This window comes from Streptomyces sp. Ru72 (assembly GCF_002920635.1).
Classification (GTDB): Bacteria; Actinomycetota; Actinomycetes; order Streptomycetales; family Streptomycetaceae; genus Streptomyces.
Genome location: NZ_PQSR01000005.1, coordinates 1 through 57,671, shown reverse-complemented (window position 1 = coordinate 57,671; position 57,671 = coordinate 1). Strand labels below are relative to the sequence as shown.

The following is a 57,671-nucleotide window of genomic DNA, read 5'->3' as shown; positions in this document are numbered from 1 at the left end:
GGCACCCAGGGTCAGGCCGCCGACCGCCTCGTAGTCCAGGTCGGCGGTCAGGTCGAGCATGACCTGACCCACCAGCGGGGCGGCCACGCCGTCGAGGGTGATGCGGCGGAGGTCGATGTAGTAGTCGGCTTCCTTGCCCGACGACAGGGTCACCTTGCCGTGCACCACGGCCTTGTCCTTGATCTGCTGCAGCAGCTCGCCGCGAACGTCGCTCATGGCAGCCAGCTTAGAGCCCCGCTGTTCAGGGCCCTCAGAGCCGTCGCCAGGTCCACGTGGTGGTGGCCTCCAGCGGCTCGATGGGTGTGACCAGACGCGGAAGGGTGTTGAGGCCGTCCGGGGGGCCGGTCTGCGGTTCCACGCACACCGCCTCGCTCTGCTCGTCGTAGACCACGACCCACTCCTCACGGCTGGTGACCTTCAGCTCCAGCTGACCGGGCCAGGTGAGGGTGACGTCGACGCCGCCGGGCATGCCGAAGCAGTCGTCCCAGGGACCGGGCTTGGGGTCGACGCGGTTGCCGGTGGGCAGGTGGTCGTCGCCGCGCTCCTCCTGCCAGGCGGGGGCGAAGTCGATGCGGACGTCCTCGCCTCCCAGGCTGCGGTGGAACCAGGGATGCCAGCCGATCTGGGCCGGGAAGGAGTCGTCGTACGTCTCCACGGACATGGTCAGCGTGAGGGCGTCCTCGGTGAGCGCGGCCAGCTGGGTGACGCGCCCGGCGTAGGGCCAGGGGGCGACCAGGTCGTAGGTGAGGACGGCCTCGGTGGGCTCGGCGCGGGCGACGCGCCAGACGCCGTCGCGGACCGTGCCGTGGATGGCGTGCGGCGGGGCGTTGAGGGGCATCTGCTGGAGGGTGCCGCCGTTGCGGAACCTGCCGTCCCGGATACGACCGCACCAGGGGGCCATCGGGAAGCAGCCGAACCGTTCGCCCTGCCGCAGCAGTTCGGTCCCGCCGATACGCAGGCTCCTCACGCGCCCGCCGTTCCCCGGCGCCAGCACGACTTCCGCGTCTCCCGCGGCCAACGTGATCTCGTCGTTGCTCACGTGCCCGACCCTACTGGGCGGATCAACGGGGCGGGTGGGGACGCCGGTGCGCGTACGTCAGCGCCGGCGACGCAGCAGCCGGCCCGCCACGATCGCCGATGCCACGAGCAGGGCCGCCGCCGGGGCCGCCCAGCGGAGGGTGGCGGTGGCCGCCGCGGCTTCCGGGGCCGGGACGGGCGCGTACCGGCCGCGCGGGGGCGCGTGGTCGACCTCCTCGGCGCTGCGCCCGATCATCGTGCGACGGGCGTGCGCCGCCTCGGCGGGCGGTTCCTCGTCGAAGGTGTCGGGCGCGAGACCGGGTTCCCCCTCCCCGGCGAAGGCATCGGGTGGGAGACCGGGTTCGTCCTCCCCGGCGAGGGGCTCGAGGGACGACGCGGGGACCTCGGTGTCGCCGGCGGAGGCGGGTTGCTCCTCGGGACTCGGCTCCTGTGACGGCCCTTCGGCCACCTCCCGAGGGCTTTCCTGCGCCACCTCCCCCAGCTTCTCCGCGAACCGTCCCAGCAGGCGCGTCGCCGCCGACGCCACCGTCTCGGCCGGAAGGTCCGTGATCCGGCCGTCGGCCGTGGCCGTTCCCGTGAACGTGACCGTGGTGCCGTCCTCGGCCGGGGTCAGACGCAGGGACAGGGACAGTTTCGCCGTGCCCGTGCCGCGGGCCTCGGTGCCCTCGCCCTCCACCGTGAACGAGCCGTCGTCCCGCCCCTCGATCCGCAGGGCGCCGCGGTAGGTGATCGTGTGGCCGCCGGCGCGCACCCTCAGGCGGCCGGCGACGGGCTCCGTGCCCGCGTCCTGCTGGAGCCCGGGGATCGCGCGGGCCACCCGGGCCGGGTCGGCCAGCGCCTCGCTCAGCCGCTCGGCGGGAACCGGGACGAACACCTCATGCTCCATGTCTGACGAGACTACCCAGCAGCGCCCGAACCTCACCCGTGCGGGACGGGATTCGCACGTCCGTGGGGGCCGGGAGGCTCATTCCTGGTATCCCGGACGCACCAGCGTCGACGGGAGCAGCCCCGGTACCCGGGTGCGCGCCGCCGCCCGCGCGTCCGCCCGCAGGGCCGCCCGGGTCAGCGTGCGCAGGCACGGTGTGCGCGGGTCCAGGGTCAGCGTGGGCGGGGTGCGGGCGGCGAGCACGAACCCCCAGTCGCGCGGCGCCCCGGCGGCCCCGGCCGGACGGCCCGTGGCGCGGCCGTCGACACGGTACGGGGTGGTCCCGAGCCCCACCGCCCGCACCGTCGCCTCCACCGTCCAGAACGCACGCGGCCGGGTGGTCACCGGCCCCGCGTGCACCACCAGCCGCCCGCCCGGCGCGAGCACGCGCCGGGTCAGGCCGTAGAACTCCTGCGAGTACAGCTTCGTGCTCGCCGTGCCGCCGGGGCCGGGCAGGTCGGCGATCACCACGTCGTACGCCCCCCGGGTCCGCCTCAGCCAGCGGAACGTGTCGTCCGCATGGATGTGGACGCGCGGGTCCGCGAAGGCGTGGCCGTTCAGCGCGGACAGGGCCGCGTCCCGGCGGGCGAGCCCGAACAGCGCCGCGTCCGGGTCGATCACGTCGACCCGCCGCACCCCCGGATGCCGCAGCACCTCGCGTGCCGCGAGCCCGTCGCCGCCGCCGAGGACGAGCACGCGCGTGTGCGGGCCGCCGCTCATCGCGGGGTGCACCAGCGCCTGGTGGTAGAGGAGTTCGTCTCGGCCGTCGACCCGGAGCCTGCCGTCGAGGAACAGGTCGAGGGGACGGCCGTGGGTGCCGCCGGTCAGCACCACCTCCTGGCCGCCGGTGCGCAGCGCGACCCGTACGTGATCGCCGTACACCGCCTGGCGCGCGGCCCGTTCGAAGTCGTCGACGAGAACGGCCGCCGCGGCGAGCACGCCGAGGACGAGGAGGTTGGCGACCAGCAGCAGCCGGCGCCCGCGCCGGGACAGGTCGCGCCGGAACAGACCGAGCACCAGGGCGCCGCCCGCGGCCGCGTTGACCGCGCCGGTGACCAGGGCACCCGTCAGCTGGCCGAGCTGCGGCAGCAGCAGGAAGGGAAAGGCGAGGCCGCCGATGAGCGCGCCCACGTAGTCGGCCGCGAACAGGTCGGCGACCGCGCCGCCCGCGTCCTGTCGGCGGATGCGCTGGATCAGCTCCATCAGCAGCGGCACCTCTGCGCCGGTGAGCAGCCCGATCGCCAGGGAGAACGCGACCAGCAGGCAGCGCGGTCCGCCGGACCAGGCGCCGCCCCAGTCGCCGGTCCAGGCGAAGGCCGCGTACAGGGCCATCGCGCTCAGGCCGCCGACGAGTGCGAGCGCCGCCTCCACCGCGCCGAACCCGGCCGCGGCGCGGCAGCGGAGCCGCTTGGCGGCGAGCGAGCCGACGCCCATCGCGAACACCATCACCGACAGCACGACCGAGGCCTGGGTGACCGAGTCGCCGATCAAGTACGAAGCCAGCGCGACGAGTTCGAGTTCGTACACGAGTCCACAGGCCGCGCAGACGAACACTCCGGCGAGGACCAGGAACCGCCCGGTGCCCGGGCCCACGGGCAGCCGCGCCTGGCTCCGGCCGTCGCCCCAGGAGGCGGCAGCGCCGGGTGGTGCGGGCGCGTGCGGTTCGATCACGTCCGGAACGCTACGTCACGCTTGCGCTCAGCCTTGTCACCCACACGTGTGGTGCCGGGTCGTTCGACACCGGAGGGTGGTGCGGCCACGTGGGGGCTGCCGCCCCCGGAGCGTCGCTTCGGCCGGAACCGGCTCGTCCGCACATACCGGACGCGATGACGGTGCGCGGCCATGGCTGAACGGGCGCCGATCGTCCTCACCTGCCCGACAGGACCGACGCCTGACCGGCGTCGTCCCGTCGTTTCGTACGCTGCCTCACCCCGACCCGGGTCCGGGTGGCCACCAACTGGCCGTCCTGCGGGTAGGCGTGCCAGGTGCGCCAGTGGACCTGGCCCTCGTGGCGCTGGGCCAGCATCGCGGTGAACGCGTGCGGGCTGCCGGGGAAGACGCCGGCCAGGCCGTTGGGGTGGTCGGAGACCAGGGCCAGCAGTTCCTGGGCGCGACCGGCGAAGGAGCCGGGAGACAGCACCTCGACGCGGGCCGCGAACTCGTACTCCCAGTCGCCGACCCGCTTGGCGACACCCAGGGGCAGCGGGGTGCTGGAGCCCGCGATGCACGCCACCGTCTCCGAGCAGATGCCCCGTTCCTCCTCCAGGAGCACCTGGTGGGACGCGCCGAGGAGTCGCAGCTGCAACTGCGCGCCGGCGAGTTCGAGGTCGAGGGTGGCGAGCGCGGGCAGCGGCTCGCGGCCCAGGGTCCAGGCCAGATCGGCCGCGCGCGTGTCGGTGTAGGAGGTGTTCAGGGTCGTGAGCATGGATCGGCTCCGCTAGCACGCAAAGTGAGAAGTGGGGATCCGGAGCACCCCGGTCGTGGCGCCGGGGACAAGGCCGGCTCAGCCAGTCGGGTAATGCTTCCGGTCGGCCCGGTGGGGAGGGACTCCTGCCGGACAGGTGTCCGAAGGGCGTCCGCGGGCTGCGTTGGTGTGTTGAGAGGGAATCATGAACTGTCGTTCCGGCAAAGCATTTTTACCCAAGTTCGTAGGGTTTCCATCCCACGAGGGCCCATCAGCTCAACTGTTCAACTACCGCGTGCGCCTGGAGTGTTGTGTGGTGAGCCGTGCGCCCCTCCACGACGCGCCAATGAGCGCACGTCTCACACACAGCGCCGTCAGCGTGCGCCCCTGCGCTCCCCCTGGAGAGGGAGCCACCGGCCAGGCGCTGACGCATGAGCGCACGGACGGACGGGGTGGCCGTCGGGACCGATCCCGGCGGCCACCCCGTGCCGCGGCCCGGATGCGTCCGGAGCTCGACTGCCCCGTGTCAGTTGCCTCCGCCGCATCCGCCCCCGCCGCATGAGGACCCGCACGACGAGTGCCCGCCGCAGGAGTGGCCCCCGCTGGAGTGGCCCCCGCTGGAGTGGCCCCCGCCGCACGAGTGGTGCCCGCCCGAGTGGTGCCCGCCCGAGTGGTGCCCGCTCGACGAACCGCCGTCGGCGCCGGCCACCCACCAGCTGCCGGCCCCGGTGTCCCCGCTGCCGCCGTAGCTGCCGTCGTGCCCCCGGCCCGTCCGCGCCCGCGCCCCGGAGCGGCCCCCCGACCGCACCGCCCCCTTCTTCGAACGACGCTGTGCCGACACGAGCAGCGCCACCACAACGACGCAGACGATCGCCAGAAAAATGCCGGTGACCATGGCGCCGTCCCCCTTTCGAATCCCCCGAAGCGGCCCCCCGTGGGCGCCTCTGTCTTCCTGAGTGGTCGGGGGATGCCCGCGGCGGTGACCGGCCAAAGCAGAGTTGAGCAAGTTCTGAGGGTCCCTCAGGGATGCGCGCGAAGGCGAGACTCTTCGAGTGAAAAACCGGAGCGAGGCCACCTGACTGGCGGTTCGCTGACCGCGAGCGCGATCTGAAAACCATACGTTCGACTCCAGTGCTCACAGCGGCGGCGCCCGTGCACAGAGGTCGTCCCAGACCTGCCACAGACCATCAAGCCGGGAGGAACAGTCATGCGCCTGATCCGCTGCGGTCTCGCTGCTGCAACGGTGGCGGCTTCCGCCTCAGCCATCGGCCTGCTCCTCCCCGCCACGGGCTGGATGCCCCGGAGTTCCGACGCCACGCAGGTCCGCGTGGTCGCCGCCTCCGGCATCTCGTGGAGCGAAGGCGACTCACCCCAGCCGCCCTTCCCGAACACGGGCCCGCAGGCATCGGCACCGCCCTGTTACAGCTATGGAGGCCCCTACTGCGGCTGGGTGGGGACATACTGGGGCGGCTGTGACCGGGAGTGGGGCCTGAGCTTCGGCATCAAGAGTCCATATCGGATCTGCCCCCACGACCCCCGCCCGAGCCCCTCGGACACACCCGGTTCCTCGGGCAGCCCGAGCCCCTCCGGCACGCGCAGCCCCTCCGGCACGCCCAGCCCCTCAGGCACCTCGGCCTCCGCCGGGAGCAGCGGTCCCGCCGACCAGGACGCCGAGACGTTCGACGACCAGTAGAGCGGCGGCGCGCACCCGCAGGTGGCGTTCGAACCGCCAGGCGCCGCCGAGGCTCTTCCGGGCGAGTGTCACGCGGCGGAACGACGTCGGCGAAGCCAGGCCGTAGCCAGCATTCCCAGAACCATCAGCAGACCGACGGCCGCGATCAAGATGTGCTTCGCGCTCAGAGGGCCGACGCCACAGGCGGCAGCCGCAGTGTCACGTGAAACGGGAACCGGGGGAACGGCGCCCGTGGGGACGCGAGTCCCCTGCTCACCCCCGCCGTTTCGACGGTGGTCCCCCTTCTGGGGGACCGGGGAGCCGGACGAGCCGCTTCCCTCGGCACCTGTACCACCATGCGGACGACCGTGGTCACCGTGGCCACCGTGGTCACCGCGGTCACCGGCGTCCTCGCCGTTGACGCAGTGTGCGGCCGGAAAGGGAAAGGCCCGCTCATGACGGTCGAAGGCCTTCACCACGAAGACCGGGTGCACCCTGAAGAAGCCCTTGATCGCGAACTCGTACTGGGCGGTGGTCTGGGTGGGATAGTTCACGTCCAAATACGTCGAGACGGAGAACGTGTCCCACGGTGCCGTCGGCGACCAGGACGAGGACGCCGAGCTTCCTTGCAGGACGAGAGCCTCGGGCCCGCGTCGGCCATTCCTCAGAATCGCCCTCAGTCCCTTGTCGATGAGCACCACACGGCGCCGGCTGTAGCAGTGGCGCCAGGGATTGCGGCGACCGTGGTCATGGTCACCTTGACGGAGCCACAGGGGGCCGGACGCGTGCCGTGCAGACGTCTGCGCAGCTACGCCGGCCGGCGGAGCCACGAGGGCGATGACCACGCCCGCCAGCGGCGCTGCGACCCAGGGACGAAAGTTCATTCGATGACCTCCATGGGTGGCGGACGCAGGCGACGGCCTGCTGCGCGGCACTTCGGAATCTCAGAAGAAGGTAAGAGGAATCAATTGGTCACATCGTGGACATCCTCCTGGAGCCGTACTTCTCGTCACTCATCCGCAGCAGTCCCATGGGCCGCCTGCGCGTCCCTCGGCGGCGCGGAAGACCCCGGTGCTCATCCATGAAGGCGAGTTGAGGAACTCCACGGCTTGGGCGCAGGATGACGGCCATGACCTCCAGCGCGCGCCCCTTCCTCAACCGCCGCCTCACCGAGTTCGGGACGACGATCTTCGCCGAGATGTCGGCCCTCGCCGTGACCACCGGGTCCATCAACCTCGGCCAGGGCTTCCCCGACACCGACGGCCCCGAGGAGGTGCGGGAGGCGGCCGTACGGGCGCTGCGCGACGGGCGCGGCAACCAGTACCCGCCGGGGCCCGGCGTCCCCGAGCTGCGCGCCGCGATCGCCGCCCACCAGGAGCGGCGCTACGGGCTCGCGTACGACCCGGACACGGAGGTCCTGGTCACCGCAGGCGCGACCGAGGCGATCGCCGCGGCACTGCTGGCGCTGCTGGAACCAGGCGACGAGGTGGTCGCCCTGGAGCCGTACTACGACTCGTACGCCGCCTGCATCGCGATGGCGGGCGGCCGGCGCGTACCGGTCACGCTGCGCCCGTCCGAGGGCGGCTTCCGGCTGGACCTGGACGAGCTGCGCGACGCCGTCACGGACCGGACCCGGCTGCTGCTGATCAACACCCCGCACAACCCGACCGGGACCGTGCTCACCCGCGAGGAGCTGCGGGCGATCGCCGAGCTGGCCGTCGAGCGCGATCTGCTGGTGGTCACCGACGAGGTGTACGAGCACCTGGTGTTCGACGAGGCGGAGCACGTACCGCTGGCGACCTTCCCCGGGATGCGCGAGCGGACGGTGACCATCGGGTCGGCCGGGAAGACGTTCTCGTTCACAGGGTGGAAGGTCGGCTGGGTGACGGCGGCGCCGGGGCTGGTGACGGCGGTGCGGTCGGCCAAGCAGTTCCTGACCTACGTGGCGTCCGGGCCGTTCCAGTACGCCGCCGCCGAGGCCCTGCGCCTGCCGGACGCCTACTTCACGGCCTTCCGCGACGATCTGCGCGCCAAGCGGGACCTGCTCGGCGCCGGTCTCGCCGACGCCGGCTTCACGGTCTTCCGGCCGGCGGGCACATACTTCGTCACCACCGACATCCGCCCCCTCGGCGAGAGCGACGGCTTCGCCTTCTGCCGCGCCCTCCCCGAACGGGCGGGTGTGGTCGCCATCCCGAACGCGGTCTTCTACGACCACAAGGAGGCGGGGGCGCCCTACGTCCGGTTCGCGTTCTGCAAACGCGTCGAGGTGCTGGCGGACGCGACGGAACGTCTCCACAAGGCGTTCGCGCGCTGACCACCGTCGGGATCGGCCCCTGCCTTCACCTGGTCCCGCTCTCCCAGCGCCCCCTCACGTCCACCCCCGGGCGTCGCGAACCAGGTGCTCGTGGAGTCGCGCGAGCCGGGGTTCGGAGAGGGTGCCGGAGCGCGTGGCCAGGTAGAGGGTGTTGATGGGAGGGATCTCCGGCTCCATCAGGGGGACCAGCGCCCCCGAGGCCAGTTCCGCAGTGCACAGATATGTCGGCAGGACCGAGATGCCCGCCGACGAGGTGACGGCCGCGATCACGGCACGCAGGTCGGGGACGACCACCGCCGGCGGGCTCGGTGGCGGGGCGTCGAAGACCGTGCGCCAGTAACGGCGGATGATCGGCAGCGTCTCCGCGTACGCGATCATCGGGAGTTTCGTCAGGACCTTCAGCTTCTCGCAGTCCAGGGCGTCCGCCGGGATGCCCGCGGCGATGCGGGGCGAGGCGAGCAGGGCGAACTCCTCGTCCGTCAGAGGAGTGAAGTCCACCCCGCGGCCCTGGGGCTGGATCGTGGACACCACGATGTCCAGATGCCCGCTGCGAAGGTCCTCCAGGAGGTTCGACGCCTCGCCGAGGCTGATGCGGACGTCGAGGCCGGCGGCGATGAGCTGGCTGATGGACGCCATGACCCTGGCGGTCACCAACTCCGCCGGCCCGCCCATGCGGATGGGACGGTTCTCCGTGGTGTCCGCGAAGTGGCGGGAAACGGCTGCGTTGATCTCGGCCATGGACGCCTCGATCTCGTAGGCCAGCGCCTTTCCCTCCGCCGTGGGTGTCGCGCCTTGCGGCGTGCGGTGGAACAGCGGCTTGCCCAGTTCGCTCTCGAGACTGCGGATCTGCTGAGTGACCGCCGGCTGTGTGAGGCCGAGTTGCCGGGCGGCCTTGGTGAACGAGCCTGTGTGGCAGACGGTGATGAAGGTCTGTAGCCATCCCAGCTGCATAGTCGTACCGGCCCCCCAACCGGCGGAGGTCGGGGCGTTCCGCGCTATGCGACCCCCCGAGCATCCCTTCGAACGATACCGTTCGACATGGCGGGGGTGTTCAAGTCGGTTTCAAGCCCTTGTAAAGTTGCCAAATCGTATCAGCGGGGCGCGTGGAATCCGCCCCGCCGATAGTCGACCCGTTTCCTTTTCAACTTAGTTGGCGTTCTGAAGAATTGCCAGTTCGGCGACCTTTGCGGCCGAAGCCGGGTTCTGACCCGTCACGAGACGGGTGTCGGCCACCGCGTGCTCGGTGAAGTTCGCGGCCTTGGTGAACTTCGCGCCGCGTTCGGTCAGGGCCGTCTCCAGGGCGAAGGGCACGACGTCGGACAGTCCCACCGCGGCCTCCTCCTCGTTGGTGAACGACGAGACCTGCTTTCCGGCGACCAGATGAGAGCCGTCCGTGAGGGTGAGGTTCACCAGGGCGGCCGGGCCGTGGCAGACGGCGGCGACGACCCCACCGCTCTCGTAGACGGCCGCGGCCAGCCGGGCCAGCGCGGTCGCGTCGGGGAAGTCCCACATCGTGCCGTGGCCACCGGCGAAGTAGACGGCGTCGTAGTCGGCGGCATCGAGTTCCGCGGCGGTGGGGGTGGCGGCGAGCGCGGCCTCGTTGTCGGCCAGGAACCGGGTCGTGACGGTGTCGTCCGGCTTGATGCCGTCGCGCGGCGGCCGGCCGCCGGCGACCGACACGAAGGCGATGTCCCAGCCGGCCGCCCGGAAGACCTCGGCGGGGTGGGCGACCTCGGGAACGTAGAAGCCGGTGGCGCGGCCGGTGTCGCCGAGCCGGCCGTGCGAGGTGAGGGCGAAGAGTACCTTCGGCATGTCGATCCTCCGTTGTGAGATGTGTCCGGTGGAGCGGGGTGCGGTGGGCGAAGGCGCCGATCAGGCGGTCAGCTCCGCCAGTTCGGGCAGGTACACCCGTCGCTGCCTGCGTGCGATGGCACGCTCGACGTGCTCGGGCGTGTGGTAGCCCCACCACGCCCACAGGCTCGTGGCACCCGTGTCGCGCACCGCGAGCGCGTTGGTGATGTGGTCGTCGATGAACGTCACGGCCTCCGGCGGGAGTCCGTCGGCCGCGGCGATCCGCCGCACGACCGTGCGCTTGTCCGAGCACTCGCCGACGACCTGGGCCACGGTGACGTCCAGACCGTGATGGGCCAGGATCTCCCACACGCTCCGCTCGTCCTTCGCCGTGACGATCGACGTGCCTCTGCCGCTGTGACGGCGGAGCAGCCCGGCGATTCCCGGATACAGGGTGTGCAGGTCCAGCCACTCCGTACGCCGGCGCTCCCGCAGCGCGGCGCGTACCGCGGTCGCGCCCCGTACCAGGGCGTCCATCCTGGGACCCGGGATGCGGGCCGCGAGGGCCTCGAAGTCCTGCACTCCCCGGATCGAGTCGGCGGCGGGGTCGCGGGCCACCATGAAGTCGTCCAGCAGCCGGGCGTAGGTGCGGACCGTGCGGAAGCGGGACACGAACCCGGCGGGCATGGCCGCCGCCAGCTCCGCGATCGGCTTGGCCGCGACCGTGGCCGGGTCGTGGTCGGCGTAGTGGGTGACGACAGCGCACTCGGTGAAGGCGTCGGCGATGACGCCGTCGAAGTCCAGTATCAGCAAGGTGTCTCCTCAAGGCCTCGAGGATGCGAAAGGGCGCGCGCCGTACGGGGGATGGGGGCGCGCCCCCGCGCGGGTGGCAACGGCCACTCAGGCCGCCACCACCTGCTTCTTGGCGACCGTCTCGAAGACCTGCTGCATGAACCGGCCCACATAGGCGTAGTAGGAGCAGGTGATGATGTGGCCGTCGACGATCACGTCGGAGTCCACGACGTCGGCGCCGGCGTTGATCACATCGTCGCGAAGACCTATGTAGGCGCAGGCGCGACGGCCCTTGAGCACGCCGGCGGAGACCATGATCCACGGGCCGTGGCAGAGACCGGCGACGACCTTCTCGGCCGCGTCCATGGCGCGGACGAAGTCGAGGACACGGGCGTCCTGGCGCACCCGGTCGGGCGCCTCGTGGCCGCCGGTGAGGATGACCGCGTCGTAGGCCGCGGCGTCCAGCTGCTCGAAGGCGATCAGCGGCTTGGCGGTCTTGTCCATGGGCAGCGGGACGCCGTACTTGCCGACGACATCGGCACCGTTGCGGGTGGCCACGTCCACGTGCCAGCCCTCTTCGAGAAGCCGGTAGTAGGTGTAGACGACGTCGTGGTCCTGGAATCCGGGGCCGGTGATGATGACGGCACTGGGCATGAGGGTGCTCCTTCTTCGGGCGTGCTTGCTGAGTGGGCGTTGGGTGCGGGTTCCGGCGTCCGGAGTGGGGCCGGACCGGACGGTCAGGCGAGCGCGAGCGAGAGGTAGTACTGGTCCAGCGCGGGACGGCGCACGTCGCCCTGTGCGGGGGCGAGGATGTCCACCTCGCCGGTGACCACTCCGGTCAGGCCGAGCGGGATGTGGAACAGGTCCCGCTCCTGGCGCCGGTAGAACACGTCCGCACCGGCCCGGATGGAGAACGCGAACTCCGCTCCCGGGGACCGGTCCCGCAGTCGCGCCTGTGGCAGGTACGTCACCGGCCTCGCCGGCAGTTCGGGTGCCTCGGTGTGGTGCCGCTCGTAGGCCGTGCCCTGCCGGTCGTAGGTGTCGCGCAGCCGGATCAGGTCGAACTTGTTGCGCGGTGCCTCGACCTCGACCAGCCACAGCGGGCCGGGGCCGATGCTCCGCGAGGAGTGGAAGGCGCCGCCCCCGATGCGCAGGACCGATCCGCTGCCCACCGGGACCTCGCCCGTCAGCGTCTCGGTCACGCCCTGGCCCGCGAGGCAGAGGAGATACGTCAGCTTGCGGGGGTGTACGTGCATCGACGTGGACTCGCCCTCGTCGATCTTCAGATTCCACACGTCGATGAAATCGTCGACGTAGATGCGGTACTCGAGCCCCCACGGCTTGGGGATGATCTCGTTGAGGTGGCCGTCCTCGTCCAGGCTCTCGTTTCCGATGCGGGAGCCTTTGCGGACGACTTCGTTCAGTGCGGCGAAATCCCGTGGGCCCGGGTCGATTCTCACCGCCATATCGATCGGACTCACATTCTGCGTCAGCTCAGTCATGTCGATCCCCCAATCGAGCATTTGAGTGTGGACCCCCGGTCCGGGAAAGGACATTAGCCGGACGGCCTGAATGGTCAAAATAGCCGGCACGGTAGTCCCCGATAACCATCCCGGGGGCCCTCACTGAAGTAATGGCCCTCCCCGGATTGCTTATTTGAAGCTGCCCCGTGCTGTTGGCACTGTTTCCTGGCGGGGCCGGGTTCAGGTCCGGTGGGGTGTCCAAGCCGGCCGCCCCGCACACACACGAATGGGGGAGCACCGTGAGTACACCCACGTCCACAACCGCCCTCGGCACCACGGCGTCCGGCGGGGCGCCGGCCCAGATCGGCTCCATCGCGGTTCTCGGCTACGAGTCATGCTCCGAGCAGGACACCATCACGCCGCTGGAGATCTTCAAGGGCGCCGCGCTGGTCACCAGCGGACAGATCGCGCCATGGGAGCGGGAGGCCGCCAACCGCGAGCTCGACGTGCGCCTGGTCTCCCTGGAGCCCGGCGTCGTCAAGATGCAGATGGGCACCAACGTCGTCGCCGACTCGGTACTGAACGACGACGACCTGTTCGACATCCTCTACGTCCCCGGCGGTGTCGGCTCCGGCGCGCTGCTGACCAACGACCGCGTGCACAAGCTCATCCGCCGCCACCACGAAGCGGGCAAGGTCATCGCCGCCAACTGCTCGGGCGTCGGCGTCATCGCCCGCTCCGGAATCGTCAACGACGAGCCCCTGACCTGTGTGGCCGCGGTGGCCCGCGGACTGCGCGGCGAGGGCTTCAACGTGCCCCTCGGCCGCCGGATGTGGATCGCCAACACCGCCTCGCGCATCTGGACGTTCACCGGCTCCTACGGCGTGAACGGTGGTGCGGTCGCCATGGTGGCGCACTACTTCGGCCGGGAGGTCGGCACCATCGTCTCGATGATGTTCGACACCATCGGCGGCATCGGGGACGCGATCTTCGAGGAGACCGGGCCGGAGTTCTATCAGCACCCCCAACTGGAGGAGTCCTTCCAGGACTTCTTCCAGCCGATGCTCTTCCCTCCGCTCGACGAGTCCGCCGAAGCCTGAGCGCCGACGCACCCGGGAGCCTCACATGCCCACACCGGTCGACCTCAGAGACCTCAGCTGGATCCGCGGCGCCCTGCAGACGGCGATCGCGCTGGAGCACTCCACCATGCCGCTGTACTGCGCCGCGATGTACTCGCTCGAGGTGCAGAACTACCCGTCGTACAACACCATCCGCAGCGTCCTGATGGAGGAGATGGTCCACATGGCCATCGCCGCCAACATGGTCGCCGCACTCGGCGGAAGCCCCGCGATCAAGGGCCTCAAACCGGCCTATCCCGGCAACGGCGGCCTGCCCGGCGGGGTCGCACCCGACCTGAGGCCGCGGCTGGCGAAACTGTCGGGCGCCGCGCTGGAGTCGTTCATGCGGCTGGAAGCACCGCTCTTCGTGCTCAACGCCCGGCAGCGCGATGCCTCCTATCCCACGATCGGCGCGTTCTACGACGCCGTCCGCGACGCGATCAAGCGCAACGCGGCGGCCGTCGAGCGGGCCGTACGCCTGGGCGGGCCGGCCAACCAGGTCGGCGGAAACCTCGGCTATCTCACGTTCGACAGGGACGACCCGGACCCTGTCGCCTCGTTCCTGCACGCGCTGGACATCATCACCGAGCAGGGCGAAGGCGGCGGCGAGGGCACCGTGGAGACGGCCGCCGAGACCTTCCAGAAGGAGGGCTCCCACTACGCCCGGTTCGCCGAACTGCGCTACGGCCGGCGCTACCAGCCCCTGGACGCGGTGCCCTTCTCCCGGGAGACGGAGCGTGAGTTCTTCACCGGCGAGGAGATCGTCTGGCCGGTGGTCATCAACACCCTCGCGGTTCCCGCGGACGGCTACGAGGCGGTGCTGGCCCTCGATCCGCGCGGGCCCGAGGTGCGCAAGGAACTCGAATCGTTCGACGACGCCTACACGCAGATGATGCTCGCGCTGGACACCACCTGGAACGGCCCGGTGGAGACCTGGTGGCCCTCCCTCGGGGCCGCGGTCACCCAGATGGACCAGATGCGGGTGCGTTCCTGCTTCACGATCATGCGCAACGAAATTCCCCCGGCGGTCGTCGCGCGCCTGGAGGAGCTCTATCCCAGGGAATTCCGGTCCCTGGAGCGTTACACCAACCTGGCCCGGCCGGTCTTCTACGGGCCCCGCTTCCTCAACAACGCGGCCTGACCGGCGAAGGAGCGCTTCGCCCTTCTCAGCCGCCCGTAACCCCTTCGAACAGGAATTCCTCATGACATTCGCCAGCGACAGGGTGACCGCGCCCTCCCGCCAGGCAACGCCGTCGCGGCGGAGCCTGTTCGCGGGGGTCGCCGCGGGCAACTTCCTCGTCCTTCTCGACACCTCCATCCTCAACGTCGCGCTGCCCGACGTACGCTCCGACCTCCATGCGAGCCAGGCGGCCCTGCCCTGGGCCGTCGACGCCTACACGATCGTCTTCGCCGGCCTGCTCCTCGCCTCCGGCGCGGTGGCCGACCGGTTCGGCGCCCGCAGCGTCTACCGGGGCGCCGTGCTGGCCTTCGGCGCCCTGTCCCTCCTCTGTGCGGCCTCGCCCGACGCCGCGTTCCTGATAGGCGGGCGGGCACTGCTGGGCGTCGCCGCTGCCGGAATGGTCCCGGCGTCACTGGCACTGCTCGCCGGGCTGTACCCGGATGCGGCAGAGCGGGCCAAGGCCATCGGCACCTGGGCGGCGGTCACCTCCACCGGTCTCATCGCGGGCCCCGTCCTCGGCGGCGCACTCGTCGAACTGGGCGGCTGGCGGCTGGTGTTCCTGGTGAACCCCGTCATCGTGGCCGTCACACTGCTCACGTCCCGCGGACTGCCCGGTGGGCGCCCGGACTCCGTGCGCGAGGTGGACCGGGCCGGAATCGCGCTGTCGGTCCTGGCGCTGGCCTCCCTCACGTTCGGCCTGATCGACGCCGGGACCGAGGGCTGGGGGCGTCCGCTGCCGCTGCTGGCCCTGGCACTCGCGGCCGCGGCGTTCGCCGCCCTGTTCGTCGTCGAGCGCAGGGCCACCGCGCCGATCCTGCCGCCGGCCCTGGTCGGACTGGCCCGGGTGCGGGCGGACATCGTGGCCGGTGCCGTGGCGTCGTTCATCTTCTACGGGGTGCTGTACGCGCTGACCCAGTGGATGGTCGAGGAGCGGGGCCTGTCGGCGTTCGAGACGGGTACGGCGTTCCTGCCCATGACGCTGCCGATGTGCTTCATGCCGTTGCTGACCGGTCGCCTCGTCGCCCGGATCGGGGCGCGTCGGGTGATTCTGGTCGGGCTCGCCCTGGACACGGCGGCCGGCGGAGCCCTCGCGTTCGCCTCGAACGACACGCCGCTCGCCGTGGTCATCACGGCCCAGATCGCCCTCTCCCTCGGTTCCACACTCGCCATCCCGGCGGCCACCGCGGACATGGCCATCGCCGCTCCCAAGGAACTCGCGGCCACCGGCCAGGGAGCGTTCAACGCCGGTCGGCAGGCGGGCAGCGCGCTGGGAGTCGCCGCACTGGCACCGCTGGCCACTCTGTCCTCCTCCGGCACCGTCCTGGCCGCGAGCGGGCTGCTCGCCCTGCTGCTGGTGGCCGTGGTGCGTCCCGCGCCCGCGGCGGTCTGACCGGGCAGGAGCCCCACACACCGGCGCACGCCGGATGCCCGCCCCACGTCCCCTCCCCCTTCCTTCCTCGGACGTCTCACTGACAGGAGTAACTCGTGACGATCACCGCGACCGCACGGCAGTTGGTCAAGCCGGGCACCGAGGCCCGTCTCGACGCCCTGATGGCGGAGCTCGAACGCAACATCCGTGCCCATGAACCCGGCTGCCTCCGCTTCGACTACGTCATCTCCGCGGACCGGCCGGGAGAACGCCTGGTCATCGAGGAGTACGCCGACGAGGCCGCCCTCGAAGCGCACAAGCACACTCCGTACCTGGCGGAGTTCATCCCCCGACTCCTTCAGTGCCTGCTCGAACCGCCGATCCTGGAGACGTTCCGGCCCGCCGCGGACAAGGCGCCGCTGCCGGAGTCGTGCTTCCACGTCGGCGTCGTCGTACCGGACCTGGCCGAGGCCGTCGAGCTGTACTCGCAGTGGTTCGGCATCGAGTTCACCGAGCCGGCCACCTTCGAGATCCCGTATCTCGAACAGGGCGGCCAGGGCGGCCCGGGCCGGATGACGGCCGCCTTCTCTCGTACCGCGTATCCGCAGTACGAACTCATCCAGGCGGACGGGGACGGCATCACCTCCCTCGAACATGCCGGAAGGGTCCTGTACTACGGGGTGTGGGAGAACGACATGGAGGGGCGGCTGAAGAAACTGGAAGCCGCCGACATCAGCGTCGACGCCTACTTCCGGCCGGGACCCGGCGAGACGCCGTTCGCCCTGATCACCGGCCCCGACCTGCAGGGCGTGCGGATCGAGTACGTGGACACGGCGGACCGGCCGGCCATGGACGAGTGGGTGAACACGGGCCGCTACCCGGGGCTTTCGGGCCGCTAGGGGGCTGACGGATGGCGTTCTACCACGTGGGTTTCGCCGTTCCCGACCTGCCGGCGGCGATGCGCGAGCTGCGTGCCGCCGCCGGCGTGACGTGGGCGGAACCGCGCCCGGGACGGATCGGTGACTGGGACTTTCGCATCGTCTTCAGCCGTCCCGGGCCGCCGTTCGTCGAGCTGGTCGAAGGCGGCCCCGGCAGCCCCTGGGACGCCTCGGCGGGACCGCGCTTCCATCACCTGGGGTACTGGAGCGACGACATCGGCGCCGGTGTGCGACGGCTGGAGAAGCGGGGGTTTCCGGCCGAGTTCTCCGGATGTCCCTTCGGCCGGCCCTACGCGTACCACCATCTCAAGAGCATCGGGGCGAACATCGAACTCGTCGACGCCGTCCTCCAGCCGGAATTCCTGGCTGCCTGGCAGCCGGGCGGCGAGCCGATGGACGCCCTGCACGAACGAGCACTGGAGGAACAGTGAGTGCCAGCCCCACGCCCGTCACGCTGATCACCGGAGGATCGACCGGCATCGGCGCCGAGACCGTACGGCGGCTGCTCAAGGCCGGTCACCGGGTCACCGCGACCGGGCGCGACGCGGACAGACTCAGGGCGGTCGCCCGGGCCCTCGGCGACCCGGAGGAGCTGCTGCTCCTGCCCGGCGACGCCGCCGACGCGGGCGCGGTCGAGGAGGCGGTGCGGGCCACGGTGCAGCGCTTCGGGCGCCTTGACAACGTCATCGCCAACGCCGGTCACTCCACCCACGACTCAGTGGCGGACGGCGATCCGGAGCTGATGCGTTCGATGCTCCTCACCAACGTCCTGGGGCCGACGCTGCTGATCCGCGCATCGCTCGAGGAGCTGAGGAAGTCCCGTGGCCGGATCGTGCTGGTCGGCTCGGTCGCCGGTCTGAAGTACAGTCCCGGGAACTTCTACTCGGTCACCAAGTGGGCCGTGCACGCCCTCGCCGAGAACACCCGCATGCTCGTCACCGAGTCGGGTGTCGGGGTGAGCCTGATCGCCCCCGGCAAAGTCGACACGCCGTTCTGGGACACACGCGGCGGCACTCCGCCCGGCCCGGCGCTCAGCGCGGAGAACATCGCCGACGGCATCATGTGGGTGCTCGGCCAGCCGGCCGGCGTCGACGTGAACACCGTCACGATCCGGCCGACCGGGCAGGCCAACTAGGGAGCCTCGGAGATCACGTCTCCCTGAAGCCGGCCCGGAGCGACAGCCCGCCGGTGCCGCCGCCCATCGCGGTGTGAACGCCGCTACCGGCGGGACGTCGGCTCACGGACGGCGTCGTACTCGAGTTGCCGATGTGGCATCTGTTGCGCGACCGCGCGCCGCGCGCCGTCGGCACCCGCCCGCACCGCTGCGAACGCGGGCGCCCCACTGCCCGCACCGGGCGCCCCGCTCCGAGCATCGGCGCCCGGCGTCCCTTCCCGTGTCTCTCCTGTCTCCCCTCTCCCGTCTCCGGCCACCGGTCTCCCGTCCCCCGTCCACCAGGCGGCGTGTCAGGCGTGGGAATTCGTCGGCGCGCGGACGCACAAGGTCGCAAATCGGACATGATCGACGCATGGTTCCGGTGTGACCCACGCCAGTACCGTCCCGGCCCCGGCCGTCGAGCGCCCGGGCCACCACGACCCTGTCCGTCCTTCCGGCGGCAGGCGGCGGCCGGCCGCCACGGCCCTCACCGCCCTCGGGCTGTTCCTCGCCGTCCGGCTGTCCGGCGTGCTCGTGCTCGCCGTCGTCGCCCGGGCGGCGGGCAAGAACCCGCTGCTCCTGCTCGGGCGCTCCTGGGACTCCGTCTGGTACCTGCGGATCGCCGCCCACGGCTACGGGTTCACCCAGCACACCCGCACCGGCGTCCACAGCGACCTGGCGTTCTTCCCGCTGTACCCGGGCGCGGTCCACGCCGTCACCACGATCGCCCCGCTCGGCGGCGGCGCGGCGGGACTACTGGTGTCGTGGACGGCGGCCGCGGTCGCCGCCTGCGGCATCCACCGGATCGGCCTGCGGCTGTACGGCCCCGAGGTGGCCGTCGTCCTGGTCCTGCTGTGGGGACTGCTGCCGCACTCCGTCGTGCTGTCGATGGCCTACACGGAACCCGTCATGACCGCGTTCGCCGCCTGGTCGCTGTACGCCGTCCTGACCCGCCGCTGGGTGTGGGCGGGCGCACTGGCGGCACTGGCGGGCCTCGCCCGGCCCAACGGCGTCGCGGTGGCCGCGGCGGTCCTCGCGGCGGCCGGCCTGGAGGTGTGGCGGCAGCGCGGGCGCGGAGTTTCCCACAGGCTGTGGACGGGCGCGGCGCTCGCACCGCTCGGCTGGAGCGGCTACGTGGTGTGGGTGGGCCGCCGCCGGGGAGACCCGCTCGGCGGCTACTTCACCGTGCAACGACTGTGGGGCTCGCGTTTCGACTTCGGGCGGGGCGCCCTGCACTTCACCGAGCACATGCTGCTGCACGGCACCCGGCTGCTGTTCCCGACGGCGCTCGTGATCGTCGGCGTGAGCACCGTGCTGTTCGCCCTGCTGGTCGTGGACCGGGCCCCGCTGCCACTCGTCGTCCACAGCGGCGTGCTGCTGCTGATCGCGCTCGGCGGCTCCGGGTTCTTCGAGTCCAAGCCGCGTTTTCTGCTGCCGGCGTTCCCGCTGCTGATCGTGGTGGCGCGGGCGCTGGTGCGAACAGCGCGAGCCCGGCCGTGGCACGCCGCGGTGGTGGCGGGCGCGCTGGCCGGGCTCTCGTTCGTCTATGGGGCCTATCTGGTGGTGCTGGCCCGATCTCCCCTCTAGTGCGGGCGGGCTGCCGCGGCACTGGACGGGTATGGCGGGGAACCTACTCCCCGTCGTCCTCGGGCTTCTCCGCGTCGTCGACCTCTTCCGCGAGGCCGAGCTGCTCCACGAGCCACCGGTCGAACTCGATGGCGGCCCGCACCCAGCTCACGGTCGAGGAGACGAAGTGCTCCAGGCTCACGCCCGTGCCGATCAGCATCTGCGCCTCGCCGATGAGGCGGACGGTGCCGTCGTCGTGGGTGTGGCTGTAGACCTTGGGCCACAGCGTGCGCCGGTTCCAGTCGTCGATGGACTCCAGCAGCTGGGGCTTCTCGTCGATCTTGTGGGGCCGGTCGTAGAACGTCCGCACCGAGAAGACCTGCTGATCGCCCTCGCCGCGGAACATGAAGTACGTACGGAACTGCTCCCACGGCGCGACGAGGTCACCCTCTTCGTCGACGAGGTGCTTGAGCTCCATCTGGTCCAGGAGCTGCTTCACGAGGTCCTGATCCGGAACCACGGGGCCCGCCGGCGGCTGCGGCTCGGGCTGGCCCCCGAAATTCGGAATCGAGGACGGGTCGATGCTCACCGTGTTCTTCCCTTCGTACGGATTCCGCCATCCTCCCTCATGCGGGGAGGGGGGTGGCAACCCCGGACGGGTCGTGTCCGCCGGTGGCTGACATGATCTGGCCGGTCTTCCACCGTCGGGCGGGGGCCTGCGGCCGGGGGGTGCGCATTGCGCTGGATCATGTGGGGACGCCGGATCATGTGGGGCCTTTGGTGGTTGTGCACGGCGTTCGTCGTCGTGTGCCTGGTGGGATTCGGCTGGGCCGTGTACTCGTTCGCGACCGACGACGACCCGTTCCACACCATCGACAAGGTCGGCTGCTCCGAGGCCGTGAAGTTCGCGGGCGCCTCGCTGCCCGACCGTATGAGCGACGAGGACTGCACCTCCTACAGCTGGCAGGACCAGGAATACGACGGCAGCTGGCGTATGCCGCGGGCCGACGTCGTGGGCTGGCTGGAGAAGTCGTATCCGGGGCGGACGCCGACGACGCGGTGCCTCGAGGGAGACGACCTGTGCCTCGACGCCGGCTCCGGCCTGCCGCAGGGTGTCGAGGAGGTCCGGGTGTCCGTGGTGTACGAGAGCGGGGACACCGCTCTCGTACACCTGGAGGCCTACTCTGCCTGACGCCCGGCCGGAGTCCCGGTCAGAGCGTCTTGCCCGTCGCCGGCCCCACCAGCAGGCCCTCGCCGAACCGGTCCACCCGGACCGTGTCGCCGTCCTTGACCTCGCCCGCCAGGATCTCCTTGGCGAGGCGGTCGCCGATGGCGCTCTGGACCAGGCGGCGCAGCGGGCGGGCGCCGTAGGCCGGGTCCAGGCCCTCCTCGGCGAGCCAGGCCAGGGCCTCGGGGGTGACCTCCAGGTTCAGGCGCCGCTCGTGCAGCCGCTTGGCCAGGCGTTCGATCTGGAGCTGCGCGATCCGCTCCAGCTCGGGCTTGGTCAGCGCCGAGAAGACCACCAGGTCGTCGAGCCGGTTGAGGAACTCCGGCTTGAAGGAGGAGCGGACCACCTCCAGGACCTGCTCCTTCTTCTCCGCCTCGCTCGTGAGCGGGTCGACCAGGAACTGGCTGCCCAGGTTCGAGGTCAGCACCAGGATGGTGTTGCGGAAGTCGACCGTACGGCCCTGACCGTCGGTCAGGCGGCCGTCGTCCAGCACCTGGAGCAGGATGTCGAAGACCTCGGGGTGCGCCTTCTCCACCTCGTCGAGCAGGATGACGCTGTACGGGCGGCGGCGCACCGCCTCCGTCAGCTGGCCGCCCTCCTCGTAGCCGACGTATCCAGGCGGGGCGCCGACCAGCCGGGCGACGCTGTGCTTCTCGCCGTACTCGGACATGTCGATGCGGACCATGGCCCGCTCGTCGTCGAAGAGGAAGTCCGCGAGCGCCTTGGCCAGTTCCGTCTTGCCGACGCCCGTCGGGCCCAGGAAGAGGAACGAGCCCGTCGGGCGGTCGGGGTCCGCGATGCCCGCACGGCTGCGGCGTACGGCGTCGGAGACGGCCCGCACGGCCTCGCTCTGGCCGATGAGCCGCTTGCCGATCTCCTCCTCCATGCGCAGCAGCTTCTGCGTCTCGCCCTCCAGCAGGCGCCCGGCGGGGATACCGGTCCAGGAGGCGACGACGTCCGCGATGTCGTCGGAGCCGACCTCCTCCTTGACCATGGTGTTCTTCGTGGCCTCCTCCTCGGCCTGCGAGGCGGCCTCCAGTTCCTTCTCCACCCCCGGGATCTCGCCGTACAGCAGCTTGGACGCGGTGTCGAAGTCACCGTCGCGCTGGGCGCGCTCGGCCTGGCCGCGCAGGTCGTCGAGCCTCTCCTTCAGCTCGCCCACGCGGTTGAGGGACTGCTTCTCCTTCTCCCAGCGAGCGGTCAGGCCCCGCAGCTCCTCCTCCTTGTCGGCCAGGTCGCGGCGCAGCTTCTCCAGGCGCTCACGGGAGGCCGCGTCGGTCTCCTTGTCGAGGGCGAGCTCCTCCATGCGCAGCCGGTCCACGGCACGCTGCAGCTCGTCGATCTCGACCGGGGACGAGTCGATCTCCATGCGCAGCCGGGAGGCAGCCTCGTCGACCAGGTCGATCGCCTTGTCGGGCAGGAAGCGGGAGGTGATGTAGCGATCCGAGAGCGCGGCGGCGGCCACGAGGGCGCTGTCCGCGATCTGCACCTTGTGGTGGGCCTCGTAGCGGCCCTTGAGGCCGCGCAGGATGGCGACGGTGTCCTCGACGGTCGGCTCGCCCACGAACACCTGCTGGAAGCGGCGCTCCAGCGCGGCGTCCTTCTCGATGCGCTCGCGGTACTCGTCGAGCGTGGTCGCGCCGATCATGCGCAGCTCGCCGCGGGCCAGCATCGGCTTGAGCATGTTGCCTGCGTCCATGGAGGAGTCGCCGCCGGCGCCCGCGCCGACGACGGTGTGCAGCTCGTCGATGAAGGTGATGATCTGGCCGTCGCTGTCCTTGATCTCGGAGAGCACGGCCTTCAGCCGCTCCTCGAACTCACCGCGGTACTTCGCGCCCGCGACCATGGCGCCCAGGTCGAGTGCGACGAGGCGCTTGTTCCTGAGCGACTCGGGCACGTCGCCCTTCACGATCCGCTGGGCGAGCCCCTCCACGACGGCGGTCTTGCCGACGCCGGGCTCACCGATGAGGACCGGGTTGTTCTTGGTGCGGCGGGACAGCACCTGCACGACGCGGCGGATCTCCTGGTCCCGGCCGATGACCGGGTCCAGCTTGCCGTCGCGCGCGGCGGCGGTGAAGTCGGTGCCGAACTTCTCGAGGGCCTTGTACTGGCCCTCCGGGTCCGGGGTCGTCACCCGGCGTCCTCCCCTTGTCTTCTGGAACGCGTCCAGCAGCTTCTTGGCGTCCGCTCCCTGCCGGGACAGGACGTCGCCGGCGGCGCCGCCCTTCGAGGCGATGCCGATGAGCAGGTGCTCGGTGGACAGGTACTCGTCGCCGAGGTCCTTGGCGCGCTTGTCCGCGTCCGCGATCACGGCGAGCATGTCGCGGTTGGGCTGGGGCGGCGCGACGGTCGACCCGGTCACACGGGGCAGCCCGGCCAGCAGGCGCTCGGCGCCGGAGCGCACGGAGGCCTGGTCGGCGTCCACCGCGACGAGCAGATCGATGATGTTCTCGTTGTCCTGCCCCTCGAGCAGCGCGAGGAGCAGGTGGGCGGGGGTGAGGTCCGGGTGGCCCTCCGACACGGCCCGTTGGGTGGCCGCGTTGATCGCGTCCCGGCTCCTGTTGGTCAGCTCGGCGTCCACGTGTCCGTTCTCCTCCTGCGGGTCAGCCGCGCTCAGCTGTTGCCTTCCACTGTGACTACGTCAACGTACACAAAGTTGAGTCTATTCCACTCAAGGCGTCGCACGGGAGAGGGAACGGCTAGGTTCCGGTTCCATGGCCACGTACTCCCAAGACCCCGGCGCACCCGATGCCGGGTACCTCAGGTTCTGGCAGGAAAGACACCTGTGCACGCTGACGACCCTGCGCCCGGACGGCAGCCCGCACGTCGTACCGGTCGGAGTGACGTACGACCCCGACGCGCGGCTGGCCCGGGTGATCACCAACAAGGCGAGCGCGAAGGTGGGACATGTGACGGCGGCGGGGCCCGAGGGAGCGCCGGTCGCGGTCTGCCAGGTGGACGGGCGGCGGTGGGCCACGCTGGAGGGGCGCGCGCACGTCTCGGCGGACCCCGGGCGGGTCGCGGAGGCGGAGCGGCGCTACGCCGAGCGCTACGGCAGAGTGCCGGCACCGAACCCGTCACGGGTGGTGATCGAGATCGCGCTCTCCCGGGCGCTGGGACGCGGCTGACCGCCGGGCCCGCCGACCCTGCTGATTTCGGCCACCGTCGGATCCGGGCGATGTCCGCAGATGTCCGCCGGAAACTGCAGCGGCGTCACCGTGTTCAGGTCACGGTGACGCCGCTGCGGGGGGAAGCACCTGAGCGATTTGTTACGACGGGGGAATCGCGTCAGGCACTGCGGGGGGTGGCTGAGATGGTCCTCACTTCCGGGCTGTCCGCCTCGGACAGCCGGTGGTCACGCTGGTCCAGGTTCACAAAGATCATTCCGTACCGGATGGCGCACCGCACGGGCTGCGGCGCTCCGCGAGGCCGCCGCAGCAACCTGTACGCCCGCACGTCCTCGTCCTCGTCGCGGGCGACGACGACGGGCTCCCCGAACACGGTCACCATCAACGAGTCACCGCTGTGGGGGATGGCGGTGGCCAGGTCGATGAAGTGCCAGCCCGAGCGGTAGGCGGTGGCCATTTCCCGACGGAAGGACCGGTCGTCGGGCGGCGTGCTCATGAAGTCGTCCTCGGCGCGGCGAGAGGCGCGCTCGCCCCCCAACCGGTGTCCGCCGGCGTCGCGACGGCCCCCGTCGGCTCACTGGCACCCCAGCCGGTGTCCAGCTTGGCGACGCCGACCGCCTGCGCCGTCCCCGCCCCGGCACCGAAGACCACGGCCGCAGAGAAGGCAACGGCAAGCGCCGATCGAAGCATTCTCTTGTACATAGTCGGCTTCGTCCTCACTCAACGAGTTTTCTTCCCCCGTGCCACCAAGACGATGGCTCATTCAGGCACGTCAATGCCACAGGGTCGATGCATCATGTTCCTGCATGTTCAGGACCCTGGGGGGTGGAGATTTGCCTAATAACTATCCGAAAGGGACACATCCACACGCGATAACCGATCTCTGCGAGGAGGGGACACAGCTTTATGCAAGCGCGTTGAGCACCGGCCGTATCGCCCGGTCGGAGATCAAGGACGCCCCCTGCCTCCTCGAGTTCGCTCTGCTGCACCCGGATCCTGACGACGAGAACTGGTTGCGGCCGGTTCCGCCCTCCGTCGCGCTCGCCCAACGGCTGCATCCGCTGGAGCGGGAGATCCTGGATCGTCGGCGAATGTCCATCGAACTGACCGAATCCTTCGAGCCGTTCATGGCGCTCAGCGCCCTGGCCCCCGCCCCCACCCATGCCATCACCGTGCTCGAGGGCTCCGACCGGATCAACGCGGCGCTCAACCTCGCCACGGCCGAATGCCGTCACGAGGTCCTGACCGTCCAGCCGGGCGGCGGACGCAGCGAGCACATCCTGAGGCAGGCCCTCGAGCGGGACCGGCCCCTGATGGAGCGCGGCGTGAGCATGCGCACGCTCTACCAGCACACCGTGCGCCACAGCCTGGGAACCATGGCGTACGTGGACGTCATGTCACGCGGCAAGGTCGAGATCCGCACCCTGGAGGAACTCATAGGGCGGCTCATCATCTGCGACGAGACCGTCGCCTTCGTCCCGGCGCACGACGACCAGCAAGTGGCCCTGGAACTCCGCCATCCCGGCCTCGTCAAGTATCTGATCAAGGTCTTCGAGCACCTCTGGCGCCGCGCCACCCCCCTGCGCGAGGAGGTGCCCTACGAACCCGCCCGCGACGGCATCACCGGCGTTCAGCGCTCCATCGCCAAGCTCCTGGTGGAGGGTCACGTCGACGAGGCCATCGCCCGCCGGCTGGGGATGAACGTCCGCACCTGCCGGGCGCACATCGCCAAGCTGGCCCAGGCCCTGGGCAGCGGCAGCCGCGCCCAACTCGGCTACCTCATTGCCCGGTCGGGCATCCTGAAGGAGGAGCACTGAGGCGCGAGGGCCCTACACCTCGGTGGGGGATTCCGGAGCACCCCGAGCGGTGACCGGCAGCAACTCGGGCGCGTGCGGCGGACCGTCCAGGCCCGCCTGGGCGATCCTCACCCCGAGCTGCGTACGGCTCGCCGCGCCCAGGGTCTCGGACAGCCGGGCGATGTGCGCGCGGCAGGTGCGGACGCTGATGCCCAGCCGTTCCGCGACCACCGCGTCCTGGTGGCCCTCGGCGAGCAGCGCCGCGATGGAGCGCTCCCGGTGGGTGATGCCGTCGATGCCCGTCTCGGGCAGCGGCGAGGTGAGCGGGATCGCCAGACGCCACAGGCGTTCGAAGACGGTCACCAGGTACTCGATGATGGCCGGATGGCGCAGCTCCAGCGCGATCGTGCGGTCCGCGTTCGCGGGGATGAAGGCGACGGTGCGGTCGAAGAGGATCAGCCGCTCGGGCACCTCGTCCAGGGTGCGGGCCTCGGCCGCGTCGCCCATCAGCTCCATGTAGGTGTGCAGTCCCTGGCCGTGCCGGGCGACATGCGTGTACAGGTCGCGCATGCGCACACCCCGCCGGCGCAGCTCCAGCGCCCGCGGCAGGCCCTCGGCCAGCTCGTCCTCGCGGCGGATGCCGCCCGGCTGCACGGTCAGCACCTCGCTCGTGCACTGTTCCGTCGCCTCGTCCATGGCGGCGCGGATCCGCGTCAGCCCGTCCAGCACACGGATCGCCACGCCCTCCTGGGGGCCCTGCTCACGGCCGCCCAGCCCGGCGTACCACTCGACGGCGGCCACCGCCGTGCCGACCCGCGCCCGACTCGCGGAGACCTCCTCGTGCACACCGCGCAGCAGCCGGGTCATGACCTCCTGCGGGGCGGTGGGCACCAGCCAGTCCATGTCGTCCGGGTCGGGGTGCAGCAGCGCCAGCTCCAGCAGGCACGGCACCTTCGCCGCGTCGGAGCGGGGCACCCGGCCGCGACGCACGGCCCGGGAGTACACGCGGGTCCCGGCCTCGCAGAGCCGGTCAGCGCCGTGCGGATGCGCGTCCGTCCCGTGCCCGGCCATCTTCCACCCCTGGCTTACGACTCCTGGCTCCCGCGTCCACGCGACGCGACCCGCCGGCGACTCCCTCACGCACGCGGACGCGCGCCGTCCGCGCCGCGCCCCGCACGCCTTCGCAGCGCAACTATGCGCGGACCCGCCCGCCACCGCAACACGGCTCCCCCGCCACAACGCCCGCTCTTGCCCCGGAACATGGCGGTTTCGCCCCACCTCCGGAACTTCCGCTGCACCAAGCTGACGGGGCCGCCGGCGGAAGCCCCGATCCGCGAAGCCTGCGACCCGCGCCCTTAGGGGGCGCGGGTCGCAGGGGGACAATCCGAATACGGGCCGACACACCGGCCGCCGGGTGACCCGAAGGCGCGCCAGGCCTGTGCTGTGCGCACAGTGCCGCCTCAGCCGCTGCCGCGGCAGGCGACGCGAGGGGTGTCGACGAGCCTTTCGGGGCTCTCAGCGCAGGCCGATCGCGGAGCAGTCCGCCTTGTACTTCGCGGTGCAGATGTCCTTGACGGTGTAGATGCCGTCCTGGATCACCGTGTCCTTGATGTTGTCCTTCGTGAGGGCGACCACCGGCACGAGCATCGACGGGATGTCCTTCTCCGTCGGGCTGTCGACATGGTCACGGGTCAGTGCGTCGAACTCGATCGAGCGGCCCTGGACCTTGGCCACGGCCATCTCCGCGGCGTTGTTGGCCTCGTCCGGGTACGACTTGTACACGCTCATGTACTGCTCGCCCGACACGATCCGCTGCACCGCGTCCAGCGCGGCGTCCTGCCCGGTCACCGGCGGCACCTTGCTGACACCCGCCTCCTTCAGCGCGTCGATGACGGCGCCGGCCATGCCGTCGTTCGCGGAGTAGACCGCGGCGATGTTGCTCAGCCCGACGGCCCGGATCGCCTCGGTCATGTTCGCCTTGGCGTTCTCCGGCTTCCAGTCCTTGGTGTCGAAGGACTTGACGATGTTGACCTTGCCCTGGAGCTCGCTGAGCGCGCCCGCCTTGAACTGCGCCGCGTTCGGGTCGGTGGGCGAGCCGTTCATCATGACGATCTTGCTGCTCGCGGCCTTGGCGCCGAGTGCGTCCATGAGGGCGCGGCCCTGCACCTGGCCGACCAGTTCGTTGTCGAAGGAGATGTACGCGTCGATGGGGCCCTGGGCGAGCCGGTCGTAGGCGATGACCGGGATGCCCGCGTCCTTGGCCTTCTGCACGCCCGGCGCGATGGCCTTGGCGTCGACCGCGTCCACCAGCAGCACGTCCACCTTGTCGGCGATCATCTGGTCGAGCTGCTTGTTCTGCGTGGCCGCGTCGGCGTCGGCGTTGGCGTACAGGACCTTGCCCTTGTCGTCGGTGAGGGAGGCGACCTGCTTCTTGATGATGGGGTAGTCGAACCTGTCGTACCGCGGGTTCTCCTTCTCGGGCAGAAGGAGACCGACCGTGATGTCGTTGCCCTTCTTCGGGGTCGCGGAGCTGCTGCTGCCGCCGACTCCGTCGATGACGCCGCACGCGGCGAGCGAGACGGCCGACGCCGAGGCGGCCAGGGCTATGGCGGTACGACGCACAGCGGTCCTACGGGTGGTACGAACGTTCACATCAGGTGCCTTCCGGGCGAGGGAGCAGCGTTGCGACCCAGGTGGCTGAAAGCCAACGCGGGGACGGTGGGCAGCGTCAAGAACTACCGGTTAACGAGATGGCAACAGGATCACTGTGCGAGTCAAGTGAAAACCAAGAGAACGTCGTGTGGGGGCTGTTCCCCCACCCTGGCCTGATGCCGACTCAGCCCGTCACCTGGCGCGAGCGGTGGCTGACGTTCGGTCAACTCTGTTGCTGTTCCCACTCCTTGCTCGAGGCCCCGTGAAACGTGATCTCTGTCATGCGCCGACGGGCATGCGTCGGCCGCCCAGCCTCCAAAGGGTCAGCGGAAAGTAAAGATCCTGTACAACCCCTTGCCTGCCTCGCGTGTCGTGATCACGAACGCCTTGCCGCGCCCCGATCCGATCAGAGGACCGAATGAACCCAGCCAGACGACGCACGACCGCCGCCGCGGCCACCGCCGTCGTGCTCGCCACCGCGGGCGGCCTGCTCACCGCCCTCACCACGCCCGCCTCCGCCGCCACCACCTGCACCTCGCCGGTGTTCAAGCGGCAGCTCTTCGCGAACACCAGCCTCTCGGGCACCCCGAAGAAGACCGACTGTGACAGCACGGTCAACGAGAACTGGGGCACGGGCGCCCCCGCTTCGGGCCTGCCCAGGGACAACTTCTCCGTCCGCTGGACCCTCATCCGCGACTTCGGCTCCGGCGGCCCCTTCACCTTCACCGCCGCCACCCAGGACGGCATCCGCGTCTACCTCGACGGCACCCGCAAGGTGGACGTCTGGAAGAACGTCTCGACCACCCAGAAGAAGACCGTCAACGTCACCATCCCGTCCGGCAGGCACACCCTGCGGGTGGACTACGTCAACTGGACCGGGACGGCGAACGTCTCGTTCTCCTACACGCCCCGCACCTCGGCCACCGTCGACAAGGTCAGGCCCCTCACCCCCACCGGCACTTCGGTCTCCTACGACCAGACCACCGGCAAGGCGAAGGTGGCCTGGGCGAAGAACAACGAGATGGACCTCGCGGGCTACCGCGTCTACCGCCGCCTCAAGGGTGCCTCTTTCGGCAGCACCCCGCTCGTCACGACCACCGCCACGTCGTACACCGACTCGACGCTCCCGGTGAACGGCGCGACCTATTACTACGAGGTCCGCGCCTACGACAAGGCGGGCAACGAGTCCGCAGGCACCGCCGACCAGGCCGTCACCACGATCGACAAGACACCGCCGGCCGCCCCGTTCGTCGAGCTGGACGGCTGCTGGACCGACGACACGGTCGCCGGTCTGGAACTCGTCACGACGCCCCAGAACCTGGCCGACATCGCCCTGTACGAGGCCCAGCGCCAGGACCCCGCCACCGGTGCGTGGACGACCGTGTACACCGGCACCAAGGCCACGTTCTGCGACCCGGGGCGGTCCGCGGACGGCACCAGGGCGACCTATCGGGGGCGGGCGCGCGACGCGGCCGGCAACTGGTCGGCGTACTCCGCCGCCACGACGGTCACCCTCGGCGACCGCGTCCCGCCCGCGGCCCCGGTCGGCGCGCACGTCCAGTACCGCTCCGGCGTCCCGCACCTGGTGTGGACGGCCGACGCGGACGCGGCCAGGTACGAGGTGCTGCAGTACGACCCTGCGACCGGCGGCTGGCTCAAGGCCTTCGGCGACAGCGCCACCACCACGCAGACCGACGTGGTGCCGCGGCAGCAGGTCGCCCTCGCCGACGAGTACCGGTACGCGGTGCGCGCGACGGACACCGCGGGCAACACCTCGGCACCCGCCGAGATCACGCTGAAGATGGCGGAGCGGCCGGAGGCGATCGCGCCGTACCGACTGGGCGCGACCCTCCACTGGGGCGGCTTCATAGAGCTGGACTGGCGCAGCAGCGACCCGTGGACCCTCGACCTCGCCCACTCGACCACGTACGAGATCGTCCGCACGGACACCGTGACCGGTGAGAGCACGGTCATCGACCGGTGCTCGCCGAGCGACGGGGACGGCCCCCTGGAGCCGCCCACGACCCAGACGTCGAATCCGTGGGAGGGCGTCGACCCCGCGTACGCCGTCTGGGGCAACTACGCCGTCGAAGCCATGTGCCGTGATGCCTCGGGCGCCTCCGAGACGACGTACGAGTACCGGATCGTGGCGATCGACCCGTACGGGCACCGCTCCCAGCCCAGCGAGCCCATCACCGCCACCACGCCGGACACACGGTTCCCGGCTGCGGTCAACGACCTGAAGGCGGAGGTCGTCCCGCTCGGCGTCCGCCTCACCTGGACTCCACCGGCCGACGACGACGTCGAGGGCTACTCCGTGTGGCAGGGCACGACCGACCCGGACACCGGCAGGACGGTGTGGAGCAGGAACTGCTGGACCGGCGCTTCCCTGCCCGAGACCGAGATCCTCTGCCCCACGCTGCCCGACGGCCGTGAGCACGTCTACCGGGTGACCGCCGGGGGCGGCGAGTACATGGACATCACTCCCGACTCCGGAAACCCCACCGACATCACCGTCACCCTGCCCGACACCCGGCCGCCGGGGTGGACCGGAACCACCATCACCGAGGGCCAGTACCCGGAGATCTACGCCCGCTGTGGCGTGACGATCTACGACATGCCGTGCGGCGACTGGACCGACTACCGCTACGAGCGCTGGGACCCCGCCTCCGGCACCTGGACCACGCTCGCCTCGGGCAAGGTCGACGCCCCCAAGTCCTATATGGACCACACCGTGTACGTGGACCGGCTCGGCCTCTACTTCTACCGGGCGGTCTACAGCGACGCGGCGGGCAACGAGGAAGTGGTGCGGCAGGAGGCGTACGGGATCTGGGACTCCTGGCTCTGAGACACCGCTCCGCAACACCGGGCGTCCGGACGGACGCCCGGTTCCCCGAACCGTCAGGAACGCCGAGACCGCCACCACCTCGTACACGTACACCACGCTCGCGGACGGCGAGAAGCGGTGCTTCTTCGTCGACGCCGTCGACGACGACTGGAACTCCCACTACGAGTGGACCCGTTCGCCGGAGATCGTGACCGCGGCCGAGGCCGACATGACGCCGAGCGTGGCGACGCCCGAGGGCTCCCCGGTCCGGCTGACGGCGGATTCCTCCGAGGCGGGCGTCGAGCTGACCTGGTCACCGGTGACCGACGCCACCGGCTACCAGGTCTACCGCTGGAACCCGGACACCAAGGCGTACGAGAAGCTGGCGGCCGTGACAGGGACCTCGTACGAGGACACCGGCGCCGCCAAGGGCACCACCCACTTCTACTGGGTGACCGCCGGCTACGCGGACGGCACCGAGTCCGCGCCCGGCGGCGCCTGGGTGGCCCTGGCGCCCTGAGCACACAGAGGGGCCCGGAGGAGTCTCCGGGCCCCTTGCGTACGGGTCAGTCCGTCTGCTGCTGCCGCTTCGGGCGCCACACCACCAGCGCGCTGGTCTGCTGGACCTCCTGATACGGCACCAGGTCACGGCGGTAGGACGCGTGGACGGCCGCCTCCCGCTGGCGCATCGCCGCCGCCGCACCGTCGAGGGCGTCCTGGAGCTCCGCGACGCGGGCCTGGAGCGCGGCGACCTGGTTCTCCAGTTCGATGATGCGCTTGATACCGGCCAGGTTGATGCCCTCGTCCTGCGACAACTGCTGCACCTGGCGGAGCAGTTCGATGTCTCGGGCCGAGTAGCGCCGGCCCCGCCCCGCGGTGCGGTCCGGGGACACGAGTCCCAGGCGGTCGTACTGCCGCAGCGTCTGCGGGTGCAGTCCGGAGAGCTGGGCCGCCACCGAGATGACGTAGACCGGGGTGTCCTCGGTCAGCTCATACGGGTTGCGTCGACGGCCGTCCATCTGGTCATGCTCCCTTCGCGGCCTGGAACAGCTCCGCCCGCGGGTCCTCGCCCGCGGTTGCCTCGCGATACGCCTCCAGCGCGTCACGAGCCTTCCCCGACACGTCCTTCGGGACACTCACCTCGACGGTGACCAGCAGGTCCCCGCGGGTGCCGTCCTTACGGACCGCGCCCTTTCCACGGGCGCGCATCGTACGCCCGTTCGGCGTGCCGGGGGGCAGCTTCAGCGTCACCGGGGGCCCGCCGAGGGTGGGCACCCGGACGTCGGCGCCGAGCGCCGCCTCCGCGAACGTCACCGGGACGGTGACCGTCAGGTTGTCGCCCTTGCGACCGAAGACGGGGTGCGGATTGACGTGCACGACCACGTACAGGTCACCGGCCGGGCCGCCCCGCTCGCCGGGCGCGCCCTTGCCGCGCAGCCGGATGCGCTGCCCGTCGGACACGCCCGCCGGGATGCGCACCTGCATCGTCCGGGACGACTTGGCCCGGCCGCTGCCCTTGCAGACCTCGCACGGGTGCTCCGCGATCAGCCCGCGGCCCTTGCAGTCCGGGCACGGGTCGGTCAGCGAGAAGCCGCCGCCCGAGCCGCGCGCCACCTGTCCGGTGCCGACACAGGTCGGGCACACGCGTGGCGTGCCGTTCTTGTCGCCGGTGCCCGAACAGGCCTTGCACGGTGACTGCGAGGACATGCGCAGCGGCACGGTCGCCCCGTCCACCGCCTCCATGAAGCTCAGCGTGACCTCGGACTCGATGTCCTGGCCGCGCCTGGGCTGCGTACGCGTGCCCGCGCCGCCGCCACGGTTGAACAGGCCCCCGAAGACGTCACCGAGACCACCGCCGAAGCCGCCCCCGGCGCCGCCCTGGCCGCCGAAGAGGTCGCCCAGGTCGAAGTTGAACGAGCCGCCCGCCCCGGGGCCGGGACGGAAGCCGCCGTTGCCGAACAGGGCGCGGGCCTCGTCGTACTCCTTGCGCTTCTTGGGGTCGCCGAGGACGTCGTTCGCCTCGGAGATCTCCTTGAAACGTTCCTCCGCCTTGGCGTTGCCCTTGTTGGCGTCCGGGTGGAACTCGCGGGCGAGCTTCCGGTACGCCTTCTTGATCTCGGCCTCGGTGGCGTCCTTGGGGACGCCGAGGACCTTGTAGTAGTCCTTCTCGATGAAGTCCTTGGTGCTCATCCCCGACGTCCCTCCTTCCCTACGCGTTCGTGGTGTACGTCAGCCCTCGTCCGGGCCACCGTTCTCCTTGTCGTCGCCCGCCTCGCCGGTCTCCTCGGCCTTGACCGTCTGCGCCCCCGGCTGCGGCTCGGCGACGGCCACCCGCGCGGGGCGGATGGTGCGCTCGCCGAAGCGATACCCGGGCTGCAGAATCGCCACGCACGTCGTCTCGGTGACGTCCGGCGCGTAGCTGTGCATCAGGGCCTCGTGGATGGTCGGGTCGAAGGGCTCGCCCTCCTTGCCGAACTGCTGCAGACCCATCTTCGCCGCGACGGTCTCCAGCGACTCGGCGACGGACTTGAAACCGCCCACCAGTTCGCCGTGTTCCCGCGCGCGGCCGATGTCGTCGAGCACGGGCAGGAGCTCGGTCAGGAGGTTCGCGATGGCGATCTCCTTGACCGCGATCCGGTCGCGCTCGACGCGGCGGCGGTAGTTCTGGTACTCGGCCTGGAGGCGCTGGAGGTCCGCCGTGCGCTCGCCGAGCGCCTTGCGCACCTGGTCCAGCTGGGCCACCAGACCGGCGTTGTCGTCGCTTGCGTCCCCCGCCGGGGCCGCCGCCTCCTCCGAGGAGGGGGAGGCGGCCTGCGGCTCGGCGTCATCAGGGGTGGCGCCGGAGGGGACGTCGGGCTTCTCCTCGAAGCCCGGGGTCTCCTCCGTCACGCGGCACCGTCCTTCCGCTCGTCGTCGACGATCTCGGCGTCCACCACGTCGTCGTCGGCCTTGGCCTCACCGGCACCGGCCGAGGCACCGCCGGCGGCGGCCTGCGCGGCCTGGGCGTCGGCGTACATGGCCTGGCCGAGCTTCTGCGAGACAGCCGCGACCTTCTCGGTGGCGGAGCGGATCTCGGCCGTGTCCTCGCCCTTGAGCTTCTCCTTCAGCTCGGCGACGGCGGACTCGACCTCGGTCTTGATCTCGCCCGGGACCTTGTCCTCGTTGTCCTTGAGGAACTTCTCGGTCTGGTAGACGAGCTGCTCGCCCTGGTTGCGGGTCTCGGCGGCCTCGCGGCGCTTGTGGTCCTCCTCCGCGTAGCGCTCGGCCTCCTCGCGCATGCGGTCGACCTCTTCCTTCGGGAGCGAGGAGCCGCCGGTGACGGTCATCTTCTGCTCCTTGCCGGTGCCGAGGTCCTTCGCCGTGACGTGCATGATGCCGTTGGCGTCGATGTCGAAGGAGACCTCGATCTGCGGGACGCCACGCGGCGCCGGCGGCAGACCGGTCAGCTCGAACATGCCGAGCTTCTTGTTGTACGCCGCGATCTCGCGCTCGCCCTGGTAGACCTGGATCTGCACGGACGGCTGGTTGTCCTCGGCCGTGGTGAAGATCTCGGACCGCTTGGTCGGGATCGTGGTGTTGCGCTCGATCAGCTTGGTCATGATGCCGCCCTTGGTCTCGATGCCGAGGGACAGCGGGGTGACGTCGAGGAGCAGGACGTCCTTGACCTCACCCTTGAGGACACCGGCCTGGAGCGAGGCGCCGATGGCGACTACCTCGTCCGGGTTCACACCCTTGTTGGCCTCCTTGCCGCCGGTCAGCTCCTTGACGAGCTCGGCGACGGCCGGCATACGGGTGGAGCCACCGACGAGCACGACGTGGTCGATCTCGTTGATGGAGATGCCGGCGTCCTTGATGACGTTGTGGAACGGCGTCTTGCACCGCTCCAGCAGGTCGGCCGTCAGCTGCTGGAACTGAGCCCGGGTGAGCTTCTCGTCCAGGTGCAGCGGGCCCTCGGCGGACGCGGTGATGTAGGGCAGGTTGATCGAGGTCTCGGTCGAGGAGGACAGCTCGATCTTGGCCTTCTCGGCGGCCTCACGGAGGCGCTGGAGGGCCATCTTGTCCTTGGACAGGTCCACGCCGTGACCGGACTGGAACTGCTTGACCAGGTAGTCGACGACGCGCTGGTCCCAGTCGTCACCACCGAGGTGGTTGTCACCGTTGGTGGCCTTCACCTCGACGACGCCGTCGCCGATCTCCAGGAGGGACACATCGAAGGTGCCGCCACCGAGGTCGAAGACGAGGATCGTCTGGTCGTCCTTGTCGAGGCCGTAGGCCAGGGCGGCGGCGGTCGGCTCGTTGACGATGCGGAGCACGTTCAGACCGGCGATCTCGCCGGCCTCCTTGGTGGCCTGGCGCTCGGAGTCGTTGAAGTACGCCGGGACGGTGATGACCGCGTCGGTCACCTTCTCACCCAGGTACGCCTCCGCGTCACGCTTCAGCTTCTGCAGGATGAAGGCGGAGATCTGCTGCGGGTTGAAGTCCTTCCCGTCCAGCTGGATCTTCCAGTCGGTGCCCATGTGGCGCTTCACGGAACGGATGGTCCGGTCCACGTTGGTGACCGCCTGGCGCTTGGCGACCTCGCCGACGAGCACCTCACCGTTCTTGGCGAAGGCGACGACGGACGGCGTGGTCCTGGCACCCTCGGCGTTGGTGATGACGGTGGGCTCGCCGCCCTCCAGAACGCTGACGACGGAGTTAGTCGTGCCCAGGTCGATGCCGACCGCACGTGCCATGGTGAATCCTCCAGCTGACTTGAGTGGAACAGGCTCAAGGATGCACGAGGGTCGGCGCGGCGTCAACAGAGCTGAGTCCGATGGACTCAACTTTCATCCGGCAGTGTTCGGCAATCGGGGAATCACCGCAGGTGAGGCTGTCTTTGGGGACGAGGGGCGGCAGTACAGTTCATGACGAGACCTGCCGCGCGGACCGCCACGGCAAAGGAGAGGGTGCGCGGCGGGCGGCGCAGCTGGGCGCACACCGACGTGTACCAAGCGGGCGGCACCGCACACCGGGCCGCGCACCGTCCCCGGAACGGACCAGTCCGGGACCAGTCCGCGGTCCCGGGCGAGGGCCGCCCGGGTGCGGGTCCCGACGGCGGCGGAAACCCACAGCGACGCAGATCACCGCTTGCGCCACTACAGTGCGGCGGCATAAGTGGGTAGTCTCAGACGGACTGCATAAGTTACCGCTTAGTAATCACCGCCTTCGGAGTACACAGGAAGTACACGGAGGAAATCCCTCGCAGGCCCGAGGAGCCCCCAAATGCAACTCGCCGCGATCATCGTGTCGCTGGTCCTGGCCGTGGTCGGCGTGGCGCTGTTCGCCCGAGCCATCGGCCAGATCTACCGCTTCGTGCGGCTCGGACAGGACGTGCCCGCCGGCACCCGCACCAACGACCCCAAGCAGCGCACCGTCACCGTGGTCAAGGAATTCCTCGGCCACACCCGCATGAACCGCTGGGGCATCGTCGGCGTCGCGCACTGGTTCGTGGCGGTGGGCTTCTTCACCCTGGTCCTGACCCTGGTCAACGCCTTCGGGCAGCTGTTCCAGGCCGACTGGGCGCTGCCGGTCATCGGGCACTGGCTGCCGTACGAGCTGTTCGTCGAGGTGGTCGGCACCATGACGGCGCTCGGCATCCTCACCCTGATCGTCATCCGCCAGCTGTCGCTGCCCACCCGGCCCGGACGCAAGTCCCGGTTCGCGGGCTCCAACTTCGGCCAGGCGTACTTCGTCGAGGCCGTGATCCTGATCATCGGCCTGGCGATCATGACACTGCGCGGCCTGGAGGGCGCCCTGGCCGGCGTCGACCACTACGAGGCCGGGTACTTCGCCTCGTACCCGCTCGTCGCCGCCTTCCACGGCCTGAGCGTCGGCACCCTGCAGAACCTGGTCTACCTGGTGGCCATGATCAAGATCGCGACGTCCTTCATCTGGATGATCACGGTCTCGCTGAAGACGGACATGGGTGTCGCCTGGCACCGCTTCCTCGCCTTCCCGAACATCTGGTTCAAGCGGGAGAGCGACGGCGGTACGGCCCTGGGCGCTCTCCAGCCGATGACGAGCGGCGGCAAGCCGATCGACTTCACCGACCCCGGCGACGACGACGTCTTCGGCGTCTCCCAGGTCGAGCAGTTCTCCTGGAAGGGCCTGCTGGACTTCTCCACCTGCACCGAGTGCGGCCGCTGCCAGTCCCAGTGCCCCGCCTGGAACACGGGCAAGCCGCTCTCCCCGAAGCTGCTGATCATGTCCCTCCGGGACCACGCGCACGCCAAGGCGCCGTACCTGCTGGCCGGCGGCGGCAAGACCATGGAGGGCGAGGAGAAGGCGTCCGAGGAGCAGCTCGCCTCGGTACCCGCGGCAGCGTTGGCCGAGGCCGAGCGCCCGCTGATCGGCACCGCCGAGGAGAACGGCGTCATCGACCCGGACGTGCTGTGGTCCTGCACCACCTGCGGCGCCTGCGTCGAGCAGTGCCCGGTGGACATCGAGCACGTCGACCACATCGTCGACATGCGCCGCTACCAGGTGATGATCGAGTCCGCGTTCCCGTCCGAGGCGGGCACGATGCTCAAGAACCTGGAGAAGAAGGGCAACCCCTGGGGCCTGGCCAAGAAGCAGCGCCTGGAGTGGACCAAGGAGGTCGACTTCGAGGTGCCGGTCGTCGGCCGGGACATCGAGGACCTCACCGAGGTCGAGTACCTGTACTGGGTCGGCTGCGCGGGCGCCCTGGAGGACCGCGCGAAGAAGACCACCAAGGCCTTCGCCGAGCTGCTGCACATCGCGGGCGTGAAGTTCGCGATCATGGGCGGCGACGAGAAGTGCACCGGTGACTCCGCCCGCCGCCTCGGCAACGAGCCCCTGTTCCAGGAGCTCGGCATGGAGAACGTGGCGGCCCTGAACATGGCGTTCGGCGAGGACGACGAGGACGAGTCGACCAAGAAGCCGAAGTCGGCGAAGAAGATCGTCGCGACCTGCCCGCACTGCCTGAACACGATCGGCAACGAGTACCCGCAGCTCGGCGGCGACTACGAGGTCATCCACCACACCCAGCTGCTCCAGCACCTCGTCGACGAGGGCAAGCTGGTCCCGGTCACCCCGGTCGAGGGCATCATCACCTACCACGACCCGTGCTACCTGGGCCGCCACAACAAGATCTACACGCCCCCGCGCGAGATCATCGGCAAGGTCCCGGGCCTGCGCAACGAGGAGATGCACCGCCACAAGGAGCGCGGCTTCTGCTGCGGCGCCGGCGGCGCCCGTATGTGGATGGAGGAGCGGATCGGCAAGCGCATCAACAACGAGCGCGTCGACGAGGCCCTGTCCCTCAACCCGGACATCGTCTCCACCGCCTGCCCGTTCTGCCTCGTCATGCTGACCGACTCGGTCAACGGCAAGAAGAACGACGGCAAGGCGAAGGAGTCCATCCAGGTCGTGGACGTCGCCCAGCTGCTCCTCGACTCCGTCAGGACGCCGGTGGACGAGCCGCCGGCCGGCCAGGCGGACGCGGAGAGCACGCCGGAGCCGGAACCGGTGAAGTAGGCAGGGCGGCCGTACGCCGCCGAACGGCGCAACGGCCGAGGGGCCGGGATCGCGGAAGGCGACCCCGGCCCCTCGGCTGTTGCGGGGTCGCACAAGTCCGGGGCGCACCGCAAACACCGACAGCACACTGAGACGTCCCTGATTCGGCGCCTGACGGTCCCTTAGGGGATGTCACAGCTCGGCAGCAAAGCGGGCCGTCGGCCCCGGACCCGGCACGTCACCCTCCGGGAACAGGTACGTTCGAAGACGTGGCTGGATTCAGGATCGGGCGCGGCCGGGAGGCCCGCGCTCCTCAAGCGCGACCGCAGCAACCGCCGTACGGCCGGCAGGCGCCGCAGGCCCCCTCGTACGGCTACCCCGCCGCGCCTCAGCAGCAGTACGGCGGGGCCGGGCCCTACGGCGGCCGCCCGCAGTGGCAGTCACCGCAGGCCCAGGGCGAGCCGGAGTACTTCGGCGACGACGGTCAGGGCCACCCGCACACCGCGGACCCGTACGCGGCCAACAACCCGGGCCACACCCAGGCCTTCACCGTCGGCGAGGACCCCTACAGCGAGGGCGAGACCTATCGCGCGGGCCAGGCCTCGGCACCGCCGGCCGGCCCGCGCCTGCACTGGAAGGAGCTGCTGCGGGGCATCGTGCTGTCCCCGACCCAGACGTTCCTCCAGATGCGGGACTACACGATGTGGGGCCCGGCCCTGATCGTGACGTTCCTGTACGGCCTGCTCGCGGTCTTCGGCTTCGACGGCGCCCGTCAGGACGCGATCAACGCCACGCTCTCCAACGCCATCCCGATCGTCCTGACGACCGCAGTGGCGATCGTGATCAGCTCCTTCGTCCTGGGCGTGGTCACCCACACCCTGGCCCGCCAGCTCGGCGGCGACGGCGCCTGGCAGCCCACGGTCGGCCTGTCCATGCTGATCATGTCCATCACGGACGCGCCGCGCCTGGTCGTCGCGATGTTCTTCGGCGGCAACGCCTCCTTCGTCCAGCTCCTGGGCTGGGCGACCTGGGTCGCGGCCGGCGCGCTGCTGACCCTGATGGTCTCCAAGTCCCACGACCTGCCGTGGCCGAAGGCCCTGGGCGCGTCGGCGATCCAGCTGATCGCGATCCTGTCGATCATCAAGCTGGGGACGTTCTAGTCGCGCGGCTTCGACGGCTTCCACGAAGGCTCCGGCGCCGAGTCCTGGGCACCGGAGCCTCGGCACGCGGCAAGGCCGCCCCGGACAGGGACGGCGAGTCCGGACGAACGCCTGGCCCTGGGCACGACCGAGAGCCCCCGAGTCGGCTCGGACTCACGATTTCCCCGCCCAGCGGGATGGTTCAAGCCCCGGCTGCGCGCCGCTCGCCGGGCGCGCTTCCCGGCTCCGCTACGGGCGACGCTCCTGCCTCCGGCCCGCTCCGCCCGCGCTGCACCGACGCGCGCCCACTGGTGGAATGGGGCCGGGGCCATGAGCCGATCACCGCACAGAGCGGCCCACGGCCGAGACGATGGTTGCGGACGCCGCTCCGGCCGGAACAACGAAGAGACCACCCATCCGGCCGGGGTGGTCTCTTATGGGGCCTGTCCGACGGGTCGCGTCACCGACCCCGCACCCGCCGGCACTGTCACCCGAATGGCGCAACATGGCGTGCCACCCACATGGGTGAACATCAAGCTGACTAGTGCCCCAACCGAGGCAATCCGTGAAGGGGAACCACATGAGCATTGACTTCCGCGAGGAGCATCACGGCCAGGAGGAACACGCGCCGACCTGGTCGATGAGGGAGCCCTGAGGCTCCGTGCCGGACGAGACGGCCCTGCTCAAGATCCTGTGCGGCGGCTGACACCGACAAGCACGAACCACAGCGGTCGAGGCCGAACCTCGGGGACGATCGGCCAAGGCGCAGGGGCGGTCGGTAGGCACCGACACCTGGGCGGTCGTCACCCGGGGCGCCGGCCCCAGCCTCGATCTACAGGGCTTCCTTCGAGGGCGTGATCGGCTCTCCCGACTTACGTACCGGAGGCAGAACACTCCACGGGAAGTTGATCCAGTCGTCGGTCCGCTTCCACACGTACTCGCACTTCACCAGCGACTGGGACTTCTCGTAGATCACCGCGGAGCGGACCTCGGCGACGGTCTCCACACAGAAGTCGTGCACGAGTTTCAGCGTCTTGCCGGTGTCGGCCACGTCGTCGGCGATCAGCACCTTCTTGTCGGTGAAGTCGATCGCGTTGGGAACGGGGGCGAGCATCACGGGCATGTCGAGGGTGGTGCCCACACCGGTGTAGAACTCGACGTTGACCAGATGGATGTTCTTGCAGTCCAGGGCGTACGCGAGACCGCCGGCCACGAACACCCCGCCGCGCGCGATGCTGAGCACGATGTCGGGCTCGTAGCCGTCGTCGGCGATGGTCTGGGCGAGTTCCCGGACGGCGCGTCCGAAGTCCTCGTAGGTCAGGTTCTCTCGTGCGTCGCTCGTCATGTCTCGCTCACACCTGCGTCCGGTGGAAGTTCAGGAAGGAACGGGACGGCGTGGGGCCGCGCTGGCCCTGGTAGCGCGAACCGTACCGCTCGCTGCCGTAGGGGAACTCGGCCGGCGAGCTCAGCCGGAACATGCACAGCTGCCCGATCTTCATGCCCGGCCAGAGCTTGATCGGAAGGGTGGCGAGGTTGGACAGCTCCAGCGTGACGTGCCCGGAGAAGCCGGGGTCGATGAACCCCGCGGTGGAGTGGGTGACGAGCCCGAGCCGTCCGAGGGAGCTCTTGCCCTCGAGCCGCGAAGCAAGATCGTCGGGGAGGGTGATGACCTCGTAGGTCGAGGCCAGCACGAACTCCCCGGGATGCAGGATGAACGGCTCGTCGCCCTCGGGCTCGACCAGCCGCGTGAGGTCGACCTGCTCGATGGAGGGGTCGATGTGGGGGTACCTGTGGTTCTCGAACACCCGGAAGTAGCGGTCGAGCCGCACGTCGATGCTCGAGGGCTGCACCATGGTCGGATCGAACGGGTCGATCACGACCCGGCCCTTGTCGATCTCGGTCCGGATGTCCTTGTCTGAGAGAAGCACGCCCCGAGAATACGCAAGGCGCGCGGAGCCGCCACAATCGCGACGGCTCCACGCGCCGAACCGCTGGCCGCTACGGCCTCTCCGCTCCTGCCGCTACTGCTTCTGCAAGGTCACCGGCACCGCACTGCGGAGCCGGGCGCAGCGGGGACACCGGACGAGCCGGCCGGGGCCGAGGCGCCCGGCCTGCTGCATCGGGAACGAAGCGGTGCTGAACACGTGCCCTTCGGCACAACGGACGACGGTGCGCTCCATCAAGTCCTCAGAGTCCCTTCCCCAAGAGGCTTCGTCTCACTGCCGTGACGGACGACGAAAGCCACATTACGGGATGAAAGGGACGGCCCTCCAGGCGGCACTCCGGCCGCGCACACCCCCTCCGCTCCCCCACCACCGTACGCCCCAACTCCGGCCGCCCGCAGCCGGATCCACACCCGGAAACGACACCGGACCCCAGGGCGCGAGCACCGGGGGTCCGGGATGAGGTACAGTGAGCAGCGTTCCGGACCGATCTCCGGTCGGGACTTACGCGGGTGTAGTTTAATGGTAGAACATCAGCTTCCCAAGCTGAGAGCGCGAGTTCGATTCTCGTCACCCGCTCCACGACGAAGGCCCAGGTCAGAGACCCGGGCCTTTTTGCTGTCCTCGGTGATCATCCGCCGCGTGCCAGATTCGTGCCAGAAGGCTTGTCGGATGGCTTCTGAGCTGCGGCGGCCCGAGCCTTCCTGACGGTGGCGTCGAGGCCCGCGGCGACCTCCTCCTGGCGCTCCTCGTCGGAGTGCTGATAGATCAGCGCCGCCTTCTCCGAGGACTGCCCCGCGCGGACCATCGTGTCCTTGAGCGTGGCCCGGATCGCGTCGACAGGGTGTGCCCGGTGTGACGAAGATCGTAGAACCGGAAGCCCTCGGGCATGCCGACGATCTCCCGCGCCTTGGGCCACCTCCGGCCGAAGGTACTCCGCCGGAAGGGAGCGCCTTTCTCACCGACGAAGACCAGGCCGTCGGGCCCCGGCTCCGCGAAGGACTCCAGGTGCCAGCGCGGCTCACGACGGAGGAACTCGGGGAGGATCACGGTCCGGGTGCCGGCCTCCGACTTGGTGTCGCCCTGGACCCGCCGCCCGTTCATCCGCTCCGGCTCGGCGAGGCGCACGCGAATGCGCAGGGTGTCGAGGTCGACGTCCCGACGACGCAGGCCGGCCAGCTCCTCGGGGCGCAGCGGACCGTAGGCGCCGAGGTAGACCATCAGCCGCCACCGCATCCCGGCCGCTCCGGCGAGGGCATCGGCCTGGGCCACAGTAGCGATGCGCCGCTCCGCCGCCTTCTCCTTACCGGCACCCTTGATCCGGCACGGGTTGCGCACGGATCAGTTCGTCATCAACGGCCGTTTCCATGATCGCCTTGAGGAGCCGGTACGCCTTGGCCGTCATCGTCTTGGCGCCCGTGGTCCGCAGCCGATCAGCCCGCCACTCACGAACGCGGGGCGCGGTGATCTCATCCAGGTCCGAGTCGGCGAAGGCGGAGAGATGCTTGTCGAGGAGGTACCGGTAGAGATCCCGAGTCAGCGGTGCAAGTTCCCGTTCCTCCACCCACTTGTCGGCGTAGGCCCGAAAGCTCACAGCCCCGGCTTCGGGGTCGCGCCACTCACCACGGCGAATCTCGGTCTGCTTTTCAGCAAGCCAGTCGTCCGCGTCCGCAACGGTCTCGAAGGTGAGGGGAGCGGGGCGCATCACGCCGTCAGGCCCCGGTAGCGCGCCTGATAGGGGCCGGACGGTAGCCGTCTGATCGCGCCGAAACGGCGCCGCCTGCCCTTGTTGTTGGCCATCAGGCTGCCCTCCCGTAGCGAGCACGGGGCCCCCTGCGCGGCTCCACGGTGTGGGACGTGATGAACTCGTCGACCGCGCTCTCGGGGATACGTACATGTCGGCCGACCTTGACGTACCGGATGCGCCGCTCCTCGATGAGCCGCCGGGGGAAGCGGGCGCTCGTGCCGAGCAGTTCGGCGACCTGGTCGACGGACAGGTAGCGATCGGTCACTTGGTCGGTTCTCCTTCCGTTCCGGGGGCGGGTTCGAGGGATGCGGCAAGCCAGGCTTCGGTGTCGGACAGGCCGGTTCCGGCGAAGACCCAGTGCGCGAGGACGTACGTCGTGTGGGGCTCGGGACCGTTGGCCGCTGTCGACGGCATGGAAGTGGACGGCGCCGCGCTTCTGGTACTCGGCGACCTTGGCGAAGGACACGCGCGCGTGGTCGCGGAACCTCCGTTGTGACAGCCCCGCGCGCCGAGCCGGGCGCGCAGGGTGGGGGTGTCGATGGGACTTCCGGCACGGGTGCGGTGTTGGTCGGCGACCTTGCGGGCGTGTTCGACGAGGGCGGCCGGGACGGGGATGGCGGGACGCTCGGGCGGTGGCTCCACGGTGGCCGGTTGGGCGGGCGGCACGGGTGTCGGCTCGGGCGCGTCCTCCGGCGCGGGTGCGTCCTCCTGGTCCTCGATCTCCTCGGTGTCGGCGGTGGTAGTCGTCGGCGCCGAGTGAGCGAGGAGCGTTCCGCCGAGGAAGGCGACCGCGGGCCAGCCCGCGACGAGGATGCGCAGCCAGGCCGGCACCTGGTGCATGTCGACTAGTCCGGCCGTCGCGACGTTCGCGCCGAGGGAGGCGGCGAGCGCGATGACGAACCAGCACCACCCTGCCGCTTTCGCGTCACTCGTCCGCAGTCACTCTTCACGCAGTCCCGGCCAGGAGGACGCCCGTGCTGACGTCGACCAGGGCTGAAGACCCGACCGCAGGCGGACAGCACGCCTCATACCAATGCCGGGCTGCCGCCTACCCCCTGCACGAGTTCCGATCCATCGCACTGGGATCACACCGCGTCGCGAGCCCCCGCCTGGCAGTGCGCTGGCTCCGGGAGCGCACGACCCACATCACGGACCAGCTCGACACCGCATACGCCAGGCCAGGCATCCACTGGCTCAGCGACGAACCAGAGCAAGAACGAGCCCTCGCCTACCTGGCCGCCGGAACGGCCTACCAGCTCACCCTGTACGACGACACCACCCGCTACGTACTCGTGGCCTACCCCCAAGGAGCGGCATCGTGAAGGGCCCCGTACGCGGCTACTGGTGCGAATGCTGGACGCAAGACCTCCGCGACGAGCGGCCAAAGCCGTTCCGCCGCCCTCGGGTCTCGGGCCAGCGGCCCTCTTGCAGGACCGCGAAGAAGATAACGGGGCGAAGGCCCGGTTGTGGCGAAGGTCATGTCACGGCTCAGCCTGAACGTAGTCCTGCGCGCCAGATGCCTTGAATGTGAAGCTGCTTCCCGGATGTGCCGTCGATCAGGGTGTGGTGGCCCACGGGTTCCGGGAGGGTGACCTGGACCGGCACCCACCTGGCGTCCTGGGGGCATGGAGGGGCTGACCGGGTGATTCCCAGCAACTTAAGAGTGACTTCCCCGTCTTTCTCCGCAGCCGACAGGTGTACGGCTCGCTCGCAGCCTCCTGCATACCCTCGCGTATGAAGCACGCGACCGTCCGCGGATTCGGTGATGGGCTGGGTGATCCTCTGTGGCGTGACCGCGGTGACGGCCGTTGAGGCCTTGGGTGAACCGCTCTCTCCGGGCTGCCCGTTGGCCGCACCGCCGCAGCCGCTCAGCGCAAGCAAGCAGGCGGTCGCCAGGATAGCGCCGCCCAATCTCACAGTCGTCACACTCCTTCGATGCGCCGCGACGCCATCCGGTTCCCTGCGCGGGCCGTTTCCACGGAGGCGATGTACCAGTTGCGCTGGGACAGCTTCGCCAAGTCCGTCACGCCTGCGGTCAAGCATCCCCGTGTCGCTTGAGTGTCCAACTGCGTGACAACGCCGACGTACAGCGACGGACAAGCGCGGACGCCTGCGGACCATCACAGCAGGTGAGGGGTGCGACAGCCCGAGGTCAAGGACCCGCCCAAGTTGCTTCGGGACGAAGCCGTCGCTCCGTTAGGGTGCGCTACATGACCGAGGCCCCGGCCTGTCCCGAGTGCAGCCAGCCCGTGAAGTTCGGCGGCTTCGTCCTCGTAAGACGGGAGGGCGATGGCCGGCGGACCTGCCGGGCGCTGTGGAGGTGTACCGGTCGGCATGTCTGGTGGCGCTGGGCCGACCGGCCGGAGGAGCCGTTGGAGGCCTGCCCGATGCCCGGGCTGTTCCGCTGACATCCAACGCTGGCGCCGCCATCGCCGTACCCGCCGCGGCCGTCCCTGGTCAGCGAAGTCACGATCGGAGAGTCTGGGGGCATGCTGCTACCGCTCACCCATGGGAAGACCGAGCTCATCGAGGTCGTCCGCATCACCGACCCCGTCAGGCACCTCCGTTCGGAAGACCTGGCCGGCGACACTGCCGCGATCTGGCAGGGAGACCAAGCCCAACAGGCCCTGTCCCTGATCGCCGACCTACCAGGAAGTGAGCTGTACCGCTGCTTCCTCCCGGGCTGGGGAATCCGGGCGCACAGCTCCACCGATCAGCTCTTCGAGATCGCCTTCTGCTTCCGCTGTCACGGTGCCCGTATCTGGGGCCCGGGTCTTCCTGTCGAACAACAAGGCCAGACCTTCGACGCAGAGAGCCCTGCCGCACTTGAACTGCTCCACCGATTCCGCTCCTGCCTGCCGGACTGATGTCTCGGCAGCTTGGGGACGAAGAGGTCGCCGTGCCATAACCGTGCCAGATACAGGGGTCAGCAGCGGTCAACAAGGGTGGCTGGCGGGCGCGTCTGTGCCCGCCATCTCGCCCGCCGAAGCAGCAGGTCACCGGCCCGACGCCCCACCCTCTCTCCTAAAGTGGTTGTCCAGCCCGCTCACCGAGTCCACACGCGCTGGAACTCTTCGGCCGGGATGGCCTCCAGCGGATCCTGTTCAGGATCGATCGCTTGGTCTGTCAGGCCGCCGTGCTCGTCCTCCAGGTGCTCCCAGCTGTACCGGTGAAGCTGGCCGGCCGCGGTCAGCTCGGCCTGCTTGATGACGATCAACTCGCTGCGGTCGGGTACGGCCTCGATGTACCAGAGGCCGCCTTCTTCGTCAGCGTGGCGGAAGTGGTGCCGCAGGGTGGCGCTCTCGTCGAGTGCTCGGTAGTACGCCGTGATCTCTGCCGCGATGCGCTCCAGGTCAACCACGGGACCATCGTGCCAGCGAGCGCGCGCAGTTGGGCCGCTCTGACATCCATAAGTGACATCAACGGCGCCGGACGCCAGCACTCCTCGACGACCTGGCATGGCCAGTGTGGCCGGGTGGCTCTCCGGCAGGGCCGAGGAGGGATCGGCTCCTAAAGCGGGTGCGCACTGTGGAGTTGGGCATCAACGATCCGCCGCACATCAGCGAACCGCTCATCCTGCCGAGTTCCACCTGCCAGACCACTCAGGGCGTACGCCGAGTATGTGAACCCGTCCGTCGAGTGGAACTGCGCACCCCAATTGCCGAGGCTCACCGCGCTGACACACGACCACGGCAGACGTTGAGTGCCCCAGGGATTCACCATGACGATCAGGTCCGTCGTGAGTTCCAGCCGTACGCGAAGGAGAACCCACCAGGCGAAGAGGCCGAACCCCAGAGCGACGGCACTGGCGATCCCTGCGGAGCCCACGGACTGCATGCCCGGGTGGGAGAGCACGCCCAGCCACGCGGACAGCGCCCCGCCCGCTGGGCCGACAGCCAGCACGTAGCCCATAAGCCGACCGGACCAGCCCACCCGCCACACACCGATGACACCGTCTCGCACGTCGCCCATGGTTCGAATGATCCTCGCCCATGCCTCACAGCGGAACCGTCCGAGCCACGACGTCGAACCCACGACCGACCGCCGGTAGTTCAGGACGAAGCGCTCGTGCCAGAAGCGTGCCAGGTTGTAAGGGGAACCACGGGGAACACCGGGGAACCAGTCGACCGCCCACCGGGCCCCGACGCTGCTCCGCTTCAGGTCAGCGCCAGAACAGGCCCTAAATGCCCTGAGCTTCCCAAGCTGAGAGCGCGAGTTCGATTCTCGTCACCCGCTCCAGAGAAAAACCCCAGGTCAGCGACCTGGGGTTTGTTTGTTGATGCTGGCTCTCCGGTGGCGTCGGCCAGCCTCTGATCTTCAGATCGGCACTGCCCCTTCGGTGACGGCGGAGGAACGACCGCATCGGCCGTGAGGCTGCCGGTGCCGTGGCAGCCTCACGGCCGGGCAGGCCGGCTCAGCGGGTGACCATGAGGGCGTCGAGGATGACGGTGGATCGTCCGGGTGTGCTGCCGGTAGGACCCGCACCTGCACCTTGTGGGTCGTGATCGTGGTGCCGAGCGTGTAGGTGAACACCACGTGCCGGTAGGCAGTCGTCGCGGCGTAAGTGTTCACCGTACCGACCGTTTTTCCGTCCAAGACCGCGAAGCGCCCGCCCGACGACTTCCGGGTTGCGACTATGCGCAGTTGGGTGCCATCCGCTGAGAAGGACACGTACGCGCCCTTGGTGGCGGAGGTGCGTTCGGTGCCGGACCAGGCGGAAGATGCCGCTATCGACTTCCAGGTGCCCGTGTAGTGCAGTTCCGCCGCACGTCGTCGACCGGGATGCCGCGGTGGTCGCCGCCTTGCTCCAGGAGCCGGTCTGGCCGGCGTCGTCGTGGGCGCGGACGTGGAACCGGTAGGTGAGGCCGGGCACCGGCTTCACGGGGCTGCCGGCTTTGCCGAAGAGGGTTCCCACGACAGTTCGCGTTGGGGCCCCGGCGATTTGTACGGGTGGCTGCGCAGAGGAGACCGGCCATGTAACCCCGCCGATGGAACTCCGCCGCGAGGCCGTGATGCGTGGCTTCGCGGCGGAGACGAAGGGGCTGCACGTCAAGGGGTGGGCCCGGGGTCAGCAGCCTCGTACGTCCTTCGTCAGCACCCCTTGCTCCGTCGCGAGCGTGTGGTCGTAGCACGTGCCGGGTGCCCGGAGCAGGTAGCGCTCGCTTGTTGTGGCCACCGCGTGCCGGTCCTCGCGGGGGACGCCGAGGGTGAAGGTGGCGTCCCCCTGGTAGGTGTCGTCGATGCGGGTGGCGTCGAGGAGCGCGTGGTCGCCGACGGACATGATCACGCGGAGGCGGTCGGCGCTGTCGATGGTGGAGCGGCCGTCGAGTGTGTAGGTGCGGTTCGTACGGGACGCATGCCCGTTGGTAATCACGGCCTGGTGGTCGGTCCACGTGCCGGTCTGGTCGTCGGTGTTCTCGTCCGGCGTCCACTGGTGGTCGATCGCGGTCGTGACGGTCCGCTCGACCGTCGTCGTCACCCGGCCGTGGGAGGTGTCGAGGTAGCCGGAGACCGTCAACCGGTCCTCGCCTTCGGTCACCAGGTGCCGCAGCGAGCCGTCAGTGTAGGTGTTGCTCACCGCCGGATCCGCTTGCTTGTACGACGTCACGGCACCCGTCACCACCGACTTGTGCGCGTCCTGCCACACCAGGATGTTCGTCGGCGCGCTCCACCCCGTCTGCCCGGCCGGCAGTCCGACCACCGACACGTCGACCGTGTGCGGCCTGCCGTCGTTGAGCAGCCCCGCGAACGGGGTCAGGTCGAACTCCAGCGGTCGTACGTCAAAGGTGTTCGGGGAGGGAATCACCGACCACAGATACGGCGACCAGCCCCCGGTCCACACATTCGGATACGGCGAGGCGATTCCGGCGACCCTCCCGTCGATGCTCACCTGCACCTCGCGGTACGGACCCTTGTCCCCGCCCTGGCAGGAGTACGACGCGGAAGGCGTGACCGCCGAGTACCAGAACTCCTCACAACCGCCGCCCGACCCGGTGGCGTACACCTCGGCGAGGATCCGCTCGGAGTTGCGCGGAGTGGTCAGCGAGGCGCCGGTCGTCACGCTGTCGCCGTCGCTGAGGGGGATGACCTGGTCGGGAGCGGAGGAGGTGTGGCCGCCCCCGGGGGCGTAGAACGTGAGCGTCACCTTGACGTCGAGAACGCCGGTGTAGGTGTCGTTGACCACGTTGCCTATGAGCATGTCGACGGGCTGCGCGCTGCTCAGCGTCTTCTCGTACTCGGTCACGTCCTTCTCGACGGACCAGTTGATCCCGTCCTGCGACGGCTCGGGCGTCGACGTACGGAAAACCTGAACGCCGCCGATGTCCACATACCCGAGCCGGTCGAACTGCCGCCCCTTCACGCTTCCGTCCATACGCAGGACAACCTTGGACCAGCGGCCAGGGGTTCCGCAGCCCGTGGGCGGGGTGTAGGTGCCGGTGTAGGGGGTGAAGTCCTTGAACTGCGCCTCGGCGACTGTGACCGAACACGAATGGGTGTGCGGCGTGGAGACGGCCGGGGCGGCGGTCACGGGGTCGTGATAGTCGGTCCCGAACTCCGCCGGCACCGTGTCCGCGGAGGCTGTGCCCAGGGACAGGCTCAGAGCGGCAAGCGCGCCGGTCAGCACGGTGGCCGTCCTGCCCGGGCGTATCAGGGATCTCAGGGGTGCCGTGGATCTCGTGCGTGTCATAGGGCGCAGTGAACAAGCGCATCCCGGCCCCGGCCAAGGGGAGATGGAAAGGTATTGACCAATTCAGAACCGTTCACCGACCGAGCGGCAATGTGCCGGTAACTCTCGCGGCGGCGGAGGCCGGCCAGCTCCTCGGGACGCAGTGGACCGTGGGCGCCGAGGTAGACCGAGGCCCAGGCTCACAGCCTGAGCCTGGACGGGCACCGTCTTCGCCGTCGGCGGGCGCCCGTCGCCCGGTCGCACATGGCCTCCTGATGGTCTCGGTCGGCGTCGGGGGCTAGGGTGACGGCGTGTCTGTTGTCCAGGGTCGTGGCGGCGTCGCCGAACAGCTCGAACCGTTCCGCCGTGAGTTGACGGCTTACTGCTACCGGATGCTTGGTTCGGCTTTCGAGGCAGAGGACGCCGTACAAGAGACGCTGGTACGGGCCTGGTCAAAGTTCGACGGCTTCGAGGGCCGCTCCACGCTGCGTACCTGGTTGTACCGCATAGCGACCAACATCTGCCTGGACATGGCCCCGGCCGCTCAGCGCCGGGCCCGGCCGATGGACCTGTCCTCGCCCATCTCGGCCACCTCACCAGACCCGGCTCAGCTGGAGGAGAACGTCTGGGTGGGGCCGATTCCCGATGCTCGGGTGCTCTCGGGGGATCCGGCTGAGGTCGCGGAGGGACGGGAGACGATCCGGCTGGCCTTCGTCTCGGCGCTGCAAAAGCTCCCGGCGCGCCAGCGCGCTGTGCTGATTCTGCGTGAAGTGCTGGCCTGGTCGGCGGCCGAGACCGCCGAGCTGCTGGAGACGTCGGTCGCCTCGGTCAACAGCGCTTTGCAGCGTGCGCGGGCCACGCTTGCTGCTGGCGGCGGCGTGCCGGACACCGACGTCTTCAATCCGTTGGACGAGACCCAGCAGGCCCTGCTGGCCAGGTATGTCAGGGCTTTCGAGACGCTCGACATCGAGGGGTTGCAGCGGCTGCTGCACGAGGACGCCGTTCTCAACATGCCGCCGTATCAGATGTGGGTGCGGGGAGTGGTGGAGCTGGGGGACTGGTGGCTCGGCGCCGGCTGCGGCTGCCGGGGGTCGCGGATGATCCCCGTGGAGGCGAACGGCACGCCCGCGTTCGCCCAGTACCGGCCGGCCGAGGACGGCAACGGCTGGACGCCCTGGGGGATCACGCTCTTGGAGATCACCAACGGCCGGATCAGCACTATGACCAATCACATGGACACCGACCGGCTGTTCCCCCTCTGGGGGCTACCGATGCGGCTGACCGCCGGCACTGCCTCGAGCTGACGTCTCGCCGGTCTCGTCGCCACCCTGGGCAGGATCCCTCGCGGCGCAGTGCTGGGTCACCTCCCTGTGGAGGAAGGCTGCCCCTGCCGACGGCAAGGTCACCGTCTCCCACCGCATCGGCACTGGCCGTCACGGTCGTGGCGGCAGGCGCACGCCTCGGGAAGGTGAGGTCGAGCGCCTGTTGGAACCGCACGTCGGCAGGGGCCCGGCCGCATGGTGCGGCGTCGGCGAGTGGGTGGACGCGCTACTCGGAGAACGAGAAGTACAGGGTTCGACCGTAGTCGCCCGTCGCCGTGGTGGGGCGGCCGCTCGGGCCGAGCGCGGCCGGTGGGTCGAACTTGGTGCCGATCGCCGGGATGGCGTCGAGGAAGGAGAGATCGCCCTGCGGGAAGGGCGGCGCGGTGTGGCGGGGGTCGGGTCCGAACCGGGGGGTGAAGAGGCGCAAGTAGAGGTTCTCGTCCTCGCCGACCACGGTGAGACGTCCGGCGGTGGTGTGCAGGGACGCCCAGCGGACGCCCGCGTGGTAGCCCTTGAACTCCGGGTACACCCAGCCGTCGGCACCGGTCGCGGTGTCGTTGTACTGCTTCGTCCAGACGTCCGTCGCGACGCCGCGCAGCCGGTTCTTCCACACCCTGTGGGGTCCGTGGCCGAGCCATGTCACGCCGGTGACCTGCGCTTCGGGATGGTCGAAGCCGACGCCGAAGAAGTCGTACTCGCCGGTGAGGTGGTAGCGGTAGTCCAACTGCAGCCAGCCGCTGGGGTGCAGACGCCACCGGACGTGGCGCAGGACGCCGGAGTACTCGGCCTCGACCGTGTAGCCGTTGCCGTCGGGCCCGTGCATCAGGCGGGTGAGGTCGGCCGTTCCGGTGGTGGGCAGCGGGCCGCGGGACAGCGCGAAGTCCCTCCCCCGGTGGGTGACGCCGGCCAGCAGGCCCGTCGTGGCGTCCAGCGTGACCGTGGTGTGGCGGGACGTGAGGGTGAGCGTGTTGTCCTCGAGGGAGCCGCGTACGGCTGGTCCCGGGCCCGTCCGTACCAGCCGTAGGGCCTGGTCGGCGGCGGACGTGATGGTCCATGTCCAGCTGTGGATCTCGCGGCCGTCGGCATCGGTGACGGTGAGCGCCAAGGCGTCGGCGTGTCGCCAGCCGGACGGCAGGGGCAGGCGCAGCACTCCTTGCGCGCCGGGCTCGATGTCCGGAGCGGAGGCGGTGCCCTGGGCGCGCACGGTGTGGCCGTCCCGCCGCTGCGACGGGGTGCGGAAGGCCAGGAGCCGCCACGTGAACCGGCAGGTCCGGGTGTTGGTGAAGGCGTAGTGGTTGGTGAGGCCGATCCGCCCGTCGAAGTCGTCCGGGAGGCCGGAGCTGAACCGCTCGGGCTCGGCGAGTTGTACGGGAGACCAGATGTCCTTGATCGTGTAGAAGCTGGCCTCCTTCTCGCGGAAGGGGCCGAGGATGCCGTCGGGTGCGGCGTTGCCCGCCACGTCGATGGCGCCGCCGAGGTCGTCGCGCACGATGCCTTCGTCGAGCAGTGCCCACAGGAAGCCGCCTGCGGAGAGCCGTTCACGGCCCATCAGCTTCCAGTAGTCGTCGAGCCCCGCGCCGGCGCCACCGTCGTAGAGGCCGTGGAGGAACTCGGTGGGCATGAAGACGTCGCCCCGTTCCTGGAGGATGCGGCGCGTGCTGTCGTACGTCTCGTAGTGGTCGGTGTTGATGCCGCCGAAGTTCGCCCAGGGGTGGAGAACGGTGCGCTGCTGGGGGTCGTGGCGGGCGTAGTCGCCGTCGAGGGCGGTGTTCCAGCCGCCTTCGTTGCCGTTGTCCCAGAACAGGATCGACGGGTGGTTGACATCACGGGTGACCATCTCGGCGACGAGGGGCCTGCCTGCCGTCTCGTCGTAGGACTTCTGCCAGCCGGCCAGTTCGTCGAGCACGTACAGCCCGAGTTCGTCGGCGAGGTCGAGGAAGTGCGTGTCCGGCGGGTAGTGGGACATCCGGACCGCGTTCATGTTCATCTCCTGCATCAGGAGGATGTCCTTGCGGCTGATGCGCGCGCTGGTCGCCCGGCCGGACGTGGGCCAGATGGTGTGCCGGTTGGCTCCTTTGAGGAGGATCTTGACGCCGTTGACGTACACGCCGTCGCCGGGGCGCACCTCGACGGTGCGGAAGCCGAACCTCTCGTCGACGCGGTGGACGGTGCGGTCGTCGCCGCGGAGCGCGACCTCGACGCGGTAGAGGTGCGGGGTCTCAGCCGTCCAGAGCCGGGGGGAGTCGACAGCGGTTCTGAGTGTCACCGTCGTGTCGCCGGGCGCGACGGCCGCGGTGAACGGGGCGCCGACCGGGCGCCCGGAGAGGTCGGTGACCTGGGCGACGAGACGGTCGGCGGTACCGGTACCCGACAGATGGGCGTCGATCCGCAGCGTGCCGTCGGCACGGGCGTCGACGGCGATGCGCTCGATGTGCTGAAGCGGGAAGGCCTCGAGATGGACGGGGCGGTAGATGCCGCCGAAGTTCCAGTAGTCGCCCAGGCGTTCGGCCCGGTTGACGGAGTCGTCGGTGGATTCCTTGCTGACGGTCACCTCCAGGAGGTTGTCCTGCCCCGGACGCAGTTTCCCGGTCACCTCGTGACGGAACCGGTAGAAGCCGCCGCGGTGGACGGGCCCGGCCGACTCGCCGTTGATCCACGCCTCGGTGTCGGTCATCGCCCCTTCGAACACGAGGAAGACGCGCCTGTCACGCCAGTGGGCGGGCGGCGTGAAGGTGTGCCGGTAGTGGCCTTTTTCCTCCGGGACCAGATTCCACCCGTAGTTGTAGGTGCCGTAGCCCTGGAACTCCCAGTTCGACGGAACCGGGATGCTGCCCCAACTGCCGCTGCGCCGCCCGCTGGTGCACAGGAAGTCCCAGTCGACCGGGTGGTCGGCGTCCTCTCCGGACAGGTACAGGCGCTCGGTGCGCGTGGAGGCGTCCGCTGCGTCGGCCGTCTCGGCGGCCCGTGCCGAGCCCGCGGGCAGGCCGCCGGCGACGGCCGCGCCGGCGGCGCCGGCGGCGCCGAGGATCAGAACGCCACGACGTGACATTTGCATGACATCTCCAGCCTTCAAGGCACCATCGGGGAGGGAACGGCGGGGACGTGCGGGGTGGTCGGCGGGACGTGCGGGGTCTCGGCGGACCCGGTCGACACACGGTCGTCGAAGCGCTTGCGCACACAACGCCGCAGATCAGGGCACATCCGTGGGAGCGACGACGACATTAGGAGTCGAATGAATCGAACACAAGAGGGCAGCCGAAGCTGCAGGAGTGCTCGCCGCGCGGCTCCGGGGTTGCGGCGTGCGTCGAAGGAAGGTCGATGGCGGTCCAAGGGGACTGACAGATCATCATCGGTGTGGTTACGATGCTGACGATGAAGAACCTCTTCTCTCACGGATTGGGGGAATCGTTCGCGCAAGGTGAGTGCTGATGGCACATCACTTCGCGAACGGGATTCCGGCCCACTTGTCGATGTGGCAGCGCGTGCGTGAGTACGCCGTGCCACCGTCCATGATCGAGACCGCGACCGCGCGGCGTGCAGTCGGTGACTGGGCGGGGGCCTGCGCCGCCGCCCGGATCGACGTCGATCTCGATCTGCGCGCCGTGCGCAACCGCCACGGCTCCGATCTCGTCACCCAGCTCCGGACAGATCTGCGTCTCCTGGCACCCGATCTGCTCCGTTGGCACATGCCCCGGATCGCCCCCGACGGGCGGCTCCGGCCCGGCCTCACCATCTCCCTGGCCCTCTACCCGAGTTCCGGCGCCACGCCGCTGCAGCTGGTGGTGCGGACACCGCCCGCCTGGGCGGACGCCGGGCAGCGGATGTCCCTGGCGCTGTGGGAGGGGTCCGGGAACGGTGCCCCCGGGCACCATCCGCATCCGCACCCGCATCCCGCCCGGCGCTTCCGGCTCGACCTGCACCGGCATCTCTGGGACTCCGGACGGACCGGCGAACTGGCGCGACGGTGCGCCACGGGCGGGGTACCGTCCGTGGCGTCGGCTTGGGTGGGGCAGCGGCGCAGCTCGCTGACTTCGCCCGAGGGGCCCCACGCACCCGGCCTGCCAGTCCTGCCGAACCGGCCGGACCTGCCGGATCGGGCCGATCGGTTCCATCGTCTCACCGTCCCCGATTCCGGCTGGGCGGTGACGAGTTGGGCCGCCGAGGCGGAGTTGCTGTTGCGGGCCGAGGGGCGCCCTCGCGGGGCCTTCACCGTGCGGCTCGGTGCGCGGAGCCGCGCCGTGCTCGAACTCGTCGCCCCCGACGACAGCCATGCCCCGACCTTCCGGCTGCTGCGGGAGGTTCCGCCGCCGCACGAGATCGCGGCTCTTCCGGTGCTGCCGGAGGCGGCCGCCCGGGTCCTTCCGGATCTGGAGCTGCTGCGGGCCGGGCTGGTCGCGGCCGAGCGGCTGCATCCGCTCGTCGCCGCAGCACTGACGGCGCCCGGCGCGGTGGCGGGGTCCAGCTCGGCGCCGGTGGCCGGCCCCGCCCCCGAACCCGGCGATCCGCACCGGGTGGAGTGCGGGGGCGAGGTCCACCGGATCGCGCTCCGGGACGGGGTGCTGACGGCGATCGACCACGACCCGGCCCAACTGCGCCGGGAGGAACTGCTGGTGGCGCTCGGCGGGCCGGCGCTGCCGTGCCTGCGGGCGATCGACGCGGTGCACCGCAGCCCGGAGGCACTGCCCGCGGTCCGGGAGCGGCTCGGCCACGGTGACGTCGCCGGGGCGCTGGCCGTGGTCGAGGGACTGCTCGGTCCCGGTGCGGTCCTGCGCGACGGACCGCTCCGGGAGGAACTGGCGTCGGCCGCGGCTCGTCGCATCGACCACGGGCTCTTCCGCTCGGGACTGGTCGCCGAGCACCCCGCCGCCGGTGCGGTCGGGGACGGGAACGCATCGGGCGCGCGGCACGCGGAGGCGGGCCACCGTCCTCGGCTCGACCGTCGTACGCCTCACGAAATGCGCCGCAAGCGCAGCAGCCGGGCCCGGCCCCGCACCGGGCTGCACCGCTGACCTGCGGTCCCCGCCCCCCGCCTCCCTTTCCCGCACCGCGCGTTCCTGGCCGCGCCCTCCACGACATCCGGGGCGGCCCGTCCCGTTCCCCTATTCCACACCCGGTGATGCCCATGACTTCCAGCACTCTCCTTCCCACCCCGGTCCCGGCCGTCGGCACACCCGCACCCTCTTCCGCCGACGCATCCGGAACCGGCACCCGACTCGCCGTCGCCGACGACCTCCTGACCCTCCTGCGGACGACCACCACCGAGGCGCGCCCCGACGAACAGCTCGAAGCCCTCACCCTGGCCGTCGCGGCCGACCTGCCCGTGCTGCTCTGGGGCGAGCCGGGCATCGGCAAGACCGCGGCCCTGACGCAGCTCGCCACCTCCCTCGACCTGCCACTGACCACCGTGATCGCCAGCGTCCACGAGCCGTCCGACTTCTCCGGGCTGCCCATCGTGGGCGACGATCCTGCGGTGCAGGGGGTGCCGATGGCGCCGCCGCAGTGGGCGGTGGAGCTCGTGCGGGCCGGGCGGGGGCTGCTCTTCCTGGACGAACTCTCCACCGCCACCCCGGCCGTCCAGGCCGCACTGCTCCGGGTCGTCCTGGAGCGGAGGGTCGGTGCGCTTGAACTGCCGTCGGCGGTGCGGATCGTGGCCGCCGCCAATCCGCGCGCGTCGGCGGCGGACGGGTGGGAGCTGAGCCCGCCGCTGGCCAACCGGTTCGTGCACCTGTACTGGGTGCACGACCGGGAGGTGGTGGTGCGCGGCCTTGGCGGGGTCTGGCCCCGGGCGGAGCTGCCCCGGCTGGTGCCGGAGCGGCTGCCGGAGGCGGTGGCTTTCGCCCGGCGCGCGGTCTGCGGTTTCCTGGAAGCGCGGCCGACCCTGATCCACCGGCTGCCGAGCACCGAGACGCGGCGCGGCGGTGCCTGGCCCTCGCCCAGAAGCTGGGAGGCCGCGTTGACCCTACTGGCCTTCGGCACGGCGGCAT

Annotated in this window: 47 protein-coding genes, 1 tRNA gene and 2 pseudogenes (1 of these 50 running past the window's edge); 22 read left to right on the top strand and 28 right to left on the bottom strand. The window is 70.1% G+C overall.

The features are described from left to right. From pyrE to C3488_RS03950, 5 genes are all read right to left on the bottom strand, one after another. A protein-coding gene (pyrE, locus tag C3488_RS03970) for an orotate phosphoribosyltransferase (protein WP_103837880.1) crosses the window boundary here: on the bottom strand, positions 1–216 show its beginning. 333 nt of this gene lie to the left of the window's left edge; 216 of the gene's 549 nt are visible here — the first part of the coding sequence; the start codon lies at positions 214–216; its stop codon lies off the left edge, out of view. Positions 217–250: 34 nt separating this feature from the next. After that, positions 251–1,039, bottom strand: a complete 789-nt coding sequence (locus tag C3488_RS03965) for an aldose epimerase (protein WP_103837879.1) — start codon at positions 1,037–1,039, stop codon at positions 251–253. Positions 1,040–1,096: 57 nt separating this feature from the next. Continuing rightward, positions 1,097–1,924 (bottom strand): SRPBCC family protein, encoded by an 828-nt coding sequence (locus C3488_RS03960; RefSeq protein WP_103837878.1) that lies wholly within the window; start codon positions 1,922–1,924, stop codon positions 1,097–1,099. 78 nt (positions 1,925–2,002) lie between these two features. Further along, on the bottom strand, positions 2,003–3,634 hold the full coding sequence (locus C3488_RS03955; protein WP_103837877.1) for a polyamine aminopropyltransferase: 1,632 nt from the start codon (positions 3,632–3,634) through the stop codon (positions 2,003–2,005). Positions 3,635–3,830: 196 nt separating this feature from the next. Further along, positions 3,831–4,388: a DUF2617 family protein gene (locus C3488_RS03950; protein ID WP_103837876.1), complete on the bottom strand. Its 558-nt coding sequence runs from the start codon at positions 4,386–4,388 to the stop codon at positions 3,831–3,833. Between the two features lie 1,186 nt (positions 4,389–5,574). Between C3488_RS03950 and C3488_RS40040 the strand changes: the two genes are divergently transcribed. Next, positions 5,575–6,060 carry a hypothetical protein gene (locus tag C3488_RS40040; protein ID WP_146067828.1) on the top strand — a complete coding sequence of 162 codons (486 nt, stop codon included), beginning with the start codon at positions 5,575–5,577 and terminating at the stop codon, positions 6,058–6,060. Positions 6,061–7,159: 1,099 nt separating this feature from the next. Then, positions 7,160–8,353, top strand: a complete 1,194-nt coding sequence (locus tag C3488_RS03930; protein WP_103837872.1) for a pyridoxal phosphate-dependent aminotransferase — start codon at positions 7,160–7,162, stop codon at positions 8,351–8,353. 54 nt (positions 8,354–8,407) lie between these two features. Here C3488_RS03930 and C3488_RS03925 read toward each other — a convergent pair whose 3' ends face one another. From C3488_RS03925 to C3488_RS03905, 5 genes are all read right to left on the bottom strand, one after another. Further along, a complete protein-coding gene (locus tag C3488_RS03925) occupies positions 8,408–9,304 on the bottom strand; it encodes a LysR family transcriptional regulator (RefSeq protein WP_103837871.1) in 897 nt (298 codons plus the stop codon). A 195-nt stretch (positions 9,305–9,499) separates the two neighbouring features. After that, positions 9,500–10,165 (bottom strand): type 1 glutamine amidotransferase domain-containing protein, encoded by a 666-nt coding sequence (locus C3488_RS03920; RefSeq protein ID WP_103837870.1) that lies wholly within the window; start codon positions 10,163–10,165, stop codon positions 9,500–9,502. A 60-nt stretch (positions 10,166–10,225) separates the two neighbouring features. After that, positions 10,226–10,957 carry an HAD family hydrolase gene (locus tag C3488_RS03915; protein WP_103837869.1) on the bottom strand — a complete coding sequence of 244 codons (732 nt, stop codon included), beginning with the start codon at positions 10,955–10,957 and terminating at the stop codon, positions 10,226–10,228. Between the two features lie 87 nt (positions 10,958–11,044). Continuing rightward, positions 11,045–11,590, bottom strand: coding sequence for a DJ-1/PfpI family protein (locus C3488_RS03910; RefSeq protein WP_103837868.1), 546 nt, complete (start codon positions 11,588–11,590; stop codon positions 11,045–11,047). 83 nt (positions 11,591–11,673) lie between these two features. Further along, a complete protein-coding gene (locus tag C3488_RS03905) occupies positions 11,674–12,438 on the bottom strand; it encodes a hypothetical protein (RefSeq protein WP_103837963.1) in 765 nt (254 codons plus the stop codon). A gap of 260 nt (positions 12,439–12,698) precedes the next feature. On the opposite strand from C3488_RS03905, the gene C3488_RS03900 reads away from it, so the two are divergent. From C3488_RS03900 to C3488_RS03870, 7 genes are all read left to right on the top strand, one after another. After that, positions 12,699–13,499, top strand: coding sequence for a DJ-1/PfpI family protein (locus C3488_RS03900; protein WP_181138865.1), 801 nt, complete (start codon positions 12,699–12,701; stop codon positions 13,497–13,499). Between the two features lie 25 nt (positions 13,500–13,524). Then, positions 13,525–14,658, top strand: coding sequence for a ferritin-like domain-containing protein (locus C3488_RS03895; RefSeq protein ID WP_103837866.1), 1,134 nt, complete (start codon positions 13,525–13,527; stop codon positions 14,656–14,658). Between the two features lie 61 nt (positions 14,659–14,719). Further along, entirely contained in the window at positions 14,720–16,087 is a 1,368-nt protein-coding gene (locus C3488_RS03890; RefSeq protein WP_103837865.1) for an MFS transporter, read from the top strand. A 95-nt stretch (positions 16,088–16,182) separates the two neighbouring features. Beyond that, the gene (locus tag C3488_RS03885; protein ID WP_103837864.1) at positions 16,183–16,965 is read left to right on the top strand and encodes an antibiotic biosynthesis monooxygenase; all 783 of its coding nucleotides are present in this window, start codon (positions 16,183–16,185) and stop codon (positions 16,963–16,965) included. A gap of 11 nt (positions 16,966–16,976) precedes the next feature. Then, positions 16,977–17,435 (top strand): VOC family protein, encoded by a 459-nt coding sequence (locus tag C3488_RS41305; RefSeq protein ID WP_258053280.1) that lies wholly within the window; start codon positions 16,977–16,979, stop codon positions 17,433–17,435. Next, the gene (locus C3488_RS03875; RefSeq protein ID WP_258053279.1) at positions 17,432–18,139 is read left to right on the top strand and encodes an SDR family oxidoreductase; all 708 of its coding nucleotides are present in this window, start codon (positions 17,432–17,434) and stop codon (positions 18,137–18,139) included. The genes C3488_RS41305 and C3488_RS03875 overlap by 4 nt, the downstream gene beginning before the upstream one ends. 402 nt (positions 18,140–18,541) lie before the next feature. Next, a complete protein-coding gene (locus C3488_RS03870; RefSeq protein ID WP_107528741.1) occupies positions 18,542–19,744 on the top strand; it encodes a mannosyltransferase family protein in 1,203 nt (400 codons plus the stop codon). Positions 19,745–19,787: 43 nt separating this feature from the next. Here the strand turns inward: C3488_RS03870 and C3488_RS03865 are convergent, their stop codons facing one another. Next, on the bottom strand, positions 19,788–20,312 hold the full coding sequence (locus C3488_RS03865) for a YbjN domain-containing protein (protein WP_103837862.1): 525 nt from the start codon (positions 20,310–20,312) through the stop codon (positions 19,788–19,790). A 147-nt stretch (positions 20,313–20,459) separates the two neighbouring features. Between C3488_RS03865 and C3488_RS03860 the strand changes: the two genes are divergently transcribed. Further along, positions 20,460–20,915: a hypothetical protein gene (locus tag C3488_RS03860; protein WP_146067827.1), complete on the top strand. Its 456-nt coding sequence runs from the start codon at positions 20,460–20,462 to the stop codon at positions 20,913–20,915. A 19-nt stretch (positions 20,916–20,934) separates the two neighbouring features. Here C3488_RS03860 and clpB read toward each other — a convergent pair whose 3' ends face one another. Beyond that, a complete protein-coding gene (gene clpB, locus C3488_RS03855; protein WP_103837860.1) occupies positions 20,935–23,532 on the bottom strand; it encodes an ATP-dependent chaperone ClpB in 2,598 nt (865 codons plus the stop codon). A gap of 133 nt (positions 23,533–23,665) precedes the next feature. Here clpB and C3488_RS03850 point away from each other — a divergent pair, with 133 nt between their 5' ends. After that, positions 23,666–24,079: a pyridoxamine 5'-phosphate oxidase family protein gene (locus tag C3488_RS03850; RefSeq protein WP_103837859.1), complete on the top strand. Its 414-nt coding sequence runs from the start codon at positions 23,666–23,668 to the stop codon at positions 24,077–24,079. A gap of 160 nt (positions 24,080–24,239) precedes the next feature. On the opposite strand, the gene C3488_RS03845 is transcribed toward C3488_RS03850, so the two are convergent. Next, positions 24,240–24,575, bottom strand: a complete 336-nt coding sequence (locus C3488_RS03845; protein WP_103837858.1) for a hypothetical protein — start codon at positions 24,573–24,575, stop codon at positions 24,240–24,242. 310 nt (positions 24,576–24,885) lie between these two features. Here C3488_RS03845 and C3488_RS03835 point away from each other — a divergent pair, with 310 nt between their 5' ends. After that, the gene (locus tag C3488_RS03835; RefSeq protein ID WP_103837856.1) at positions 24,886–25,896 is read left to right on the top strand and encodes a helix-turn-helix transcriptional regulator; all 1,011 of its coding nucleotides are present in this window, start codon (positions 24,886–24,888) and stop codon (positions 25,894–25,896) included. 12 nt (positions 25,897–25,908) lie between these two features. Here the strand turns inward: C3488_RS03835 and C3488_RS03830 are convergent, their stop codons facing one another. Continuing rightward, on the bottom strand, positions 25,909–26,946 hold the full coding sequence (locus tag C3488_RS03830) for a helix-turn-helix transcriptional regulator (RefSeq protein ID WP_103837855.1): 1,038 nt from the start codon (positions 26,944–26,946) through the stop codon (positions 25,909–25,911). A 444-nt stretch (positions 26,947–27,390) separates the two neighbouring features. Further along, positions 27,391–28,497 (bottom strand): sugar ABC transporter substrate-binding protein, encoded by a 1,107-nt coding sequence (locus tag C3488_RS03825; RefSeq protein ID WP_103837854.1) that lies wholly within the window; start codon positions 28,495–28,497, stop codon positions 27,391–27,393. Between the two features lie 448 nt (positions 28,498–28,945). Between C3488_RS03825 and C3488_RS03820 the strand changes: the two genes are divergently transcribed. Together C3488_RS03820 and C3488_RS03815 are read left to right on the top strand one after the other, a co-directional pair. Next, on the top strand, positions 28,946–31,375 hold the full coding sequence (locus C3488_RS03820) for a PA14 domain-containing protein (protein WP_103837853.1): 2,430 nt from the start codon (positions 28,946–28,948) through the stop codon (positions 31,373–31,375). 187 nt (positions 31,376–31,562) lie between these two features. Next, complete coding sequence (locus tag C3488_RS03815) at positions 31,563–31,874, top strand: hypothetical protein (RefSeq protein ID WP_103837852.1); 312 nt, start codon at positions 31,563–31,565, stop codon at positions 31,872–31,874. 46 nt (positions 31,875–31,920) lie between these two features. On the opposite strand, the gene C3488_RS03810 is transcribed toward C3488_RS03815, so the two are convergent. The 4 genes from C3488_RS03810 to dnaK are packed head-to-tail and all read right to left on the bottom strand — an operon-like array spanning position 31,921 to position 36,087. Further along, positions 31,921–32,373 (bottom strand): heat shock protein transcriptional repressor HspR, encoded by a 453-nt coding sequence (locus C3488_RS03810; RefSeq protein ID WP_103837851.1) that lies wholly within the window; start codon positions 32,371–32,373, stop codon positions 31,921–31,923. Positions 32,374–32,377: 4 nt separating this feature from the next. Then, the gene (gene dnaJ / locus C3488_RS03805; protein ID WP_103837850.1) at positions 32,378–33,544 is read right to left on the bottom strand and encodes a molecular chaperone DnaJ; all 1,167 of its coding nucleotides are present in this window, start codon (positions 33,542–33,544) and stop codon (positions 32,378–32,380) included. A gap of 39 nt (positions 33,545–33,583) precedes the next feature. Beyond that, positions 33,584–34,243: a nucleotide exchange factor GrpE gene (gene grpE / locus C3488_RS03800; RefSeq protein WP_103837849.1), complete on the bottom strand. Its 660-nt coding sequence runs from the start codon at positions 34,241–34,243 to the stop codon at positions 33,584–33,586. Continuing rightward, entirely contained in the window at positions 34,240–36,087 is a 1,848-nt protein-coding gene (gene dnaK / locus C3488_RS03795; RefSeq protein WP_103837848.1) for a molecular chaperone DnaK, read from the bottom strand. The genes grpE and dnaK overlap by 4 nt, the downstream gene beginning before the upstream one ends. 529 nt (positions 36,088–36,616) lie before the next feature. On the opposite strand from dnaK, the gene C3488_RS03790 reads away from it, so the two are divergent. Both C3488_RS03790 and C3488_RS03785 read left to right on the top strand, forming a co-directional pair. After that, on the top strand, positions 36,617–38,890 hold the full coding sequence (locus C3488_RS03790) for a (Fe-S)-binding protein (protein WP_103837847.1): 2,274 nt from the start codon (positions 36,617–36,619) through the stop codon (positions 38,888–38,890). Between the two features lie 248 nt (positions 38,891–39,138). Next, entirely contained in the window at positions 39,139–40,029 is an 891-nt protein-coding gene (locus C3488_RS03785; RefSeq protein WP_103837846.1) for a Yip1 family protein, read from the top strand. A gap of 811 nt (positions 40,030–40,840) precedes the next feature. Here the strand turns inward: C3488_RS03785 and C3488_RS03780 are convergent. Both C3488_RS03780 and dcd read right to left on the bottom strand, forming a co-directional pair. Beyond that, the gene (locus C3488_RS03780; protein ID WP_103837845.1) at positions 40,841–41,353 is read right to left on the bottom strand and encodes a phosphoribosyltransferase; all 513 of its coding nucleotides are present in this window, start codon (positions 41,351–41,353) and stop codon (positions 40,841–40,843) included. A 7-nt stretch (positions 41,354–41,360) separates the two neighbouring features. After that, positions 41,361–41,936, bottom strand: coding sequence for a dCTP deaminase (gene dcd / locus C3488_RS03775; RefSeq protein ID WP_103837844.1), 576 nt, complete (start codon positions 41,934–41,936; stop codon positions 41,361–41,363). 523 nt (positions 41,937–42,459) lie between these two features. On the opposite strand from dcd, the gene C3488_RS03770 reads away from it, so the two are divergent. Next, positions 42,460–42,533, top strand: a tRNA-Gly gene (locus C3488_RS03770). Between the two features lie 49 nt (positions 42,534–42,582). Here C3488_RS03770 and C3488_RS40380 read toward each other — a convergent pair. From C3488_RS40380 to C3488_RS03750, 3 genes and pseudogenes are all read right to left on the bottom strand, one after another. Beyond that, a pseudogene (locus C3488_RS40380) lies at positions 42,583–43,751 on the bottom strand (tyrosine-type recombinase/integrase). Beyond that, positions 43,751–43,963: an excisionase family DNA-binding protein gene (locus C3488_RS03760; RefSeq protein WP_103837961.1), complete on the bottom strand. Its 213-nt coding sequence runs from the start codon at positions 43,961–43,963 to the stop codon at positions 43,751–43,753. The pseudogene C3488_RS40380 and the gene C3488_RS03760 overlap by 1 nt, the downstream one beginning before the upstream one ends. Before the next feature lie 242 nt (positions 43,964–44,205). Continuing rightward, a pseudogene (locus C3488_RS03750) lies at positions 44,206–44,637 on the bottom strand (DUF2637 domain-containing protein); the annotation flags it as partial. Between the two features lie 176 nt (positions 44,638–44,813). Between C3488_RS03750 and C3488_RS42330 the strand changes: the two are divergent. After that, a complete protein-coding gene (locus C3488_RS42330) occupies positions 44,814–45,020 on the top strand; it encodes a hypothetical protein (RefSeq protein ID WP_308460654.1) in 207 nt (68 codons plus the stop codon). Between the two features lie 1,167 nt (positions 45,021–46,187). Then, on the top strand, positions 46,188–46,565 hold the full coding sequence (locus tag C3488_RS03735) for a hypothetical protein (protein WP_258053278.1): 378 nt from the start codon (positions 46,188–46,190) through the stop codon (positions 46,563–46,565). 179 nt (positions 46,566–46,744) lie between these two features. On the opposite strand, the gene C3488_RS03730 is transcribed toward C3488_RS03735, so the two are convergent. The 3 genes from C3488_RS03730 to C3488_RS03710 form a co-directional block, all read right to left on the bottom strand. After that, complete coding sequence (locus tag C3488_RS03730) at positions 46,745–47,059, bottom strand: hypothetical protein (RefSeq protein ID WP_103837842.1); 315 nt, start codon at positions 47,057–47,059, stop codon at positions 46,745–46,747. Positions 47,060–47,208: 149 nt separating this feature from the next. Beyond that, positions 47,209–47,670 (bottom strand): PH domain-containing protein, encoded by a 462-nt coding sequence (locus tag C3488_RS03725; protein WP_258053277.1) that lies wholly within the window; start codon positions 47,668–47,670, stop codon positions 47,209–47,211. A gap of 1,096 nt (positions 47,671–48,766) precedes the next feature. Next, positions 48,767–50,386, bottom strand: a complete 1,620-nt coding sequence (locus C3488_RS03710) for a peptide-N4-asparagine amidase (protein WP_258053276.1) — start codon at positions 50,384–50,386, stop codon at positions 48,767–48,769. Between the two features lie 290 nt (positions 50,387–50,676). Here C3488_RS03710 and C3488_RS03705 point away from each other — a divergent pair, with 290 nt between their 5' ends. After that, a complete protein-coding gene (locus C3488_RS03705) occupies positions 50,677–51,669 on the top strand; it encodes a sigma-70 family RNA polymerase sigma factor (protein ID WP_103837839.1) in 993 nt (330 codons plus the stop codon). 244 nt (positions 51,670–51,913) lie between these two features. Here the strand turns inward: C3488_RS03705 and C3488_RS03700 are convergent, their stop codons facing one another. After that, complete coding sequence (locus C3488_RS03700) at positions 51,914–54,742, bottom strand: glycoside hydrolase family 2 TIM barrel-domain containing protein (RefSeq protein WP_258053275.1); 2,829 nt, start codon at positions 54,740–54,742, stop codon at positions 51,914–51,916. 373 nt (positions 54,743–55,115) lie between these two features. On the opposite strand from C3488_RS03700, the gene C3488_RS03695 reads away from it, so the two are divergent. Further along, the gene (locus tag C3488_RS03695; protein WP_103837837.1) at positions 55,116–56,696 is read left to right on the top strand and encodes a hypothetical protein; all 1,581 of its coding nucleotides are present in this window, start codon (positions 55,116–55,118) and stop codon (positions 56,694–56,696) included. Between the two features lie 113 nt (positions 56,697–56,809). Next, the coding region (locus C3488_RS03690; protein WP_103837836.1) for a MoxR family ATPase at positions 56,810–57,671 on the top strand (862 nt) is incomplete at its 3' end.

What these genes read in the sequence shown, in the direction of transcription:
- C3488_RS03960 (WP_103837878.1), bottom strand. Translation starts at nt 1,924, where the DNA reads ATGGAGCATGAGGTGTTCGTCCCGGTTCCCGCCGAGCGGCTGAGCGAG.
- C3488_RS03950 (WP_103837876.1), bottom strand. Translation starts at nt 4,388, where the DNA reads ATGCTCACGACCCTGAACACCTCCTACACCGACACGCGCGCGGCCGAT.
- C3488_RS40040 (WP_146067828.1), top strand. Translation starts at nt 5,575, where the DNA reads ATGCGCCTGATCCGCTGCGGTCTCGCTGCTGCAACGGTGGCGGCTTCC.
- C3488_RS03930 (WP_103837872.1), top strand. Translation starts at nt 7,160, where the DNA reads ATGACGGCCATGACCTCCAGCGCGCGCCCCTTCCTCAACCGCCGCCTC.
- C3488_RS03925 (WP_103837871.1), bottom strand. Translation starts at nt 9,304, where the DNA reads ATGCAGCTGGGATGGCTACAGACCTTCATCACCGTCTGCCACACAGGC.
- C3488_RS03920 (WP_103837870.1), bottom strand. Translation starts at nt 10,165, where the DNA reads ATGCCGAAGGTACTCTTCGCCCTCACCTCGCACGGCCGGCTCGGCGAC.
- C3488_RS03910 (WP_103837868.1), bottom strand. Translation starts at nt 11,590, where the DNA reads ATGCCCAGTGCCGTCATCATCACCGGCCCCGGATTCCAGGACCACGAC.
- C3488_RS03905 (WP_103837963.1), bottom strand. Translation starts at nt 12,438, where the DNA reads ATGACTGAGCTGACGCAGAATGTGAGTCCGATCGATATGGCGGTGAGA.
- C3488_RS03895 (WP_103837866.1), top strand. Translation starts at nt 13,525, where the DNA reads ATGCCCACACCGGTCGACCTCAGAGACCTCAGCTGGATCCGCGGCGCC.
- C3488_RS03890 (WP_103837865.1), top strand. Translation starts at nt 14,720, where the DNA reads ATGACATTCGCCAGCGACAGGGTGACCGCGCCCTCCCGCCAGGCAACG.
- C3488_RS41305 (WP_258053280.1), top strand. Translation starts at nt 16,977, where the DNA reads ATGGCGTTCTACCACGTGGGTTTCGCCGTTCCCGACCTGCCGGCGGCG.
- C3488_RS03850 (WP_103837859.1), top strand. Translation starts at nt 23,666, where the DNA reads ATGGCCACGTACTCCCAAGACCCCGGCGCACCCGATGCCGGGTACCTC.
- C3488_RS03845 (WP_103837858.1), bottom strand. Translation starts at nt 24,575, where the DNA reads ATGAGCACGCCGCCCGACGACCGGTCCTTCCGTCGGGAAATGGCCACC.
- C3488_RS03835 (WP_103837856.1), top strand. Translation starts at nt 24,886, where the DNA reads ATGTTCAGGACCCTGGGGGGTGGAGATTTGCCTAATAACTATCCGAAA.
- C3488_RS03830 (WP_103837855.1), bottom strand. Translation starts at nt 26,946, where the DNA reads ATGGCCGGGCACGGGACGGACGCGCATCCGCACGGCGCTGACCGGCTC.
- C3488_RS03820 (WP_103837853.1), top strand. Translation starts at nt 28,946, where the DNA reads ATGAACCCAGCCAGACGACGCACGACCGCCGCCGCGGCCACCGCCGTC.
- C3488_RS03810 (WP_103837851.1), bottom strand. Translation starts at nt 32,373, where the DNA reads ATGGACGGCCGTCGACGCAACCCGTATGAGCTGACCGAGGACACCCCG.
- dnaJ (WP_103837850.1), bottom strand. Translation starts at nt 33,544, where the DNA reads ATGAGCACCAAGGACTTCATCGAGAAGGACTACTACAAGGTCCTCGGC.
- dnaK (WP_103837848.1), bottom strand. Translation starts at nt 36,087, where the DNA reads ATGGCACGTGCGGTCGGCATCGACCTGGGCACGACTAACTCCGTCGTC.
- C3488_RS03790 (WP_103837847.1), top strand. Translation starts at nt 36,617, where the DNA reads ATGCAACTCGCCGCGATCATCGTGTCGCTGGTCCTGGCCGTGGTCGGC.
- C3488_RS03780 (WP_103837845.1), bottom strand. Translation starts at nt 41,353, where the DNA reads ATGACGAGCGACGCACGAGAGAACCTGACCTACGAGGACTTCGGACGC.
- C3488_RS03735 (WP_258053278.1), top strand. Translation starts at nt 46,188, where the DNA reads ATGCTGCTACCGCTCACCCATGGGAAGACCGAGCTCATCGAGGTCGTC.
- C3488_RS03725 (WP_258053277.1), bottom strand. Translation starts at nt 47,670, where the DNA reads ATGGGCGACGTGCGAGACGGTGTCATCGGTGTGTGGCGGGTGGGCTGG.
- C3488_RS03710 (WP_258053276.1), bottom strand. Translation starts at nt 50,386, where the DNA reads ATGACACGCACGAGATCCACGGCACCCCTGAGATCCCTGATACGCCCG.
- C3488_RS03700 (WP_258053275.1), bottom strand. Translation starts at nt 54,742, where the DNA reads ATGCAAATGTCACGTCGTGGCGTTCTGATCCTCGGCGCCGCCGGCGCC.
- C3488_RS03695 (WP_103837837.1), top strand. Translation starts at nt 55,116, where the DNA reads ATGGCACATCACTTCGCGAACGGGATTCCGGCCCACTTGTCGATGTGG.